The organism is Moraxella sp. CTOTU49803 (assembly GCF_032097965.1).
GTDB classification, from domain to species: Bacteria; Pseudomonadota; Gammaproteobacteria; order Pseudomonadales; family Moraxellaceae; genus Faucicola; species Faucicola tetraodonis.
Window position 1 is genome coordinate 34,738 of sequence record NZ_DAMCJP010000003.1, and the last position, 57,671, is coordinate 92,408.

General features: G+C 43.9%; 38 protein-coding genes, 2 tRNA genes and 2 riboswitches (2 of these 42 only partly in view). Of the genes, 15 read left to right on the plus strand and 25 right to left on the minus strand.

Annotated features, from left to right (window positions below; genetic code table 11):
- The 7 genes from RT422_RS05610 to leuS form a co-directional block, all read right to left on the minus strand.
- Positions 1-55, minus strand: a tRNA-Lys gene (locus RT422_RS05610); it reaches 121 nt to the left of the window's first position.
- 144 nt (positions 56-199) lie between these two features.
- Positions 200-275 (minus strand) — tRNA-Lys (locus RT422_RS05615).
- Between the two features lie 255 nt (positions 276-530).
- Entirely contained in the window at positions 531-2,513 is a 1,983-nt protein-coding gene (locus RT422_RS05620) for a MacB family efflux pump subunit (protein ID WP_313421606.1), read from the minus strand.
- A 78-nt stretch (positions 2,514-2,591) separates the two neighbouring features.
- Positions 2,592-3,902, minus strand: coding sequence for an efflux RND transporter periplasmic adaptor subunit (locus tag RT422_RS05625; RefSeq protein WP_284034296.1), 1,311 nt, complete (start codon positions 3,900-3,902; stop codon positions 2,592-2,594).
- A 277-nt stretch (positions 3,903-4,179) separates the two neighbouring features.
- Entirely contained in the window at positions 4,180-5,199 is a 1,020-nt protein-coding gene (holA, locus tag RT422_RS05630) for a DNA polymerase III subunit delta (protein ID WP_313421607.1), read from the minus strand.
- 19 nt (positions 5,200-5,218) lie between these two features.
- Positions 5,219-5,785 carry a hypothetical protein gene (locus RT422_RS05635; protein ID WP_062331376.1) on the minus strand — a complete coding sequence of 189 codons (567 nt, stop codon included), beginning with the start codon at positions 5,783-5,785 and terminating at the stop codon, positions 5,219-5,221.
- A 136-nt stretch (positions 5,786-5,921) separates the two neighbouring features.
- Positions 5,922-8,582, minus strand: a complete 2,661-nt coding sequence (leuS, locus tag RT422_RS05640; protein ID WP_313421608.1) for a leucine--tRNA ligase — start codon at positions 8,580-8,582, stop codon at positions 5,922-5,924.
- Between the two features lie 95 nt (positions 8,583-8,677).
- On the opposite strand from leuS, the gene RT422_RS05645 reads away from it, so the two are divergent.
- Complete coding sequence (locus RT422_RS05645) at positions 8,678-9,031, plus strand: Spx/MgsR family RNA polymerase-binding regulatory protein (RefSeq protein WP_282849839.1); 354 nt, start codon at positions 8,678-8,680, stop codon at positions 9,029-9,031.
- Positions 9,032-9,115: 84 nt separating this feature from the next.
- Here RT422_RS05645 and ccoP read toward each other — a convergent pair whose 3' ends face one another.
- Genes ccoP through ccoN form a run of 4 tightly spaced genes read right to left on the minus strand, consistent with a single transcriptional unit; the run spans position 9,116 to position 12,564 of the window.
- Positions 9,116-10,294 carry a cytochrome-c oxidase, cbb3-type subunit III gene (ccoP, locus tag RT422_RS05650; protein WP_284034292.1) on the minus strand — a complete coding sequence of 393 codons (1,179 nt, stop codon included), beginning with the start codon at positions 10,292-10,294 and terminating at the stop codon, positions 9,116-9,118.
- The gene (locus tag RT422_RS05655) at positions 10,291-10,464 is read right to left on the minus strand and encodes a cbb3-type cytochrome oxidase subunit 3 (RefSeq protein ID WP_065252991.1); all 174 of its coding nucleotides are present in this window, start codon (positions 10,462-10,464) and stop codon (positions 10,291-10,293) included. Before RT422_RS05655 ends, ccoP begins: the two co-directional genes overlap by 4 nt.
- Complete coding sequence (gene ccoO / locus RT422_RS05660; protein ID WP_050325700.1) at positions 10,464-11,081, minus strand: cytochrome-c oxidase, cbb3-type subunit II; 618 nt, start codon at positions 11,079-11,081, stop codon at positions 10,464-10,466. The genes RT422_RS05655 and ccoO overlap by 1 nt, the downstream gene beginning before the upstream one ends.
- A gap of 10 nt (positions 11,082-11,091) precedes the next feature.
- Complete coding sequence (gene ccoN, locus RT422_RS05665) at positions 11,092-12,564, minus strand: cytochrome-c oxidase, cbb3-type subunit I (RefSeq protein ID WP_096489165.1); 1,473 nt, start codon at positions 12,562-12,564, stop codon at positions 11,092-11,094.
- A 523-nt stretch (positions 12,565-13,087) separates the two neighbouring features.
- On the opposite strand from ccoN, the gene RT422_RS05670 reads away from it, so the two are divergent.
- On the plus strand, positions 13,088-13,477 hold the full coding sequence (locus tag RT422_RS05670; protein WP_036597947.1) for an SCP2 sterol-binding domain-containing protein: 390 nt from the start codon (positions 13,088-13,090) through the stop codon (positions 13,475-13,477).
- Between the two features lie 35 nt (positions 13,478-13,512).
- Here the strand turns inward: RT422_RS05670 and RT422_RS05675 are convergent, their stop codons facing one another.
- Together RT422_RS05675 and RT422_RS05680 are read right to left on the minus strand one after the other, a co-directional pair.
- A complete protein-coding gene (locus RT422_RS05675; RefSeq protein ID WP_284034290.1) occupies positions 13,513-13,785 on the minus strand; it encodes a hypothetical protein in 273 nt (90 codons plus the stop codon).
- A 295-nt stretch (positions 13,786-14,080) separates the two neighbouring features.
- Positions 14,081-15,058 carry a hypothetical protein gene (locus RT422_RS05680; protein ID WP_284034289.1) on the minus strand — a complete coding sequence of 326 codons (978 nt, stop codon included), beginning with the start codon at positions 15,056-15,058 and terminating at the stop codon, positions 14,081-14,083.
- A gap of 479 nt (positions 15,059-15,537) precedes the next feature.
- Here RT422_RS05680 and RT422_RS05685 point away from each other — a divergent pair, with 479 nt between their 5' ends.
- Both RT422_RS05685 and lolD read left to right on the plus strand, forming a co-directional pair.
- The gene (locus tag RT422_RS05685; protein ID WP_284034288.1) at positions 15,538-16,773 is read left to right on the plus strand and encodes a lipoprotein-releasing ABC transporter permease subunit; all 1,236 of its coding nucleotides are present in this window, start codon (positions 15,538-15,540) and stop codon (positions 16,771-16,773) included.
- 9 nt (positions 16,774-16,782) lie between these two features.
- Positions 16,783-17,460, plus strand: a complete 678-nt coding sequence (lolD, locus tag RT422_RS05690; RefSeq protein ID WP_284034287.1) for a lipoprotein-releasing ABC transporter ATP-binding protein LolD — start codon at positions 16,783-16,785, stop codon at positions 17,458-17,460.
- Here lolD and RT422_RS05695 read toward each other — a convergent pair.
- Complete coding sequence (locus RT422_RS05695; RefSeq protein WP_284034286.1) at positions 17,457-18,281, minus strand: YdcF family protein; 825 nt, start codon at positions 18,279-18,281, stop codon at positions 17,457-17,459. The two genes, lolD and RT422_RS05695, sit on opposite strands and share 4 nt — an antisense overlap.
- A gap of 102 nt (positions 18,282-18,383) precedes the next feature.
- On the opposite strand from RT422_RS05695, the gene RT422_RS05700 reads away from it, so the two are divergent.
- The 4 genes from RT422_RS05700 (at position 18,384) to RT422_RS05715 (ending at position 24,136) form a co-directional block, all read left to right on the plus strand.
- Positions 18,384-21,272, plus strand: a complete 2,889-nt coding sequence (locus RT422_RS05700) for a ComEC/Rec2 family competence protein (protein ID WP_313421610.1) — start codon at positions 18,384-18,386, stop codon at positions 21,270-21,272.
- Between the two features lie 91 nt (positions 21,273-21,363).
- Positions 21,364-22,446, plus strand: a complete 1,083-nt coding sequence (gene sppA, locus RT422_RS05705) for a signal peptide peptidase SppA (RefSeq protein ID WP_313421611.1) — start codon at positions 21,364-21,366, stop codon at positions 22,444-22,446.
- A 2-nt stretch (positions 22,447-22,448) separates the two neighbouring features.
- Positions 22,449-23,372 (plus strand): alpha/beta hydrolase, encoded by a 924-nt coding sequence (locus RT422_RS05710; protein ID WP_312116394.1) that lies wholly within the window; start codon positions 22,449-22,451, stop codon positions 23,370-23,372.
- A 29-nt stretch (positions 23,373-23,401) separates the two neighbouring features.
- Complete coding sequence (locus tag RT422_RS05715; protein WP_313421612.1) at positions 23,402-24,136, plus strand: type II CAAX endopeptidase family protein; 735 nt, start codon at positions 23,402-23,404, stop codon at positions 24,134-24,136.
- A gap of 17 nt (positions 24,137-24,153) precedes the next feature.
- On the opposite strand, the gene dusA is transcribed toward RT422_RS05715, so the two are convergent.
- From dusA to RT422_RS05730, 3 genes are all read right to left on the minus strand, one after another.
- Positions 24,154-25,122 carry a tRNA dihydrouridine(20/20a) synthase DusA gene (gene dusA / locus RT422_RS05720; RefSeq protein ID WP_313421680.1) on the minus strand — a complete coding sequence of 323 codons (969 nt, stop codon included), beginning with the start codon at positions 25,120-25,122 and terminating at the stop codon, positions 24,154-24,156.
- Positions 25,123-25,255: 133 nt separating this feature from the next.
- Positions 25,256-26,578: an MFS transporter gene (locus RT422_RS05725; protein WP_312534637.1), complete on the minus strand. Its 1,323-nt coding sequence runs from the start codon at positions 26,576-26,578 to the stop codon at positions 25,256-25,258.
- A gap of 299 nt (positions 26,579-26,877) precedes the next feature.
- Positions 26,878-28,590: a phospholipase D family protein gene (locus RT422_RS05730; protein WP_313421613.1), complete on the minus strand. Its 1,713-nt coding sequence runs from the start codon at positions 28,588-28,590 to the stop codon at positions 26,878-26,880.
- Positions 28,591-28,746: 156 nt separating this feature from the next.
- Between RT422_RS05730 and RT422_RS05735 the strand changes: the two genes are divergently transcribed.
- Positions 28,747-29,988, plus strand: a complete 1,242-nt coding sequence (locus tag RT422_RS05735; RefSeq protein WP_313421614.1) for an O-succinylhomoserine sulfhydrylase — start codon at positions 28,747-28,749, stop codon at positions 29,986-29,988.
- Between the two features lie 86 nt (positions 29,989-30,074).
- Here the strand turns inward: RT422_RS05735 and RT422_RS05740 are convergent, their stop codons facing one another.
- Positions 30,075-30,839: an NAD-dependent deacylase gene (locus tag RT422_RS05740; protein ID WP_313421615.1), complete on the minus strand. Its 765-nt coding sequence runs from the start codon at positions 30,837-30,839 to the stop codon at positions 30,075-30,077.
- A 199-nt stretch (positions 30,840-31,038) separates the two neighbouring features.
- On the opposite strand from RT422_RS05740, the gene RT422_RS05745 reads away from it, so the two are divergent.
- The 3 genes from RT422_RS05745 to RT422_RS05755 all read left to right on the plus strand — a co-directional run bounded on the left by RT422_RS05745 (position 31,039) and on the right by RT422_RS05755 (position 33,415).
- A complete protein-coding gene (locus RT422_RS05745) occupies positions 31,039-31,368 on the plus strand; it encodes a YbaB/EbfC family nucleoid-associated protein (protein WP_007115923.1) in 330 nt (109 codons plus the stop codon).
- Positions 31,369-31,512: 144 nt separating this feature from the next.
- Positions 31,513-32,121 carry a recombination mediator RecR gene (recR, locus tag RT422_RS05750; RefSeq protein ID WP_313421616.1) on the plus strand — a complete coding sequence of 203 codons (609 nt, stop codon included), beginning with the start codon at positions 31,513-31,515 and terminating at the stop codon, positions 32,119-32,121.
- 82 nt (positions 32,122-32,203) lie between these two features.
- Positions 32,204-33,415 carry an HRDC domain-containing protein gene (locus RT422_RS05755; protein WP_313421617.1) on the plus strand — a complete coding sequence of 404 codons (1,212 nt, stop codon included), beginning with the start codon at positions 32,204-32,206 and terminating at the stop codon, positions 33,413-33,415.
- 76 nt (positions 33,416-33,491) lie between these two features.
- Here the strand turns inward: RT422_RS05755 and RT422_RS05760 are convergent, their stop codons facing one another.
- The 6 genes from RT422_RS05760 to gcvT form a co-directional block, all read right to left on the minus strand.
- Positions 33,492-34,883, minus strand: coding sequence for a GntP family permease (locus tag RT422_RS05760; RefSeq protein ID WP_313421618.1), 1,392 nt, complete (start codon positions 34,881-34,883; stop codon positions 33,492-33,494).
- A 170-nt stretch (positions 34,884-35,053) separates the two neighbouring features.
- Entirely contained in the window at positions 35,054-37,936 is a 2,883-nt protein-coding gene (gene gcvP, locus RT422_RS05765; RefSeq protein WP_313421620.1) for an aminomethyl-transferring glycine dehydrogenase, read from the minus strand.
- Between the two features lie 108 nt (positions 37,937-38,044).
- Positions 38,045-38,779: a nitroreductase family protein gene (locus RT422_RS05770; RefSeq protein ID WP_099808283.1), complete on the minus strand. Its 735-nt coding sequence runs from the start codon at positions 38,777-38,779 to the stop codon at positions 38,045-38,047.
- 150 nt (positions 38,780-38,929) lie between these two features.
- On the minus strand, positions 38,930-39,310 hold the full coding sequence (gene gcvH, locus RT422_RS05775; protein ID WP_007115930.1) for a glycine cleavage system protein GcvH: 381 nt from the start codon (positions 39,308-39,310) through the stop codon (positions 38,930-38,932).
- A gap of 229 nt (positions 39,311-39,539) precedes the next feature.
- Entirely contained in the window at positions 39,540-39,926 is a 387-nt protein-coding gene (locus RT422_RS05780; RefSeq protein WP_313421622.1) for an MliC family protein, read from the minus strand.
- 114 nt (positions 39,927-40,040) lie between these two features.
- Positions 40,041-41,174, minus strand: coding sequence for a glycine cleavage system aminomethyltransferase GcvT (gene gcvT, locus RT422_RS05785; RefSeq protein WP_313421623.1), 1,134 nt, complete (start codon positions 41,172-41,174; stop codon positions 40,041-40,043).
- 140 nt (positions 41,175-41,314) lie between these two features.
- Positions 41,315-41,449, minus strand: a riboswitch (glycine riboswitch).
- A gap of 31 nt (positions 41,450-41,480) precedes the next feature.
- A riboswitch (glycine riboswitch) is annotated at positions 41,481-41,597 on the minus strand.
- A 456-nt stretch (positions 41,598-42,053) separates the two neighbouring features.
- Between gcvT and RT422_RS05790 the strand changes: the two genes are divergently transcribed.
- Positions 42,054-42,506 carry a hypothetical protein gene (locus tag RT422_RS05790; RefSeq protein WP_228274224.1) on the plus strand — a complete coding sequence of 151 codons (453 nt, stop codon included), beginning with the start codon at positions 42,054-42,056 and terminating at the stop codon, positions 42,504-42,506.
- Between the two features lie 94 nt (positions 42,507-42,600).
- Positions 42,601-43,584 (plus strand): Holliday junction branch migration DNA helicase RuvB, encoded by a 984-nt coding sequence (gene ruvB, locus RT422_RS05795; RefSeq protein ID WP_062331309.1) that lies wholly within the window; start codon positions 42,601-42,603, stop codon positions 43,582-43,584.
- A gap of 84 nt (positions 43,585-43,668) precedes the next feature.
- Here ruvB and RT422_RS05800 read toward each other — a convergent pair whose 3' ends face one another.
- Positions 43,669-55,968, minus strand: coding sequence for a hypothetical protein (locus RT422_RS05800; protein ID WP_313421624.1), 12,300 nt, complete (start codon positions 55,966-55,968; stop codon positions 43,669-43,671).
- A gap of 333 nt (positions 55,969-56,301) precedes the next feature.
- Between RT422_RS05800 and RT422_RS05805 the strand changes: the two genes are divergently transcribed.
- Positions 56,302-57,671 carry the 5' portion of a hypothetical protein gene (locus RT422_RS05805; RefSeq protein ID WP_313421625.1) on the plus strand. It continues 163 nt past the right edge of the window, so only the first 1,370 of its 1,533 coding nucleotides appear in the window; its start codon is at positions 56,302-56,304; its stop codon lies beyond the right edge, outside the window.

Here is a 57,671-nt window from a genome sequence, read left to right on the forward strand (position 1 = left end):
AACGCGGGACCAATGGATTAAAAGTCCACTGCTCTACCAACTGAGCTAACGATCCTGAGAAGCGTTAAGAAAACGTCTGGGAGACGTTTTTAGCTTCGCAAGAGCAAATCTATGATTTGCTAAAGCATTAAAAAATTGCAAAGCAATTTTGATTTCACAAGTCAAATTCATAAAATGACATTGTCAAACTTTTACAATATGGTGGATCGTCCGCGACTCGAACGCGGGACCAATGGATTAAAAGTCCACTGCTCTACCAACTGAGCTAACGATCCAAAACTTTTAAGGCAATCAAAAACGATTTTTCACGTTTTTATTTTGGCTATTGCCGTTAAGTGAGTGCATATTATACGCATTAAATCTTGGTTTGCAAGCATTTTCGCACAATTTTTTTAACTAAAGATTGGCATCAAAATAGAGTCATAAATTCATCGACTTATCATACCTTTAACTTATTCAGCTTTGATTAGATAAGTCTAATTAGATAGGTATTGACGAGCTAGATGATGACTAAATAGGTGATAAAACTTTTATTCACCACCTGATAAGGCATCAACAGGATTGAGTCTCGCGGCATTGCGCGCCGGAATAAACCCAAAAACCACACCAATGAGAGTGGAACACACCACCGCCGCTACAATGGAAGTGGTTGAATACACCACTTGGAAATTACCCCCTGCAAATTTGTTAATTAAAGCGCCGATAGCAAACGCTAGGCTAATGCCTAAAATCCCGCCCAAGATACACACCAAAATCGCTTCTATCAAAAACTGCTGCATGATATCAGATTGTCTTGCACCCACTGCCATGCGCACACCAATTTCACTGGTACGCTCGGTGACTGAGACGAGCATGATATTCATGACGCCAATACCCCCCACAATCAACGAAATAATGGCTATCGATGAAATCAATAATGTCATCGTGCCTGTGGTGGATTCAATGGTCTGGCGAATTGAATCAGAGTTTTGAATACGAAAGTCATCGGTGCCGTGTCGCTGCTCTATCAAATCAGAAACGGCTTGCTCAGCGGCACTAGACGAGATAGTATTTTTTAGTAGCACAATAAAACTATCTACATGACTGGTGCCAACCATTCTACGCATCACAGTGGTATAAGGCATATACAGGGTAGGGGTGTCTGAACTTGGACCAAAAGCTTGCTCAGATGGCTGCAGCACACCGATGACACGAGCGGGCACACTACCCACCAACATCACTTCACCAATGGGGTCACTGACATTGGCAAAAAAGGCAGTTTTTGCATTATCATCAATAATCACATCTTGGGTCATGGAGGTGATACTATTGTCATTAAAGGTTTGCCCAAGCGCGAGTTTTTCTCCTTTCACCGTTAGATAATCTTTGCCCACGCCACTGACATTCACAGAAGCTTCTGTTTCACGGTAACGGGCGGTGGCGCTATTGCTGCTGACTTGTGGACTAACGCTTTGCACATACGGCTGTTCTGCAACAGCATTGGCATCGGCATCTGTTAAATTATCATCATGGTATTTACGGCGAGGGTCACCAAATTTATAGCCATCTCGTATGGTTAAAGTATTAGTGCCTAAGGAGCTGATATCATTGAGAATTTTTTGTTGAGAACCTTGCCCTAGACCCACTACCGATACCACAGAGGCAATACCGATAATAATACCTAGCATGGTTAACAATGTGCGCATTTTATGGGCTTTCATCGCCAAAACGGACATCTTAAAGGCTTCAGATAATCGGTCTAAAAACGCGGTAACACCAGATTTTTTGGCAAAATTTAGGTGTTGAACTTCAGTGGTTTTATCAAATCTATTATCGGTATAATAATCTTTAAGAATCTGTCCGTCTTTGATTTCGATCACGCGTTCGGCTTGGGCAGCGATGGAAGGATCGTGGGTCACCATAATGATGGTATGACCTTGGCTATTTAGATTTTTCAAAATTGCCATCACGTCTTTACCCGATTGGCTATCTAAAGCCCCAGTCGGTTCATCTGCCAAGATAATATCGCCACCATTCATTAACGCACGAGCAATAGACACACGCTGTTGTTGACCACCGGAGAGTTGGCTAGGGCGATTTTGGGTTTTTGCCGCCAGACCTAAGTCGTCTAACAATTGGGTGGCGCGCGCTTCACGTTGCCGCACAGGCATCCCTGCATACACGGCAGGGACGGCGACATTGTCTTGGGCATTAATGTCACCAAGTAAATGATAGCGCTGAAAAATAAACCCAAAATGCTCACGGCGAAGCTCGGCAAGTTCGTCTGCGGTGAGTTTGTCCACCGCTTTGCCATAGATGTGATAACTGCCCGCAGTCGCCTGATCTAGGCAGCCTAAAATGTTCATTAAGGTGGATTTACCCGAGCCTGATTGACCAATAATTGCCACCATTTCGCCTTCATAAATGGTCAAGTCAATCCCATGTAAAACCCGAATTTTTTCATCACCTGCAGGAAATTCGCGGATTAAATCCTTCACTTCCATGACAGGTTGTTTGGTGTCTTGCGTTATCATCAGCCGTGTATCTCAAAGTTAGCATGCGTCATAGGTTATAATCAACGTTTACAATCTAGGGTTATCATCTACCGATGACTACATCATCGGTGGACCACCCTTATTTTTAGACGATGAACTTGATTTACTCACCGTTGCTTGACCCACAACCACCTTATCACCTTGGTTGACGCCGCTAAGAATTTGGGTGGTAATACGATTGGTGACGCCTGTTTTGACCGCTTGTTTTTTGGTAGTACCATCAGCTTGTACGACTTCGACATAACTGCCCATTTTAGGGTCAGTTTTGATTGCCGCCGCCGGTACGCTAAGCACATTACTGACTTTATTTTCAACAATATAGACTTGCGCTGTCATGTTGATGCGTAGCGCGCCATCGGGATTGGGGACAGTAAAATAGCCAATGTAATAAATTGCTGAATCCGTTGACGTCGATGAATCACTGGCGGTAGTACCATCGGGCGCAGGTCCAATGGTCGACAGCGTGGCTTGGTATTTCTTATCTGGGCGTCCAATGATATTGAAATAAACAGGCAACCCTACTTTTAGGTTAACGACATCGGCTTCTGATATTTTGGCTTTCACGCGCACACTACTCAAATCTGCCAATGTCACAATGGTGGGGGCTGATTGATTGGCGTTTACTGTTTGCCCTTGTTTGGTGGTGATAGAAATCACCGTGCCTGACATTGGGGCAACAATTTGGCTATATCCAAGATTTTTTTCAGCCGTATTGACGTCCGTTTGCGATTTTTTTATGGTTTGTTGTGCACTCACAATATCGGCTTGCGATGAGGCAATATTTGCTTGGGCAGTCGCAATCGCTTCTTTGGCGCTGTCTACATTGGCTTGCGCTGTTTTGACAGCGGTATCTGCTTGCTCCAGCTCTTGTTTGGAGATGGCATTCATGGCAAGCAAGGATTTTAGGCGATTGTATTCTGTTTGCGACTGTTGCAAGGTTGCTATTTTACCTTTCAAGTCGGCTCGCGCTGTGGCAAGCGCGGCTTGTTTGGTCTGATAGGCGGACTTGGTACTTTCCAAATTCGCTTTGCTTTGCTGTAAGGTAGCCTGCTGCGTGGTTAAGGTATTTTGCAGGGTAACTGGGTCAATTTGAGCAATCACATCGCCCTTTTTAACCGTATCACCCACTTCAACATACAATTTTGTCACTTCCCCTGACACCTGAGCGCCCACATCCACTTGTTTAATGCCTTCAATTTTGCCCGTGGACATCACACTGTTTTCAATATCGCTACGTTCGACATTGGCGGTGATGTAATTGGGTTTTTGGGGTTTGGGTTTAAAGTACCAATAAGCTAACGCTGCCAGCGAAATAACGATCAAACTTAAGATTGCCCATTTGAGCCATTTTTTTTGGGTAGCGGTCATCGTGCCAAGCCTTATCAAGGGATAAACAATTGAAAAAAATTAAATAAATACAGCTTTGTAACAGGGAGTATTAAAAGCTAAATGAGAATAAATTGCAATAAAAATAGGTAATTCGCAAGGATTCTGAATTATAACCACATAATTTTACTGGATTATAAAATAAATGTTATGAGTAAGAAAAACGCATTAAAAATTTGGGGGGTGGTGGATTGTACGGTGGTTTGATAGGCGTGCTGTTTGAAAGGTTGCAAAGGCTGCGGAGCATTTTTAAAAGCAATTAGTGAAATAACGGTTGACCCGCTAGGCGAAAAGCGAGTTGGTAGAGCAGCTCCCAAGCCGGTTGTTGCAACAGACCTTTGATGGCTTGGTCGGCTTGGTACAGCGCATCCGACCAGTTTCGGGTAGCGTCATGGGAATGACGATGCAGGGCTTTACTATACAGCTGTTGCTTGCTTTGCCAAATGCCGAGGCTTTGATAGCTTGCCCCTGATTGCAAGCTTAAAATATTGCGCATATCTTTGGCTATCATCCATAATACCAGACTCTCTGGTTCTTCACTGGCTTTGAGTTGCTGCAAGATTTTTGCAACCTGCGCGGTATCACCTGCCAACATGGCATCCGATAGATCAAAGGTGGTAAACATAGATTGACTCACCAACCCATCAAACAGGTGAGGCTCATCGATGGTCACAAAATGGGTAGGATGATTCGCATCTGTTGTAGCATAAAGATAGGAGAGTCGCCACAGACTTTGGTAAGCCGCTAGCAAATTGTGCTGAGTTTGTGCCATCAGCATTTGCCAAGCGGGTTTGGTGAGTTCGAGCCCAAAGTCTTGCGCGTGTTGCTGTAACAGTTGTTCGCGTTGCTGCTCTTGATAAAGATGGCATTCAATGACTTGACCAAATTTATCGCAAAGCGAATAAAACGCGCTGCTTTGGCTTTTTTTATCGTATTTATCACTGATAATGACTAAGCAATTGCTCGGATTGCTGGTCGCAAATTGTTCTAATTCTGCTAACGCCTCTTTATCGGGTTTATGATTACCGTGAACGATAATGGCTTTGTGGTCGTCAAACAGTGACAGACTGCTTAGCTCTGCCAAAATCGCTTGCCATGATTTGGCGCTGGTAATATCCATGCGCGAAATTGCCATATTATGCTGCCGCCAATTGGGCGACATTTTTTCAATCAGCCACTGTGACAGCAAATCTTCATCGCCATGCATTAGCCACACCCCAGTGGCGGGGGATTGCCTATTTTTGAGATGTTGAAAAGCATTTAAAAAATTGTACTGCATCAGCGTGTTATCAATTAGGTTAGGGGGTAGTGGCGGTCGGCACTTTGGTGATTTTTGGAAGGCTCAGTGCGACATATTGGTCAGCAATACGCTGCGCCAGGTTGTCATACAACCATACTTTAATTTGCTCTGCTTGGGGATTGTCAGTGGCTACCACGCCTTGGTCATACTGATAGCTGCGCTGTACTTGAATCGTATTGGTCAGCGTGCGGGGTTGACCATTTTCAGTGGCGCGATAGCTTACCTCTGCGCTTATTACCATACGAATTTCGGTCAAAATACCGCGTAGCTGGTAGTTTTGCAGGCGAATGTTTTTGACTTCAATACTGGCAGGCAAGGCGGTATTTGATTGGTTGGCTGCCTTGTTATCAATCACCCTATCTTGGGTGTTAATGCTCAGCTGGTCGAGTTGTTTTTTTAACGCATTTTTAACCGCATAGGCTTCTGGGCTATTGTGAAAAATCAGCTCAGTGGTCGGGATATTTTGTGACATGGGCGCGTCATACCCGCGTAGATGAAAACCACAGGCAGGTAGCTGCGTCAGTAACACACTGCTTAGGAAGATACGAAGAAATGGCTGATTCATATAGTTACCTGTCTGTTAGTTACCCATCTATGATTGTCGGTATTGCTTGTGATAACACTTTATTATGAAGCTTCAAGTTATTATAAAGCTTTAAGGTCAAAAAGGGCTTAGGTTGCCAATAAGCCCTTATAATCAATTAGGCTTTTACCACAATATTGACCAGTTTATTGGGCACCACGATTTCTTTGACGATATCACCGGTGATAAATTTAGCGACGCTGTCGAGTTGTTTCGCTTCGGCTTTTAACCAATCGCTGTCACTGTTTGGCGCCACATCCATTTGACCACGGATTTTGCCGTTGACTTGCACCACCATGGTGATAGTGTCTTGTACCAAGGCTGAAGTATCAACGGTTGGATAGGTTAGTGTCATCACATCAATCCCTAAATCCTCAAGTAGGACTTCTGCCATGTGCGGCGCGTACATGGTGAGCAAAGTCAATAACGTCACCAGTGCTTCATTGGCTACTGCCAAATCGCTGTCTGAACGAATGTCAAACGCAGTGAGTTCGTTCGACAATTCCATTAAAAATGACACAGGCGTATTGAGTGCCAAGTTTTTGCCAAACGCGTCATCTAATTTGCCGATCGTATCATGCGTTTTACGACGTAGATTTTTAGCGGCTTTACTAAGCGACTGGGCGTCACTCACCGATAGCGTTGCTGCAGTTAATGATTGTTGTGCCAATGTTTCGCCATGCTCGATGGTATAACGCCATACTTTTTTCAAAAAGTTATACGGACCTTTTAGACCGTCGTCAATCCATTCAAGCGTCTGGTCGACAGGCGCGGTAAACATGGTGTAAAGTCGAACCGTATCTGCGCCATATTGATCAATGGTCGCTTGTGGGTCGACACCATTGTTTTTTGACTTCGACATTTTTTCGATTTTGCCAATTTTGACAGGCTGACCATCGGCTTTTAAGGTCGCTTCGATGGGCTGACCTTTGTCGTTGTAGCGGATATCGACTTCTTCTGGAAAGTAATAGGATTTGCTACCATCGGCATTTTCGCGCAGATAAGTACCCGCCAAGACCATGCCTTGGGTGAGTAAATTAGCAAAGGGTTCATCACCCTGCACTAAGCCTTCATCACGCATAAGTTTATGGAAAAAACGCGCATATAGTAAATGTAACACGGCGTGCTCAACACCGCCCACATATTGATCCACAGGTAGCCACTTATCGGCGGCGACTTTATTAATCATCCCATCGGTATAATTGGGTGAGGCAAAACGCGCGTAATACCAGCTGGATTCTACAAAAGTATCAAAGGTATCGGTTTCACGTTTGGCAGGCTTACCGCAACATGGGCAGTTGACATCGGTAAATGAAGTAAGATTGTTGAGGGGATTGCCACGTCCATCGGGCACTACATCTAAAGGTAATACCACAGGCAGCTGATTTTCAGGAACAGGCACTGTACCGCAGTCGGCGCAGTTGATCACCGGAATTGGGCAACCCCAATAACGCTGGCGAGATACTCCCCAATCACGTAGCCGATAATTAATGGTTTTTTTACCCAAGCCTTTTGGCTCAAGTTGGGTTAAAATTTTGTCAAAGGCTTGTTTAAAATTTAAACCGTCTAACTCACCCGAGTTAATAGCCACGCCATTTTGCTTATCGCCATACCAGTCTTGCCAAGTGGTCGCATCAAACTGTTGACCTTGCTTGTGGGGTTCGTCTAGGTCAATCACTTGTTTGATAGGTAACTGGTATTTATTGGCAAATTCAAAGTCGCGTTCATCATGCGCAGGGACTGCCATGACAGCGCCAGAACCGTAGCTCATTAAGACGTAGTTAGCGACCCAAACAGGCACTTGCTGACCGGTCAACGGATGGATGACAGTCAGACCCGTATCCATACCCATTTTTTCAGCTTTGGCTAAGTCTGCTTCGGCAACTGAGCCTTTTTTGCAGGCTTCAATAAAGCTTTGTAAGGCAGGATTGGTCGCGGCCGCGTGTTTTGCCAGTGGATGCTCAGCTGCCACCGATACATAAGTCACGCCCATTAAGGTATCTGGGCGGGTAGTGAATACATCTAGGGTTTTTTCTTCACCATTTAAGGTATAGGGAAAATGAATTTCCATGCCTTCAGAGCGACCAATCCAGTTGCGCTGCATGGTAATCACTTGCTGTGGCCAATGACCTTCCAGCTTATCCAAATCATTTAACAGCTCGTCTGCATAGGCGGTGATGTTAAAGTAGTACATGGGGATTTCGCGTTTTTCAATTAGCGCACCTGAGCGCCAACCGCGACCATCCACCACTTGCTCATTGGCAAGGACGGTATTATCAACAGGGTCCCAATTCACCGTTGAGAGTTTTTTGTATACCAAACCTTTTTTGAACAGTTGTACAAATAGCCATTGTTCCCACTTGTAATACTCTGGCGTACAAGTAGCAAATTCACGTGACCAGTCAATCGATAGTCCTAATGATTTAAGCTGTGCGCGCATGTTATCAATGTTTGAAAACGTCCACGCAGCAGGGGCAACAGCATTGGCAATCGCTGCATTTTCTGCAGGCATACCAAACGCATCCCAGCCCATTGGCTGCAATACTTCATAACCTTTTAACCGATAGTAACGGCTCAACACATCACTAATCGTGTAGTTGCGCACGTGCCCCATATGCAGCTTGCCACTGGGGTAGGGAAACATAGACAGCAAATAACGTGACGGCTTATCAGATGCCGCATTATTTACTTGATAGCGATTTTGCTGTTCCCATTTTTGTTGTTGGGCGGGCTCAATCTCTTGGGGTTGGTATTGACTGGTTAAAGCTGAATTACTCATAATGGTCTGAATTTGCAGTATTTGAATGGGAAGGTATTTTAAGCCCCATAGCATAGCGTAAAACCGTAAAAATTGCGATAAAAAAAGGAGCCAATATGAGCATCACCATCTACGGTATCAAAAATTGTAGCACCATGAAAAAGGCGTTTGATAAATTAACTGCACTGGGTTTGGAGTATGAATTTTTTGACTATAAAAAACAGGCGATAAATAAACCGACATTAGCACATTGGGTCGAAACAGTTGGTATCGACAAAATCATGAATAGCAAAGGCACAACCTACCGCAAACTTAGCGATGCGCAAAAAGCCCAAATAAAGCAAGATGTGGATGCTGCTTTAGATATGATGGTGGCGCAACCAAGTATGATTAAGCGCCCGATTGTCGTCTCAAACAATGAGTTAATCATTGGTTTTGATGAAACTGCCTTTGAAAAACTAGGCATGTAAAACTAGGCAAGTAAAGAGGCACAAATCAATCGCCAATAAAAAAGCGAGTGATTAAAACTCGCTTTTTTAAGTGGCTGGTAAAAATTATTTTACCGCACTAGCAACCGCAGATTTTACCGCATTTGCAGTTTCAACTGGGGTAGAGGCTGCACCACGTTCTTTATTGACGATAGTTTGTGGCGTCATCACAGAAGCGTCTTGTTTGTGATCGCTTAATGAATAAACATACGCTGCCAATAACATAATACGCTCGTTACCTAGTTTGGTATCCCAATGTGGCATCACACCGGCACGACCATTACGTAACGTCGTACGAACCGTTTCACGGTCGCCACCATATAACCACGTGTCATCCGTAAGGTTCAACGCACCTACATCATGGTTACCTTTGGCATCTTTACCGTGACATACCGCACAGTTGGTATCAAAAATAGCCTTGCCTTGATTAACCAAAGTTTGGTTCAACTGACCATTTTCTTTTGAGCCATGACCGGGTGATAGTGATAATACGTATTCAGCTGCAGCGCGAACACCGTCTTCACCAATCTGCGCTTTCCAAGCTGGCATACCACCGACGCGACCATGATTTAGGGTTAACAAGATTTTATCGGGTGTACCGCCATAAATCCAGTCATTGTCCGTCAAGTTTGGATAACCGGGTGCACCATGCGCTTGTGAGCCATGACACACTGAACAGTTTTGTAAGAACAAACGCTGACCAATTTTAATCGCTTGCGGATCTTGAGAAAGTTTTAGAACGGCAGGTGCCAGCCCTACAATACCTTTATCAATCTGCGATTTTAATTCGGCATTCGGTTCTGTATTTTTAGCTTGCTGTGCTTGTAATTTAGCAAGGCTATCAATTTGCGCCGTTACTGCTTTGTCTTTTAAGATTTTATCATTGAACGTGCCAGTAAATACGGCATTATTGCGCTCAAGATCGGATGCTAATTCATTAGCACTGGTCCAAGGAACATCTTGACCATCTACTTTTACCGTAGTGATACCTTTCCATGAGCCTGGCATTACTGATGGGAACAATAGCATGTATAGTAGTGCCCAAGCTAATGTACCCCAAAAGATTGCTAACCACCATTTTGGTAATGGACGGTCAAACTCTTGGATACCATCGTATTCATGGCCTGTAGTACCGTCATCCGACATTTTTGGGCGATAACCCAATACACCGACTAACCAGCACAAAATCCAAGCCCAACAAGCGATGGAAAATAGGGTTATCCAAAAACTCCAAAATCCACTCATTTTTTATCCTTATTGCGTTGTGATGCTTCTGTTAGGTCTTCGTCATCTAACGCAAGTTTTGCATCTTCTTCAAACCGTTTGCGATTCTTTGGCGAGTAAGCCCACCAAACAATCGCAATAAAAGCGATAAACGCTGCGACCGTTGCGATACTGTGTAATGTGCCCAACATTAACGTTGACCTTTCATTGCAGTGCCCAGTTGTTGTAAATATGCAACAACAGCATCGAGCTCAGTTTTACCTTGTACCGCATCAGGTGCACCTGCAATATCAGCATCGCTATATGGCACACCAAAATGGTCACGGAATAGACGCATTTTTGCTTGTACTTCTCCAGGGTTAACGTCATTTTTTGCTAACCAAGCAAATGATGGCATCACAGACTCAGGTACCAATGATTGTGGGTTAATCAAGTGTTCACGTTGCCAGTCATCAGAATAGCGTCCGCCCACACGCGCAAGATCAGGTCCAGTACGTTTAGAACCCCATAAGAAGGGATGATCCCAAGCGGATTCAGCTGCGCGCGAGTAAGGTCCATAGCGTTCCACTTCAGCCCGAAGAGGACGAACCATTTGGGTATGACAGACGTGACAACCTTCACGAATATAAATATCACGACCCTCTAATTCAAGTGCGGTCCATGGCTTCATATTGGGCAAAGGTTGGTTAACCTCTTTGGTATAAATCAATGGCACGATTTCTACCAAAGTTGCAAAACTAATAGCTACAACGATTAGGATAACTAAAAGACCCGTGTTTTTTTCAATAATTTCGTGATTGAGTTGCATGAGTCTCTCCTTAAATCTGTTTTGCGGTAGCAGTTTCTACTACAGGTGTAGTGGTATCCGCTACTTCAACAGTTTTAGTGCTTGGCATCGTGATAGTTTTGTAGACGTTGTAAGCCATGACTACCATACCTGTGACATACAATAAACCACCAAATGCACGACCAATGTAAGGATAGTGCGAGAACAAGACAGTATCAACGAAACTATATACCAGCGTTCCATCTGGATTTGTAGCACGCCACATCATACCTTGACCAATACCTGAAATCCAAAGCGATACGATGTAGAAAATAGTACCTGCAGTAGCCAGCCAAAAGTGCGTGGTGATTAAATCAGTTGAATACATTTTTTGTTTGTTCCAAATACGTGGAATCAATACATATAATGAACCAACCGTAATCATACCAACCCAGCCTAACGCACCAGAATGTACGTGACCTATCGTCCAGTCAGTATTGTGGGATAACGCATTGACGGTTTTGATTGACATCATTGGACCTTCAAACGTTGACATCGCATAGAATGACAGTGCAACAATCAAGAAACGAATAATAGGGTCTGTGCGAAGTTTATCCCAGCTGCCAGATAAGGTAAGTACACCATTAATCATACCACCCCATGAAGGCGCAAATAAAATGATAGAAAATACCATCCCTAAAGACTGTGCCCAGTCAGGGAGTGCTGAATAGTGAAGATGGTGACCACCCGCCCACATATAAGACGCAATTAACGCCCAAAAGTGGATAATAGATAAACGATAGGAGTAAACAGGACGACCGATTTGTACAGGCACAAAGTAATACATCATACCCAAAAACGCGGCTGTTAAGTAAAAACCTACGGCGTTGTGACCATACCACCATTGCACCATAGCGTCAGTCGCACCGCCAAACAATGAATATGATTTCCAAAAGCTCAGAGGGATTGACATACTATTGACAATATGCAGTAACGCAATGGTCAAAATAAATGCAGCAAAGAACCAGTTAGCAACGTAGATATGCGAGGTTTTGCGTTTCAATAACGTACCAAAAAACACAATAGCATAAGATATCCACACCACGGCAATTAAAATATCAATGGGCCATTCAAGCTCAGCATATTCTTTGGCTGAGGTTAAACCCAAGGGTAGGGTAATAATTGCGCCAACAATAACAAGATTCCATCCCCAAAAGGTGAACCAGGCTAGATAAGGTGCGAATAAACGCGTTTTACACGTTCTTTGAACGATATAATATGAAGTTGCGAATAACGCACAACCACCAAATGCAAAAATCACCGCGTTGGTGTGCAATGGACGCAAGTGGCTAAATGTTAGCCAAGGGATACCAAAATTGAGGGCAGGCCATGCCAATTGTGATGCAATGAACACCCCAATTGCCATACCGATAATACCATATACTACCGCCATGATTGAGAACAACTTAATGATGTCCACTTCATAATCATCGGTAATAGGTATTGCTGTGTTTTGTAAATTCATTCGATGATTTCCTTTACAGCCTATATTATCAACAAGTTTAAGCAGAAATCTCCTTTGTGCCTGTCAATAAAACTATCCGGTCAGAGGCGTTGGCACTAGTTATTTTTTTATAAGATAGGCTAACTGTTTAGTGGCTAGTTTCACGATGAATTTTAAAGAAATTAGCGGCTAAATCTTGACGCAAAACAGTAAATTTACAAGCAGTAAAATAGGCTCAAACTCACGATTCTCACCAAGTATTGTAACTTAATCTTTGCTAAATATCATCTAATGTAACGTTCATAGCGCAAAAAAAAATTACACACCAACTATTATAATATGAAAAATAAAAAAAACCATGTAAATTGTGGGGATTTTTTTAACATGCCATACACTATCTAGTAACAATGCTAAAAATGGTTAACCGAGCGCCATTATCGTTGTTCTAGAAATAGGTTTATTATGGGTTAGAGAATTGCCATTCATACAAAATCTCGGTAAGATGCACAAGTTTTAATACAACTAACGATAATGAGGATTTAAAATGGCTAAAATTTTAACACAAGAATGGTTTGACAAAGTTGACGAATTAACCAATAAAGCAGGTGACCTAAATCTACCACCTGCGATTAAAAATATGTCAATTAATTTACAAGTCACAGATAGCGACAATCAAGAAGTCAATGCAGCTTTTTATGATGGGACAATTCATCAGGGTTTGAAAGATGGCGCTTTAACCACCTTAAAACTTGATGCCGATACCTTAAAAGCAATCTTTTTAGACCGTGATATGAACCGTGCAATGGAAGCCTTTATGTCTGGCAAAATCCGCGTCGAAGGCGATATGGGACAATTAATGTCTATCCAAACTGCAAGCCCAAGCGCTGAGCAAAAACAGCTTTTCAAAGACATCTTAGCCAATACACAAGTGTAATCGGGCTTATCAAATAATTTAGGATATTGCGCGCATTATCCGTGTGTTAACCGAAATATCACTAACACCCCGAGTACAAAGAAAATCATCGATAATATTCGGTGATTTTTTTTATCGCGTGCTTGGGTGGGGTACAGTAGCAAACCTGTGGTATAAACCATCAGACCATTGACTGGGCTAGTTTGAGTGGCTAAGGTGGTTAGGGTCGTTTGAGCAGATAGTGGGAGTGGGCTGTGATTTACCAATCCAGTCTGGGCTTGGATAGCGTCTGAAGTAGAATCTGCGGATTTAGTCGACTGATTTGGCATGGGTCATCTTCCCAAAATAACTGATATAACACTCATAAACGTTAGCGGCTGATATTGGGTAGGCGGTTGAGACGCTATAGGATTTATGACTGAGCCGCTATAGAATTTATGACGTTGATTGATAAAAATTGATTAAAATCAAATTTAAAATAACGATAATATAAAATTATAGTCAATTCAATGAATTAAATAAAATAACGCGCAAAATTTACATTTATTTACAAAATAATAAAGCCACTGTCATAGTCGGCAGTGGCTTCGAGAAATTTAACCAATGATTTTAGCGGGGAAAGGCTTAAAACGCTCTATAATTGGTGGCTGCTTTTTTCTGATTTTCCATAAAAATAGCGCCCTGTAGCCAGATGTTGGCTTGAATATAGTCATTGACTTGAATGGTTGAGTCGATGTTATCGGCGTTGACCGCTAAACGAATAACAACAGGATTATCAAGGCTTTCACGTAATATCACCACATCAAGCAATACAAATTCAACGCCATTAAAGCTGGCAGTCTGTTTGCCAATAATTTGACCTTGACACCAAGCTTCATCTTGTTGACCGATGGTTTCACCAAATAAATAAGCACACATGTGTCCTACGTTGATTTCAATTGGCTCCAGCGGCAAGTCGTTTTCGCTAGGTTGCCAAGCGGCGATTTGGGCTTCAAGGTCTTTTGGCGCAACGTTATTATTTTTGGTCAAAATATCATTAAAAGCGCGGTGATAGCGAATCGCTTCAGGGTCATCAACCACAATGGTTTCTGAGCGGTTACTCAAGCTTACGTTGTAAGCAAATGCACTCAGATTGATTAAGTAGCGGTGATTTTTTTCATAGTTGTGCGCATTGATGGCATAATACTGGTCAAATACATACAGCACGGTATTGTCATCAGTTTTTAAGCGCAAAATTGCCTCTATCTGATTGTCACATTTATAGACACCTTCAATAGTGACCCATTGCCCATAAGGACTATTGACACAAGGAAACGCATTAATCAAACGTTTGGGTGAGCGATTGCTATCAATTTCAATCACTTGATTGACATGAATTGGCTGATTACCCGATAGTAAAATATGCGAAGACGTGGCGTTGGTAGTCTTTAGTGGGGTAGGCATGGTGGCAGTATCGATATGCGATTGCAACCAATTTGGGACGTCATCGGGAATATTGTTGGTAAAACATGACCAGTGATCTGCATGACCAACCACTTGATCACAGTTTAGGCTAATCGTACTGGGGGCATTTGAAGAAGGGGGTTGGTGGGTATTGGTCATAAGACGTCCTTTAAGTAACAACAGGTTTATCAGTAACAACAGGCTTATATTGCAAACAAACTTAATAAACTAAACAGCTGTCACGATATTTATCAAAATTTTAATGATTACATTATCAGCTATCAATAGGCTAATATCAGCCTTCAAATCATCCCGATTAAATCAACGAGTATCAGCTATTAACCTATCTTTTATCAATGGATTAACCCTTGATTAAGCAGGGATGAAATTTAATTCTGCTATGTTAATGGGGACATGCAGAATTTTTTCACCTTATTTTGCTTAAAACATCCACAATTTATTGCGCGGATATGTTTGATTCTGCGAATTTTTAGCAAAATTGCAAAAAAACTTTTGCCAAAACGGTAAAAAAGTGTGTCAGACTAACACGCTTTTAGCAGGCATGAATAATAGTTTTGAAATAAGCTATTTCATTGCCTGCTGGTATCATCAAAATAGTGATAATTTTTAGGAATGCTATGTTTCGACCGTTGGCTTTGTTTTTAGGATTACGGTATACCCGTGCTGAGCGAAGTAACCGATTTATTTCTTTTATTTCTTTGATTTCAATGGTGGGTTTGACGCTTGGCGTCGCCGTGCTCATTACCGTGTTATCGGTGATGAATGGCTTTGACCGCGAACTCAAGAGTCGAATTTTGGGCATGGTGCCGCAAGCCACCGTCACTGCCAGTGAAATTATCCCAGATTGGCAGACGCTGGCACAAACGATTCAAAAAAACCCCAAAGTTGAAGCCGTTGCGCCTTTTATCCAATTACAGGGTATGCTCACCGCGAATGGACAAGTTGCAGGTATCATGGTGACCGGTATTGAGCCAAGCTATGAGAAAAAAGTCTCGATTATTCACCAGCATATGGAGAGTGGTAGTGTCGATAGTCTAAAAGCAGGTCAATTTGACATTGTGATTGGCAAGCAAATGGCGGATTCACTGGGGGTGAAACAAGGCGATATGGTTACCTTAGTGTTGCCAGAAGCTTCGCCATCGCCTGCTGGCGTGATTCCGCGCTTTAAGCGTTTTACCGTCACTGGGGTGTATGACATCAGCCCTGAAGTCAACAACATTATGGCATTCATCCCGATGAATGATGCGGCTACGTTATTGCGTCTGCCTGCGGGAGCACAAGGTATTCGCATGAAGCTAAAGGATTTGTTTGCCGCACCACAAGTGGCTCAGCAAGCCGCGAGCATTGCACCCAATATGCTTATGCCTAGTGACTGGACATCGACGCATGGGAATTTATTTGGTGCCATCCAAATGGAAAAAGCCATGGTGGGGTTATTGCTGTTTTTGATTATTTTGGTTGCTGCATTTAACATTGTCTCATCCTTGGTGATGCTGGTGACTGATAAAAAGGCGGACATCGCGATTTTAAAAACTTTTGGTGCATCGCCTAAGCTCATCACCCAAGTGTTTATGGTGCAAGGATTGTTTATCGGGGTGATTGGTACCGTTGCGGGAACTATTTTGGGCGTGATTTTAGCGTTGACCGTGAGCGATGTGGTAGGCGGTATCAATAATTTATTTGGGTTACATTTATTTGATGCCTATTTTGTCAACTATTTACCGTCACAACTTGAATGGAAAGACGTATCCATCATCGTGGCGGCCTCGCTGGTAATAAGTTTTGTGGCAACCATTTACCCAGCACGCCGAGCAGCTAGCATTCAACCGGCTCAAACATTACGTTATGAATAGGAGTGAGCCATGACGGCGATTTTAACAGGAAACAATATCACCAAGACCTATCAAGATGGTAAAACCACCACGAATGTGCTCAATCATTTGGATATCAGTATTAACAGTGGCGAGCGCATCGCCATTGTTGGCACTAGCGGGTCGGGTAAAAGTACCTTGCTACATATCTTAGGTGGCTTAGATGTGCCGACCAGTGGGGAAGTTTGGTTACATGGGCAACGCATCAATGATCTGAATGAAACCCAGCGCGGTGAGCTTCGTAATCAGCATTTGGGCTTTATTTATCAGTTTCACCATTTGTTAGCGGAGTTTACTGCCATTGAAAATGTGGCAATGCCGCTATTGATGCGAAAATCAGTGCCAATTGCAACGGCGCGTCAACAGTCTATTGAATTATTGGAAAAAGTAGGACTAGGGCATCGGCTGACCCATCGCCCAGGCGAGCTGTCTGGCGGCGAACGTCAACGGGTGGCGATTGCTAGGGCGCTAGTGACAAAGCCTTCATTGATACTGGCAGATGAGCCCACAGGGAACTTAGACTACGCCAATGCACAGGCGGTTTTTGAAATCCTATCAGAGCTACAAAAAGATTTTAATACCGCGCTGTTGATGGTCACCCATGACCGCCAATTGGCACAGTTGGCGGATAAGCAATTAGCCTTACAAAATGGTACGTGGGTGGCTTAATACTCATCGAGTAGCCAACCGCTGATAAAAGCAAAGTATTCGCGAAACCACACATTTGGACGGATATACCAAGGGGTGTCAGACCCGACCACCTGTAAATTGGTATATCCTTGTCGTTTACCAATAAGGCTTGCGCGCAAGGTGTGAAAATCACTGGTGACTGCGATTATCGGTTGATTTAAGGCAATCCCTTGCTGCGCTAGAATCTTTTTACTATGGATAAAATTAAGCTCGGTACTGGTGCTGTGTTCTTCAAGCGCAATATGCGCCAAGCTGATGCCATAGGTGTCATGTAAATAGTCCGCCATCGCTTTGGCTTCACTGACATCCTCCCCCGCATCAAAACCACCACTGGTTATCACGAGTGCGTTTGCAAAACGTTTGATGACTTCAGAGGCTTTATCCAAACGCAGTTTTACCGCATCGGTCGGCTTATTATCTTTTGTTCCGCCACCTAAGACAATAATCGCTTGCGCTGCTTTAGGATGGTTATCGGTGTTAAAGTGCTGTTTTAAATAGCTGACAAAGACACAAAAACTTATCAACCATACAAAAAATAGTAGCCAAACCAGCTGCCATAATTTTTTTAATGACGGCTGTGACGCCAAATAAAGTTGGATACGCTCCCAATATATCGCATGGCCTAAAAAAATTAGCCCTATGCCCAATGGCACTAGGGTGCCAATATGAAAAACACGATTGGCTAGCAATAGCCCACAGTCAACAACCAGTATCAATCCTGCAATCCCTAGACTGATTTGAATACTTTTTTTCCCTACGGCTAAGGTATTGTCATTGCCGCTAATCAATTGAGTCAACATCGATTAATAATTTCCAAAAATTGTTATTTGTTTTACTATATCGTTCATTCGATAATTGTAAGGGAAGTAGCGTGCTATCGCTATCTTTATCAAGGATGAAACATGATTTGGCTCATCACGGTTGCCAGTTTGTTGGGTTTTTTAGTGGTAAATACACTAGCAAATCAACCCTGGATGATAGGTTCTGCGCTAACAAGTTATGAGATAGCCAGTTATGATGCAAAAATTTGGTATGTTTTATCAGTAGCCCTGTTGATAGCGCTGCTAATCAATGTAGGTTTATACCATGGCTGCAACCGTAAACAGCTAAGAAGAGCATCGCCAAACCCTGCATTCGCCTACCGTTTTGCCTTACCGTTATTATCAAGCTTTATCTTTTTGCTGACGCTCATGTTGAGCGCCAGTTATGGTTTATATCATTATAAGCTGTATCAAAACACGTTATTGCCCTCAGCGCTCACAGTGGATGCCATCGTTGAATCGCATCAGATCAGCGATACGCTGAGCCAAATAAGCCCATTATCAAATGATAATGCCCTAATTGGCAATGGTTTCATCAAACAAATCCTGCAAGTCCGCGTTGATGAGGGCAGCGATGCTGATGCATCGTCATCAACCCCCCGGCCACCGCTAACGGCACTGATTAGCGCTAACATCAAAGACAACCCTGATTGGGAAGCAACCTTGTCGCAGTTAAGACCTGGCATGCAGCTTAACGTAAAATTACAGCTTGAGCCCATTGCACAGCGTAAACCTACAAGCTTACCCAGCAATGCCAAACCGCTCATGCTAGGATTTGATGAAGCGCAATGGTTAAGGCAGCGTGGGGTGCAAGCAAAGGGAGTGATCATCGGTATTGAAAAAAATAGCCTACGGGAATTTAACCCATCTCATGTCAAAGACCGTATGGTTATTGCTATCGAACAATTGCGCTGGCAACTACGCCAAAAAATCCTCGATAATTTGCATAGCACCCTGCTGAAACAATCCACCGCTATAGTCAATGCTAAAAACGATACTGCCCAACCCGTGCTTCAAACTTCTGGTCAAACTTCTAGCCAAAGTTCTAGTCAGAATGGTAGTCAAAGTTCAATTCAGAGCGCTATCCAAAGCCATGCAATCTTATTGGGACTGTTAACCGGTGATAAAAGCCTAATGGATAGCGACCTTAAGAATCGCTATCAAATCACGGGGATTAGCCATTTATTGGCAATTTCAGGCCCGCATGTGCTGATGCTAGCTTCTATCGTATCTGTTTTTGTATTATGGATTTTTAAGTGGCTTGCGCCGCAGTTGTTGGTCAAATTACCGAGTAGTTTATTGGTACTCTGGGTGAGTGTAGTGATGGCAGGGTTTTATGCGCTGCTGGTGGGTTTTGAAATACCTGCCCAGCGGACATTTTGGATGCTGTTACTGCTCACGCTGTCGAAACAGTTATTGGTTAATTTTTCTGCTTATCGGCTGCTGGCTTGGGTTGCGTTAGGCATGATTTGGCTAGAACCGACGGCAGTCGGGCAAGCAGGGTTTTGGTTGTCCTTTGTGGCGGTGGTTTTACTGTTAAAATTTAGCGAGACAATAGGGACAGTTAGCGCCATTGAAATTAAGGATGTTAGTCAGTTACTAGCGCCTACTGCACGCAGCGATGTGCTGAGTGGTTTTGTTAAAATCATCAGCCATCAATTCAAGGCGTTATTAAAACTGCAAATTTGGCTATTTATTTGGATGCTGCCCATCGTGGTGTGGTTTTTTGGCAAAGTATCGGTTATTGGCATCTTGGTAAACTTGCTAGCCGTACCATTTTTAGGCTTAGTGATTGTACCCTTGGATATGTTGGCAGGCGTCGTTAGTTGGCTACCTGTGGTAGGGGATTGGCTGAGTCAAATCATTTGGTCGATGCTAACAACCCTGCTCAATGTATTTCATCTTTTGCTCAATCAACTTATCGACACGGGTGTTGCCAAACAATCATTTTTTGCCTTGTCACAAACGCAGCTTGCCCTGTGTTTGTTAATTGCACTACTGGGGTTGTTAAAAGGCTTGTTGCCTAGAATGCTTATGTTGCCACTGGCTATGCTATTGATATTATTGCCACTGCAGCAGCGCAGCTTAAATAACAACAAACCGACTCTAGCAGTTGGTGATAACCCTAAACTGGTAATTAGTTTGTTAAAGAAAGGCGATGATAGCTGGCTTATTTTGTCCGATAACCAAGTCAAAGCCGCTCAGGCGGATAAACCCAATTTTTTGAAAACCAAACCAGCTATCCGTAATGTTGCAGTTGATGAAGAAATCAGTTCGCTGTTGAACCGTGATATTTATCCGCTGTTGGCAAATCAGCAGGTTCACCGATTAACTGGGGTGATTAGTCAAACGCCCAGTGTCCGCGTCAATGAGCTGGTGCAACAACTTGCCACCAATCTACCTGTTCAAGCCTACTGGCTGGCTGGGTATGATGTCGAACACAGCAGGCTTGATGTGACAGATAAGACTGTATCTACAAGTTTTCGTGCGATTACACCCCGCAGCTGCCAAACCGCCCAACGTTGGCAAAAAGATGGCTTGGAAGTGACAGCGGTGTCGGGATGGCACTTGGATTTAGCCTTAACCGACGAGCAAAAGCTAGCGACCCAAACCTGTTATATTCACATCCGTTTCAAGGCGCCAACCAGCAAACCCTACGATGTGCTGATATTGGCAGGTAATAGCGATATCCCCATGCAAATGACTGAAAAATTATGCACGGTATCGGCGACGCACTTACTGATTCAGCCCTATAATTTATCCATTAAACCATCGTGGCTAGCATTGACAAAACCTTCCTTACTGCATGTGGTCACAGGCGCGTATAAGTCGCAAAAACTGGGCGAAGATAGCCAATTATCACTGACTAGTTGGTCAGTGGATAACCCTTCCGACCACTCGTTCGAAGTCCTATATGCCGATCAAATGGGCGCGGTAATGTACGCGCTCGCCCCAGATGATACGGACTGATACTTGACGATTTGGCTACAAGGCAGTGATTGTAATTTTGACCGCTTCCCCCTATCATGGGCGGTAAATTACCTATTGCAAAGGAACTTTTATGTCAGATAATTGGCCACCCGATCCCAACCAACCCTCACAGTCAAAGCCACCTGTTCAACCAAACCATGCACAAAACTTGCCACCCAATGCGCCATACGCAGGCAAAGAATGGCAATTGCTAGAAAAAACCCTGATGGCAAGCCTTGTGGAGCAGCGCCGTGCAAGACGCTGGGGTATTTTCTTTAAGCTTATCACCTTGGGGTATGTGCTACTATTTGGCGCGGTAGTGGCAAAAGGCTGTAGTGGCTCTGCCAAAAGTAGCATGAGTGATATCGATATGAGCAAACCGCATTTAGCCGTCGTCGATGTCAAAGGCGTTATCAGCAGCGACAATGAAGCCAATAGTCAAGCGGTGGGCGAAGCATTGACGGAAGCGTTTAACAACGACCAAGCGCAAGCGGTGGCGTTACGCATCAACTCACCGGGTGGTTCGCCTGTACAATCCGATGAAATCTGGCAAACCATGACCGAATTGAGAAAAGCCCATCCTAACAAAAAACTGTATGCCGTTATCGAAGATATGGGTGCTTCGGGCGCGTATTATATCGCATCTGCGGCAGATGAAATTTGGGTCAATCCCTCAAGCTTGGTCGGCTCAATTGGCGTGATTATGCCAAGCTACAATGTCCAAGGTTTGATGGATAAACTAGGCGTTAAAGATGGCACCATGACAGCCGGTGCGCACAAAGATATTTTAAGCATGAGCCGCCCGCTCTCCGAGTTTGAGCGCCAACATGTACAAGGTGTCCTTGATAACACCCACGCCCATTTTATCAATGCTGTCAAACAAGGTCGCGGCAATCGCCTCAAAAACCCTGACGCCAATCAGCTTTTTTCTGGGTTATTCTGGAGTGGTGAGCAAGCGATTAATCTCGGTTTGGCAGATAAAAAAGGCGGCATCAGCACCCTTGAGTCTCAGCTAAAACTAGACAATGTCGTGGAATATAACCCAGAAGACCCGGTGAAAAAAGTGTTGGGTAAATTTGCCAGCCAAATCGGCTATGGGTTTGGCGAAACGGTCTCCAAAGGCTTTGCCAGCCAATTAACCCACGCGGCTGCAAATGACAAAGGGATGCAATAACCATGTCATCTAAGACGAGCCAGCATCCTTTAGCTACTGGTTTGCCCTCTGCGCCAACGCTAGCGACAGGCATACAGGGCATAACAGCGATAGCAGAGGCAGGGCAAAAACCCTTGATACACTTTGCACATGCCAATGGGATTCCATCACGAACCTATCAATCTCTGTTTGATTTGCTGAGTGATGAATTTGATATTGTCTATATTCCAGCGTTAGGCATTGACCCGCGTTATCCGGTTGACAATCATTGGCAAAAACTGACCCAACAAGTGATTGATAGCATCCAAGCGCACTTAAGCGCCCGCGGGCAAACCAAGGTCATCGGGCTAGGGCATTCGCTTGGTGCATTGTGCACGCTGCAAGCCAGCTATGAGGCGCCCGAGCTATTTAGCCAAGTGATTGCCTTAGACCCACCGCTCATTCATGGCTACTATTCGATGGCACTACATTGGGCAAAACGCTTTAGCCCACGGTTGGTAGATAGGCTCACGCCTGCAGGTCTATCAAGCCATCGCCGTGACACGTGGCCAAGCCGTGAAGTCGCCTACGAGCATCTGCGGCATAAGGCATTCTATCGATACTTTGATGAGCGCTGTTTTAATGATTTTATTCGTTATGGCTTGACTGATACGGCAGATGGCCAAGTGACGCTTACCATTCCAAAAGCGGTGGAAGTAGCGGTGTTTCGCACTAATCCCTCACTTTACTGGCAAAAACCTAACCATCCGCCGGCTGTCCCTGCCAAGCAAATAATTGGTAAAGACAGCCTGTTTCTCAAACGAGGGTTCCCTGCGCTGGTCAAACAGCGTATGGGCATTGATTTTGAAGTGCATGAAGGCGGACATATGTTCCCGTTAGAATACCCAGCCAGTACGGTTGAACGAATCAAAGCGCTTATTCACTCAGTCAATCATGATATCCGGTAACAATACAAATAGCTATTAAAGGGTTTAATGTGCAAAATTTATCATTACAGCCTAGTACCCCCATCTACGATTTGCCAAAGACCATTGTGCTATCTATGGTGTTATTAGCGGTGTTTTTTGCCAGTCAATTGATTGGCGTGGTGTTATTTGCACCATGGGTGCTACAAGATGCCGCAAATTTGGATATCGCTGAACAAGTGTTGCAGGGCAGTGAAAACGGCACCTTAATGAGTCTAGCGCTAGGCTTTACCTTAGCCATGGTGCTCGGCTGCGTTTATTTGTTTATCCGATTTAAAAACAGCCGTATCAAAGATTATCTTGCCCTTAATCCCTTTACTTGGTATCAGTTGTTACAATGTAGCGCGCTGCTGATTGTGCTGAACATTATCATCAATCTAGTTACCGTCTGGCTGGGTCGCGAGCCCATGATGTTTATGGACAATCTTGCTGAGTCCGCACATCCACGGTGGCTGCTTGTGCTGGCGATGGTGGTATTTGCGCCGATTTATGAAGAAGTGATATTTCGCGGGTTTATGTGGACAGGGCTTGCCAGCTCAAAGCTTGGTATGTGGGGCGCCAGTGTGCTAACTAGTATTGTATTTGCGGTGATTCATATGCAATACGGGGTGGTCGAGTTGTTGGGGATTTTTTGTCTAGCGATGTTATTTAGCTATGGGCGTATCATGTCAGGGTCACTGTTATTGCCTGTGGTGTTGCATATGATGAATAATGGCTTGGCGATGTGGCAGTATTTATACAGTTAGTCTTTTTTAGCTAACTTTTAACCCTCATTCAACGCCAATACCGATTCACCCGCTTCACGAACTTGGGCGACCGAGAGGGATTTTTGCCCGCTAAGCGCCTGACGCCATTTACGACTGCCTGTCAATCCTTGGAACAAGCCCAAATAATGGCGCATAATGACCGTCAATGGTGTGCCACGCGCGTCACTGGCTGCCAAAAAATCCAGTAATTGATAAAAAATATCCGCTCGGCTAGGTACTGGCTCGTCCCACAGCTGCATGGCTTCGGCTAGAATATAAGGGTTGTGATAAGCTTCACGCCCAATCATCACACCATCGACTTTCGTCAGATGGGTTTTGATGTCATCAATAGTGGTGATACCGCCATTGATTTCCACGAATACATCGGGAAAATCCTGCTTTAAGCGGTACACATCCTCATAGCGAAGGGGCGGAATTTCACGATTTTGTTTAGGGCTTAAGCCTTGTAGCCAAGCGGTGCGCGCATGGACGATGACATGCTGACAACCTGCTTTCACCACATGATCTACAAAATCCGCCATAAACTCATAACTATCAAAATTATCAATGCCAATGCGATGCTTGACAGTGATGGGAATATCCACCGCATCACGCATGGCAGAGACAATATCTGCCACCAATTTGGGCTCTGCCATCAAGCACGCCCCGATTTTGTAATGTTGTACCCGATCGGACGGGCAGCCGACATTTAGGTTAATTTCATCGTAACCATAGTCCTGTCCGATTTTTGCACAGCGCGCCAATTCGTCAGGATTTGAGCCGCCAAGCTGAAGCACCAAAGGATGTTCATTGGGATAAAATCGCAGCTGATAGTCTGTATCTCCCTGCAATATCGCCGAGGTACTGATCATTTCAGTATAAAGGTAACTATAAGGATTGAATAATCGAGCAAAGTAACAATAATCGCGTGTACTCCAATCAATCATCGGTGCGGTGGACAATCGTTTATGCTGCATTGTGGTCATAGGCAGGGTTATAGGCAGTGTCATAGGCAAATATTCAAAAAAAGTGGCTAATCTATAGCTAATCTATCAGCCAATCAATAAAAGCGGGCGCTAAAAAAAGCGATGGTAAAACAACTATTAGGGATGAAAAAACTCACGAATTCATCAGCCGCTTATCTTCCATGCGATACAAACCATGCAAATTGGTCAACAATATACCCATGATAATGCCAATCACACAGACAAACACCAGATACAAGGCGCTTGAAAGCATTAATTTACGTGAAAAATAAACCAATAGCACAGGCAATAATGCGCCTGCCAATGCATACGCCACGTTATAGCTAAAGCTAATACCACTTAGGCGTACCCCAACCGGAAACAGACGCACACAAATACTTGGGACTAAGCCAATCACGCCAGAGAAAAATCCTAAAATCGCATAGTTAATCAGTAGTAACTCGCTACTGTTTTTTAGTGAAACAAAGAAAATAACACTGGCAATGCTTAAAAATATACAGCCTAAAGTAAATACACGACCTGAATTAAAACGATCGGCAAAATAACCATAGGTTAAAGCCCCCAATCCACCAAAGATAATACCCACTCCATTGGATATCATCATCAAACTGGTATCGACATCAAAAAACTGGATGCCCAAAATCGGCAAAAGCAAATAAATCGTCAAATAAACACTGGCGGTAAACCAGGACAAGCCCAGCGTCATCACCGTACCATAACGGTATTTGATAATAGCTCGGCGTATCGGCAGACGTTTAACCAAGCGATTTTTAGACTTAGCCATCAGCCAAAGCGGGGTTTCTTCAAGCTTGGTTCGTAACAGCACCGCAAATAGCGTACCGATACTGGCGAGGACAAAAGGAATACGCCACCCATACGATTGCATCTGGGTAGGGGTGAGCATATTTGATAAGGTGGAGCTTAAAATATTGCCCATCAAAGTCGACAAAATCAGTGCACTAATAAGACCGCCACACACTGACCCTAATTGACGCCGTGGCATATGCTCAGCAATATATACCCATGAAGCGGGCACCTCAGCCCCATAGCCAAAGCCTTGAATTAAACGCAATAATAGCATGAGAACAATCGCTGCCACACCTATATGATGATAGCTAGGCAAACAGGCAATCACTAAACCAGACGCACCCACTAATAGCAAACTATACAGCAACACATGTTTTCTGCCATAGCGATCGCCGATATCACCCAATATCAAACCGCCTAGCGGTCTTGACATATAACCGGCTAAAATCAGCAGCAAAAAACAAATCGACTTTAATGACTCAGGTATATTTTCTGGGAAAAAAGCTTGATTGATACTATCATTAAAATAAAAATAAATTGTAAAATCAAAGGAAGCAAAAAAAGCCCCAAAAATCGTTAAATACACCACGTTTTTTTCGTAGCGATTTAAATCCCTAATTTCTTCGTTGGCATCATGAAAAAATGGCATAGTCGACAATATCACCTAGAAGCTGGCTAAAGGTCTGCAAGCTTTATAATCAATGGACAGATAGGTTATCTAACGCGCTAAAGAATTAAATTCGTCACTATTCACCTGACAAATTAAATCACTTGACAAATTGAACAGTAATTTATCAAAACTGTAATAAATTTAATTATTTAAATAAATATTACAAGCAAACGTCATGATTTAACAGTTGAGATATATTACTTTTTGAAACCGCATACTATAGTGATTTTGGTACTATTTTTACTATCAAAAATGTGTGTTTTTTGTAATATATCAGCTTACAATAAGCGCTTAAATGGCAAGGCAGAAAAAATCTTTAGCCAAAGTCCATTGACAAACGTCATATGCGGCTCTTTATCCAAGCTGATAAGCTTTTTATTGGTTTTATCATCATGGGTTTGCCACATCAGTTGTTCATTATCCTTAAGATGTACGCGGTAACTGATATTGAGCATAGAGTTATCAAACGTATTATGAAAGGATTTGGCAAGCGCTTTATCTTCAATCAGCACACCAAGCTCAGTATTGATGTTGGCAGAGCGCGGATCCACATTGTAAGAACCGATAAACGTATATTTGTCATCCACCGCAAAGGCTTTGGTATGCAAACTGGTGCTATACTTACTGCGATATAAGCTACGTTTTTTGCGGCGAAAGTCTGCATCGGCAGATGATTTTAACTCATAAAGCGCAATCCCTGCTTTGAGCATCGGCACGCGTGCCACGTTATACCCTGAATGCACGATAGGCACATCGGTTGATTCATACGAGTTGGTAAAAATATTGATTTTTACCCCGTTTTCCATGAGTTTGCTTAGTTGCAGCACACCCAAGTCAGTGGGCACAAAATACGATGAGACAATGGTCAATTGCTGTTTTGGGGTACCGATACGGGCTCGAAGCTTGGATACCAATCGGCTATCTTTATCATCTTGATTAAGCAGTTTTTTGACATCATCTGCCAAAAACTGCATCGGTTGCCAACGAAATGGGATTTTTTTGTTATACAGTTGTTTATCGACTATGGCGCCATTTTGTACCCGATAAAGTTGCGAGCTTTTATATAGATGGGACTGGCTGTTGATCGGTGCAATCGCAGTCAAAGTCCCCAAAAATGGCTCATCGCTTTTATTACGATCGGGGTTTTTTGAGGGTCTGACCAAACGCTCGATATCATACGATAGAGGACTATCCCAATAATCTTCAAAACTCTCATTGATTTGGTTGACCACTTTGCCGGCAAGCAAAACATCTAAATCAGCAAACTCAGCGGTGCTATCTTTACGCAGATATTCATCGCCAATATTGCGCCCACCAATGATGGATAACTGGCGGTCAAAGGTCATGCTTTTATTGTGCATGCGGCGTTGGTAGCGAGGCAGTGCTATCACAAAATTGGCAGGGGTAAAACTGCGCACCACTTTGGGGTTAATCAATCGCACTTGGATATTCGGATGCGCAGCAAAGGCAAGTAGCTGTTGGTCAAGTTCCGGATTGGTGTTTAAATCATCGAGTAACAGTCGTACTTTGACACCCCGATTGGCGGCTTGGTATAAGTCTTTGAGCATCAGTTGCCCTGCTGCATCGTTGTGCCAAATATAGTATTGGATATCGATGGTTTGCTGAGCCATTTCAGTCAAAATACTGCGTGAGGCGAACGCATCACTGCTATCAATCAGCGGATAATAACCGGAAAATTTGCTCGGTGAGGGGTTTTTGCTAGCACTGATACGGCTGATTAAATAATGACCTTGTATACGCGATTTTTCGGAAAATTTTTGCGCACCTGTCAGCTGCGTTGACACAGTTAGCGTAGCGGCGATATGGGGGTTGTTCGGCAACATTTGGCAAGCGGTCAGTGGCGTAAGTAGCAGCGTAAATAGCAATGGCAAGCAAAACGTCACAATTTTGGTGGTGAGTTTTTGCGATGCCAAGGTGACCAATACTAATTTGACAAAGCCAACAGATGCTGAATAAAATGCTGCTACCAAAGCCGGAATCCTTTTAAAAAATCACTGATTAAAATGCCAATCACTTGAGAAAAGTTGGCTGTTATGGCGTTTTTGCATAAAATACTGACTTGAAAGCCACCGTCAAATCCAACTTATGCTATCATAATTTATTTGATGCACAAAAGATGTAACATTATGACCCAATTAGACCCCAACTGGCAAAGTGATGCACTTGATTTGAGCCTAGAGTATGCCGACCAAACCATCGCCGTGCGCGGCGGTTACCACCGTACCGATGAAGGTGAACATAACGAAGCGATTTTTACCACCAGCTCCTACGTATACAAAAATGCCGCCGATGCCGCCGACCATTTTAATGGCAATAAAAAAGGCAATGTCTACTCGCGCCATACCAATCCGACCGTGCGCGCTTTTGAGCGCAGATTGGCAGCTTTAGAGGAAGGCGAGCGCTGCGTGGCAACCGCATCAGGCATGGGCGCAATTTTGACCATGTGTTTGGCGTACTTGCAAGCCGGTGACCATCTGCTAGCAGCCAAGCAATTATTTGGCTCATCCGTCGCCCTGTTTGATACCTACTTTAAGGCGTTTGGCGTCGAGGTGAGTTATGTAGACTGTTTTGACAATGACGCTTGGCAACAGGCGATGCAGCCTAATACCAAGGTGCTGTACTGCGAAAGCCCCTCCAATCCTTTGGCGCAAATTGCTGATTTAAGCTTTTTATCAAGGCTGGCGCATGACCACGATGCGCTATTAATCGTCGATAACTGCTTTGCTACCCCTGCCATTCAAAAACCTTTAATGTTGGGTGCGGATGTGGTATTGCATTCCGCCAGTAAATATATTGACGGTCAAGGTCGTGTGCTAGGCGGTGCACTGGTCGGTAACAATGACTTGATGGAAAAAGCCTTTGGGGTAGTGCGTACTGGCGGGATTAGTCTATCGCCATTTAATGCGTGGGTGTTGCTAAAGGGTCTAGAAACCTTGTCACTGCGTATGAAAGCTCACTGTGAAAATGCCAATCAAATCGCTAAATTTTTGCACAATCACCCAAAAGTCAGCAAAGTCCATTTTTCAGGGTTGCCCGATCACCCATCCCATGATATCGCCAAACGCCAACACACCGCGCTCAAAAATGTGCAAGGCGGTGCGTTTGGCGCCATTATTGGCTTTGAGGTGGCTGACCAAGCGGCAGCCTGGCATGTTATCGATAGTACCAACATGATTTCGATTACCAATAACCTAGGCGATGCCAAAAGCACCATTACCCATCCTGCGACGACGACCCATTTTCGCATGACACCTGAGGCAAGAATCGAGGCAGGCGTGAACGAAGGCTTAATTCGTTTCTCAGTGGGGCTTGAAGATGTCGATGATATTATCGCTGATTTAAAAAGCGGTTTGGATACACTCGCCTGATATAAAGCCAAAACCCATTAGCCAGAACCCAAAAGCCAGTAGCAAAATTTACTGGCTTTTTTATGTCACTGTTTTATTGTGCTTTTTTATTTCAGCGCCTTGACCAATAACGGCAATATTTTCCCTGCGTTGTCGGGTAACACGATGTCAACCGCTGTGGTCTGGGTCGGATTGGGATTAATCTCGATGACGGTTGCGCCCTGTTGTTTTGCCAAATCAATCAAGCCTGCCGCAGGATAAACCACGCTTGATGTGCCGATACTCACCAATACATCACAATTGAGCGCTGCCGTTTCTGCCGTTTGCCAAGCGTCTTGGGGCAACATCTCGCCAAACCACACAATATCCGGGCGAATCAAACCGCCGCATTCACAATGCTTTAACTCAGTGTCTGTGACAGCAATCGCTTTGGTATACGGCTTGCCGCAATCATGACAACGATTTTTGGCCAAATTCCCATGCAGTTTTGCCACCGTAGCACCGCCTTGCTCATGCAGATTGTCGACATTTTGACTAAACAACGTCCAAGTCTTACCTTGCTCTTTTGCCAATGTTTGCCATTCACCTAAGGCAAAATGGGCAGGATTGGGCTGTTTATCGGCGATTTGTCCACGCCACCATTGGTGCCATTGCCACACCAAGGCAGGCTCCTTTGCAAACGCTTGAATGCTGACCAAATATTCGGCTTGGTATTGTTGCCACAGTCCGGTAAGTTTATCCCGAAAAGTCGAAATACCACTTTCAGCCGAGACACCTGCCCCCGTCAGGATGGCAATATTTTGGGCGTATCTAATAACGTCAGCGGCTTTATAAAGAGCGACCTCTAGCGATGCAGGTGTAGTTGTTGTCATAGTAATAGTCGTAGTTTTTTGCTGTTAATGCATTTATGTGAGTGATGGTATCTTAGCATTTTTAGGTTAACAATTTTATATTAGCAGTTTTAGGCTAGCAGTTGTATGTTAAAAATTTGGGCTAACGATTAGCAATAGACAGTTTGCGGTCAAATTCGCTACAATGAGCCACCAATATTAGAAGCAAATAGGAAAAATCATGAACTTACAAGCCCTTATGCAACAAGCGCAAATGATGCAAAAGCAAGTCGAAAAAAACGTTGAAAACGCCAAGAAAAAACTGGCAGAAAAAGAAGTGCATGCCGAAGCGGGTAGTGGCTTGGTGAAAGTCACCATGAATGGTCGCCATGTGGTCAAACGTTTATCAATCGATCCAAGCCTACTGCAAGACGACCCTGATATGATTGAAGATTTGATTGCGGCTGCTATCAATGATGCCGTGCGTCAGGCCGATGAACTACACGAGACTGAAATGGCGAGTGCCACCAATGGCATGGGTTTACCACCAGGCATGAATGGTTTATTTTAAACCCACTAGGGCTATACTAGGGCTATAAAGTAGCGCTATAAAATAGTGAAAAATTGCCTTGCGATTAGGCAGTCAAACCCCCATAAAAAGCTGATAATTGATTGTCAGCTTTTTATTTTTTATGATTTTTATAAGAATGCGCCTATGCTAACGCCAAAATTTGATGAACTTGTAAAACAACTCAAAGTACTGCCCGGGGTCGGACCCAAATCTGCCCAGCGCATGGCACTGCATTTGCTTAGCTATAAGCGCCCGCAAGGTCAAGCACTGGGCGAAGCCTTGATTGTGGCGATGCATGATATCAAACAATGCCAAGTATGCCGTGGTTTATCAGATGAGGATATTTGCCCTGTATGTAGCGATCCGCGCCGCAATGAGCGCGTGCTTTGTATCGTAGAGACGGCAGCAGACATGATGGCAATCGAGCAAACCGCTGGGTTTAATGGCAAATACTTTGTGCTTGGCGGGCATTTATCACCCATTGATGGCATTGGTGTGGAGCAGCTTGGCATCAATCAGCTGATTCGACTGCTAAAGCAACACCAAGCCGCGCAAAATCCGGTGGAAGAAATTATTTTGGCAACCAGTACCACGGTAGAAGGGCAAACCACCGCGCATTTTATCAGTGAAGCGGTCAAGCCTTACGTCACCCATATGAGCCGGATTGCCCAAGGGATCCCGATGGGCGGCGAGCTTGAGTATTTAGATAGCATGACACTGGGTCAAGCCTTGCAAAATCGTGGACGCTTATAAAATCTTTTCATCAGTTTGACAAGACAAAATCCTAGATTCATCATAAAATACGCTTAAATTATCCGTCCACAAGACCCAAGTTATGCTCATCCAGAACCCGTTAAGCCCAGCCCAATTACAACAACTTCATGACTTGCCAATCCATTGGGTGAAAACTCAGGACGCGCTTTTTGCCCTGCTCGATGACCTAGAGCAAGTCGATACCATTGCGTTAGACACTGAGTTTATCAAGCGCGACACTTTTTTCCCCATTCTTGCGCTGATTCAAATCAATACAGGCAACGCGATTTATTTGATTGACGCGCCCAAGCTGTATTTAGAAGAATTTTGGGAAGTGTTAGCGGATATACCTACCGTGGTGTTACATGCGTGTGGCGAAGATTTGGGGATTTATTATTTACTCTCCAACTTGCCTGCACTGCGCAATGTGTTTGATACCCAAATTGGTTTAGGTTTTTTGACCGGTGAAAACTCGCTTGGCTATCAAAAATCGCTGCAAGAAACGATTGCTGTGCATGTGGATAAAGGTGAAAGCCAATCAGATTGGTTGCAGCGTCCATTAACACCTGAGCAAGAAAGCTATGCGGTAGACGATGTGCGTTACTTATTGCCGATGTTTGCGGCCATCAAGACACAGTTGACCGAGCAAGGTTTATGGCAATATGCGATTGAAGACTGCCAAAGCTATACCCAAGAAATTTTTGCCAACTTTAGCACGCCTGATAACGCTTTGTATTTGAGTGTCGCTGATTACCGCGATAATCGCGAGCAACTTGCCATGCTGCAAACTCTGTGCGAATGGCGCGAACAACTTGCCAAATCAATCAATCGACCACGCACTTTTATCCTGCGGCCGCAGGCGCTCCGTGAAATCATCGAAAAACCGCCTTTTAGCATGAAGCAGCTAAGTTTTACCAGTATCAAGCCCAATGTGATTCGCATGTATGGGCAAGAGATTTTGACGCTGATTGATAAGGTACGTAAAGAAGATGACGCAGCCTATCCAAGTCTATTGCCTTTACCATATCGCAGTCTGTCTAGCGATGTGCAAAAGCAACTGGAAAAGGCGATTAGACAACAGGGGCATGAGCTAAACATTCATGAAACTGTGCTCATGCGAAAAAAATGGCTGTCAGAGCTGTATGCTTATGCCGTCGCAGCAGAAAAACCGGCATTAAGCCCTTGGCTGAGTGGGTGGCGCAAAGCGTGGATTATGGCAGAGATTTTACCCATTTTAGATAGGGTGATTGCTAACAACCCGCCATCTAGCGACCATGAAACGACCGCTGAATAAATAAAAAAATCCCACCGCTGAGTGGGATTTTTTACTACTAAATGGCTTAAAAATAAACAGGTTAAAAATAAACCGATTAAAACGAACCCAGCATGGTACCCAAAGCAATCACCACCGTCACCGCAATCAGCGGAATTGCCATCGTCACCATGGCGACATCTTTATAAGATTGCTTGTGGGTCAAATGGCAAATGGCAAATAACGTAATCACCGCACCACTATGGGGTAGCGTGTCTAAGCCACCTGCTGCCATCACCGCGACCCGATGCAATAATTCAGGATCGATGCCATGTGCCACCGCCTGTGCCAAATATTCTTTGCCTAAAATGGGCAGCGCGATACTCAAGCCGCCAGAAGAAGAACCGGTGATGCCCGCTAAGGTGGTCATAGCCACGGCTTCTGAGATTAATGGGTTGCTGGGCGACAGATTTAACACGCTATCTCGTAACACCGCAAACCCCGCCAATGTGGCAATCACCGCACCATAACCGACTTCTGAGCCTGTATTAAAAATAGGCAACATGGAGCTGTAAGTGCCTTTATTAAGACTGTGTTGCAAGTTCGTCCATTTGCCCAAGCGCAGCACAATCAACGCAATAATCGCGGTGACTAAAGCGATTATGATTGACCAAAGTCCCAAAGCGCCTTTGATATCCAAGTCTTTAAACTGCGCTTGCAGTGCAGAGAAATCCATACTCGGAAAAACCGCGTACGTTAACAAGGCATTGATGCCGATGACCAATACCAAAGGAATCATCGCCACCATAAAAGAGGTGTGATGGGGGTCTAGGTTATCAGCATGCAGCTCATCATCTTCATGAATACCATATCCCTCGCCAACCGTTTTGGCGCTATGGGCGCGTCGCTGCAGCCACAGCATGCCCAAGCCAAACATCACAAGCGAACCAATAATACCCAATATGGGTGCAGCAAAGGCATTGGTACCGTAATAGGGAATGGGAATGGCGTTTTGGATGGCAGGTGTTCCGGGTAACGCTGTCATGGTAAAGGTAAATGACCCTAACGCAATCGCCCCTGGAATGAGCCTTTTTGGCACCCCTGCTGCCTTGAACAAATCTTTAGCAATCGGATAAATGGCAAAAGCCACCACAAACAGCGACACACCGCCATAGGTTAAAATCGCACAGACCAAAACCACAGCCAGTATGGCTTTATTCGCGCCTAATTTACTAACCACCGTTCTGGCAATCGCTGTGGCAGCCCCAGAATCTGCCATGAGCTGACCAAACACCGCCCCGAGCAAAAATATGGGAAAAAACTTCAATAAAAAGCCACTCAACGCTTTCATAAAAACGGTGGTATAGATAGGCAGTGAGCTTAGAATATCGCCTGACAGCGCCACCGCTAGGGTGGCCATCAAGGGTGCTAAAATTAATACAGAATAGCCGCGATAGGCAAAATACATTAATAGAAAGAGCGAAATAATAATCGCAATGGTACTAAACATAATGTCATCCTTGACTTATGATGGGTTTGAAGTCACGCGTGGTGTTTACAATTTTTTTGAGTCCCCTGCATCATAGCAGAATTCTTTTGACTCGCAATGAGCTTTATAGCAAAAAGCCACACATTTTTGCATGGCTTTTGTAAAAAAATATGGTGAGTATTGATTGAGTTTTACTCTGCGATTTCACCATTCTCATAGCTTGAGATATCGGGGCAAGAACAGATTAAATTTTTGTCGCCATACACATCATCGATGCGGCTCACTGATGGCCAAAACTTATTATCACGTACATACGCAAGTGGATAGGCGGCTTCTTCACGGCTGTATGGACGATCCCAGTCACCGGTCACCACTTGTGCGGTGTGTGGTGCGTTCACCAGCGGGTTGTTATCTACTGGCCAGTCGCCGTTTTTAACTTTCATCGCCTCAGCTTTGATTTGAATTAAGGCTGAGATAAAGCGGTCTAGCTCTTCTTTGCTTTCTGACTCAGTGGGCTCAATCATCAAAGTACCTGCCACAGGGAAAGACATGGTAGGCGCATGAAATCCGTAATCCATTAAGCGTTTGGCGATATCAACTTCGGTGATACCTGTTTCGGCTTTTAGTGGGCGGATGTCAATGATACATTCATGGGCGACGCGACCATTTTCACCGCTATAAAGTACAGGGTAATGGTCTTTTAATTTCATAGCCGTGTAATTGGCATTTAATAGCGCAGCTTCTGTCGCTTGCACCAAGCCATCACGACCCATCATGGTGATATACATCCATGAGATAGGCAAGATGCTGGCTGAGCCAAACGGGGCAGCCGATACCGCACTCATGCCATCTTGGGCATTGGGCACCGCAGATACGACGTGGTTGGCAATAAAAGGCGCCAAATGTGATTTCATGCCAATAGGGCCCATGCCAGGACCGCCGCCGCCGTGTGGAATACAGAAAGTTTTGTGCAAATTCATGTGTAGGACGTCAGCACCGACATCCGCAGGTTGCATCATACTGACCTGCGCGTTCATGTTAGCGCCATCCATATACACTTGACCACCGTGTTGATGAATCAAGTTACAGATATCACGGATACCTTCTTCAAACACACCGTGTGTTGAAGGGTAAGTAATCATCAAGGCGCCCAAATTGTCGCTGTATTTTTCCGCTTTTTCAGTCAAGTCGGCAATATCAACGTTACCACGCTCATCGGTGGCTACCACGACGACTTCCATCCCCATCATTTGTGCTGTGGCGGGATTGGTGCCGTGTGCGGAGCGCGGAATCAGGCAGATATGACGGTTGGGTTGACCTAAGCTTTCATGATAACGACGAATCGCCAATAGTCCCGCGTACTCGCCTGATGCGCCTGAATTTGGCTGCATAGAGATAGCGTCAAACCCTGTGATGGCTTTGAGTTGCTCTTGCAAGCCTTCAATCATTTCGATATAGCCGCCCACTTGTTCACGAGGTGCAAATGGGTGCACATTGGCAAATTCATTCCAAGTAATCGGTAGCATTTCGCTAGTGGCATTAAGTTTCATGGTACAGCTACCCAGCGAAATCATACTATGATTCATCGCCAAGTCTTTGTTTTCTAGCTTTTTCAAATAACGCAGCATTTCATGTTCGGTGTGATAACGATTAAAGACAGGATGAGTTAAAATCGCATCGGTACGTAGCAATGATGCTGGCAAAGACAAGCTGATATCATCGGATAATTGAGCCGCTACGCCTGTGAATAACTGCGTGAGCACACCAAAATCCGCTGCATCACTGGTTTCATTAAAGGCAATGGCAATATGGTTATCGTCTACTTTGCGCAGGTTATAGCCGATATTGAGGGCATTTTGATAGATTTGCTCAGTTTGACCTTGGGTGTTCACCAACACGGTATCAAAAAACTGCTCATGCACAATCGACATACCAGCTTGTTTGATGGCTTGGGCAAAAGCGCTTGCCAACGCATGAATGCGGGTGGCGATACGTTTGATGCCTTCAGGACCATGATACACCGCATACATCCCTGCCAAATTGGCCAGTAACACTTGCGATGTACAAATATTTGAGTTGGCTTTTTCGCGGCGGATATGTTGTTCACGGGTTTGTAGTGCCATACGCAAGGCTTGTTTACCTTGGGCATCCACTGATACGCCAATGATACGACCTGGGGCAGAGCGCTTGGCACTGTCTTTAAAGGCAAAATAGGCCGCGTGTGGACCACCAAAGCCCATCGGCACACCAAAACGCTGGGTGTTGCCGAGTGCCACATCCGCACCCATGCTACCCGGTGATTTGAGAAGTACTAGACTCATCACATCAGCGGCAACGATTGTTTGCGTGCCTTTGGCTTTGACTTCACTGATGATATCAGTTAAATCAACCACATCGCCTTCGCTACCCACGTACTGGAAAATTGCGCCAAAGAAATCGCCATTCTTGGCAACGTCAAAATCACCGACCACTATCTCCCAACCAAAATATTTGGCACGGGTTTTGATGACATCTAAGGTTTGAGGGTAGATACGGCTATCAACAAAAAATTGGTTAGATTTACTTTTACCCACGCGTTTTGCCATCGCCATCGCTTCAGCCGCCGCCGTCGCTTCGTCAAGCAAACTTGCGCCCGCCAATTCAAGACCTGATAAGTCAATACAAACTTGTTGGAAGTTAAGTAATGCCTCTAAGCGACCTTGGGCAATCTCCGCTTGGTAAGGGGTATAAGCCGTGTACCAGCCTGGGTTTTCAAGCACATTACGTTGAATCACCGCAGGTAAGCGAGTCGGATAATAGCCTAAGCCAATATAGCTTTTATTGACCTTGATTTTATCCGCCAACCCGCGCAACTTTGCCAAAGCATCATGCTCAGTCATACTGAGGGGTAAATCTAACTCTTTGCTAAGACGTACCGAAGCTGGCACCGTCTGTTCAATAAAGCTTGCCATGCTGTCAGCGCCGACGGCTTTTAGCATTGCTTCTTTTTCATCTTGGCTAATGCCAACATGACGATGAATAAATTCTGATGATTGGAATAAATCAGCAAATGATTGAAAAGACGGTTGACTCATTCAAGTTTCCTTTAGCGTCTGATAAAACATTGAAAAAAAATAGCAGGTTTTGCCATGGCTAACATGACAAACATCGGTTGAATGGATAAAAATCACACTTTAATGATATTACACCTTAACGATAAAGCGCTCACGCTCAAAACGGTATTGCTCACTATAGATACCACGCTCGTCGCGTTCACCGGCAGCAATTACCATACAAATATGCTGCTCTTCATTGAGATCAAGCAATTTTTTGAGTTGCGGCTCGTCAAATCCCCCCATCGGGCAACTATCAAAACCGTGGGCACGCAAGGCGAGCATCAAATTCTCGGCAGCCAGTGAGGTGCTAATGAGCGCCCAGTTTTTGAGATCGTCAGCATCATAGATGGGGTCAACCATCGCACCTTTGACTTTGCGCGTGGCTTGCGTCAGCGCCCATTTGGCAGGGGTGAACACATTCATCACACCGCGCGTCATGGTCAGTGGAATAAGCTTGCCATAATAATCTTGCACAGGTTTTGGTACAGGTTTGACAGGAAAATACTTGATATTGTCTTTGGCGTGTTGACGCCACGTGTCAGTACGAGCGACCACGACAATCAGCTTATTGGCGGTTTTTGCTGCATTTTGGCTCATACAATAGGTCACAGTTTTTTGGCGCTTTTCTTCTGATTCAATCACAAAAAATTGCCAAGGCTGTAAATTACTTGAGCTAGGCGCTAACATCGCCATATCGAGACAGGCGTTCAGCACCTCATCACTGATGGGCGTTTTGGTAAAGCGTCGTACCGAACGGCGAGTGCTCACCACCTCATAAAAACTGGCTTGTTTTGGGTCAGCAAGCGGGGTAAGTGTTGACATATCAGCTCTCAAGTTAACAAAATAAAGGATGCGTTCAAAATAAAGGATGCGTTACAGTTAATTGATAGGACAACAGGCTAAGGTAATCAAGCGATTACCTTAGCTAGAGTCTATAAAAAAGACGAGATGAAAATCATGAGATAAAGATGATTAAATACTATCTTGGTACTCGTCTGCGTCCATCAAGCCTTGGTAATCATCGGCATTGTCTGGTTTGATTTTAAAGAACCAACCTTCGCCATAAGGGTCTTCATTAATGGTTTCTGGCGCATCTACCAAGGCTTCATTGACCGCTAGGATTTCACCAGCGATGGGTGCGTAGACATCCGAGGCAGCTTTCACCGATTCGACCACGGCAATTTCAGCATCCACGTCAACGTGTTCACCCACTTCAGGCAATTCAACATACACGATATCACCGAGCAAGTCTTGGGCATGGTGAGTAATACCCACAGTGATAGTGCCGTCTTCTTCTTGGCGTAACCATTCATGACTAGCCACATATTTTAAATCTGCTGGAATATTGCTCATAACTATTTTCCTCAAAGCAAAAGTAGGGGTGAAAATAAAAGGCTGTTAGCCAAGCAGTCACACTTGGCGCCTTTTTACTAAATATTTTTAAAAGCCTAATAATTTAACAAACATTTTAAAAGCTAAGTAATTTAATAAACTGAGTAACAAAAATTTGGTCGATACAATGTATATCGACCAAACTTAAAAACCAATTGAGCGGTTTAACCCATTCAACAAGTGAATCAGATTAAATAGCATTACACACAAAGTTATAATCACGACCTTGTGAGGTTACGGTTAACGCACCTTCTGCACCTTTAACGCCCCAATCATACATAGTAGTTTTGGTCGCATTTGACAAGGTATAGCGGTTACCCGAGCCTGATACATCTTGTTTTAACACCATCGCAGCTTGGTTTAGACTGAGCATGGGCGAGGTGATTTTTAAATTAGCGACATTGCTGCCGTTTTCTTTACCGTAGAACGCCACGACTTCAGTGTTGTTGTCACATTTAAAGGTTTGTGAATTTGCTTGAATTGCCAACACTTGAGACGGACTAGGCTGTGCTACTGGGGTTGAAGTACAGGCCGCCAAACTTGCCAAAAACGGTACAACAAAGAGTAATTTTTTCATGATTTTACCTTCTAAAGTAGGATGAATTTATTATCGGTTTTTCAAATTACGCCGACTAATTATTTGAATGTTGTTCATTAATAAGCGCTAAATCCATCATAACATGATAAAATCTTAGTTGAATTGTTTGTTGCCATTTCTAACAAACGGTAACGAAATGATACGTACTGGCGTCGGTGTACCCCGCAAATCAACCGTGGCTGCTGTATCCGTCGTCTTTGGAATACGGGCAATCGCAATCGATTGTTTTAGGCTTGGGCTAAAAGTGCCGCTGGTGATTACCCCAGTTTTGCCATTGTCTAGCGTGACCGTCATGCCTTCACGCAGTACCCCACGAGACTCTAGCACTAAGCCTACTTGCATGACGTCATTCCCCTCAGCAATCGCTTGGTCTTGTTTGGCTTGCATAGCCTCACGACCCACAAAATCCCGATCGTCTTTTACCGCCAACGTCCACGCCATACCGCATTCATACGGATTGATGGTTTCATCCATCTCATGGCCATACAAATTCATACCCGCTTCAAGACGTAATGTATCACGGGCACCTAATCCTGCTGGGGCGATGCCATGGTCTTTGAGTAAGGTAAAAAATGCTGAGGCTTGTGCTTGTGGCAAAATGACTTCAACGCCGTCTTCACCCGTGTAACCGGTACGCGCCACAAACCAATCTGCGCCTTCGATGTCGGTCAAGTCTTTGCCCACAAACGGTTTTAAGGTAGCTAGGCTATCAGCCCAATTTGGTTTGGCTTGGCTCAGTTTCTGCAAGGCATTAGGGCCTTGCACCGCAAGCATAGCAAGTTCTGGGCGCTCGGTAATGGTGACGGCAAAGTCTTTGGCGACTTTGTCAAACTGTGCCAAATCTTTATCACGGGTGGCAGCATTTGAGACGATACGGTACTCGGTCTCTGCATCGTTCATCCGGTAAACAATTAAGTCATCAATCACACCGCCGTTTTCGTTTAGCATGGCAGAGTAAAGCGCTTTACCGACAAATTTGAGTTTGGCGACATCATTGGCGAGCAGTTTTTGCAGGCAAGCTTTGGCATCTTTGCCGGCGATGTCAGTCACCACCATATGTGACACGTCAAACATGCCCGCATCGGTACGCACAACGTCATGTTCTTGAATCTGTGAACCATAATGGATAGGCAATTGCCAACCAGAGAAGTCAACGATTTTGCCGTTGCTATCGATATGGGATTGATAAAAAGGGGTGCGGTTTAAAGGCTTGTCTGTGGCTGACATGGCAAATCCTAGAGTGGATAAAAATCAAATAACGGCTTGATGGTTTATTTGATGTTTTAATAGCTTGGGATAAAACGCTAAAGCCAAACATCGCACATCAATAGAGCACTAAAACTAATCCAACCTGATGTCGGTAGCTATCAGCCCTATCTGTCCTGTTACCTGAGATTTTCAATCGACTTGTCAGCTTCTTACTTCTTATAGTATAGATAGACAAGTCAATCTTTTCCCCTTCGGTGGTATTGCAAAGCAATACACTCTCCAGATTTGTTGTGTTTTGATGCAGTGCATACGCCACTGCCAAAAATTACGATTCCAGTCCTTTTACCTGAGCGATTATAGGGTCTTTACGCCTTCGGTGATGGTTTTGGTATTTCATAATTTGATGAAAAACAAAACAACATTCTCTCCTGAAATCTTCGGTTATTATGCTGGGTTTTTAACTTTTTGACAAGCAAATTTGCACAGATTTTATGACCGCCTGATGTTTTGGCAATACTGCATTATGAGGATTATTGTGTTATAGCAAATAAAGCCAAAAGCAAGTATGATTAAAGCCATTGATGAACATGAAACTTTAAGTAGTCAAATAAAGTTAAAGTGTTTAAATAAAGTGCTTAAATAATTTTTTTGGTTCTAGGTTAAATTTTTGCGTGCTGACCCCATTAAAAGCAGAATAATTTAGCCTTTAACATTTTGAATATCTTTGAATATTAACCCCAAATACCAAAAATTTTTACCAAAATTTATTAAAAGTTATTATAAATGTCGGCGCTAACCTCGCTGAGTAAAAATTGGCTGATTGAGAACTGGTAGATGAGTTGGGTTGTTAGCTTATAAAGATAGCATGATAAAAGGAATAAAATAACGATGGACTTTATGAATATTTCGTTGATAGGCATTTTAACCAGTTTAGCCATGGGTGGTACGTTGCCCGATGATAGCAAAACCCAACAGCAAGTGGCGCAAGTGTCGACTCATATTTTGCCAAATATCGCAGGACAGTGGCAGCTGCGACTTGATAAAACCGACGCTGCGCAGCCAAGTTGCCAAGAGCGGTATAATTTTGGGCGCGATCAGCAATTTATCGGTTCAAGCGGTCAGGAGTTTACGTACGGCAAATATTTGTACGCTGACACAGGGGATGGTTTGCCTGCACTAGCGATTCAGACCCAATATGATAACAATGCAACAGACTGTTCCGGCAATCGCGTTGACCAGACCGGCGATATTTTGGTTGCTTATGTCAAACAACAAGGTGAGCAAATGCAGTGGTGCAAGGATAGTAAAGGCACCCGATGTGATATGACATTGCAGCGTGTATTGCCCTAAATTTTTTTACTTTTTCTCTCTACATCCCATAGCACTTGCAAGATTTGCCAGTGCTATTATCCTCTTTAAAACTTGCAACTAGTGTCAAATACTTATGATTCCACCTTTTTCAAGTGCCAATTCGCAGCAACGTCTGATTAGTCCGATGGGGCGTTCAGAAGACCAAAATGACAATAATATTCGTCCAGCGTTACTCGCTGAATATATCGGTCAGCCTGTGGTCAAAGAACAAATGGGCGTGTTTATCAACGCGGCATTATCGAGAAAAGAAGCGCTCGACCATACCTTGATATTTGGACCGCCTGGACTGGGTAAAACCACACTCGCCAACATTATCGCCCGTGAGATGGGCGGTAATTTGCGCTCGACGTCTGGTCCTGTGCTTGAACGCGCGGGTGATTTGGCAGCGATGCTGACCAATTTAGAGCCTGGTGATGTGCTGTTTATTGATGAGATTCACCGTTTAAGCCCGATGATTGAAGAAATCTTGTATCCTGCGATGGAAGATTTTCAGCTTGATATTATGATTGGCGAAGGACCTGCTGCACGCTCTATAAAGCTTGATTTGCCGCCTTTTACTTTGGTGGCTGCGACCACGCGAGCAGGTTTGTTGACCTCGCCACTGCGCGATAGATTTGGTATTGTACAGCGATTAGAGTTTTATAATGTGGAGGACTTAACGACCATTGTCACAAGATCGGCTGGATTACTTAACGTGCCTATGACCAAAGAAGGGGCAGTCGAAGTCGCTAGACGGTCGCGCGGTACACCGCGTATTGCCAATCGGTTGCTACGCCGCGTACGTGATTATGCCCAAGTTAAAGGCGATGGCACCGTCACCGCTGAAATTGCGCATAGCGCACTCGATATGCTGGCAGTTGATAAACGCGGGCTTGATAATCTTGATAGACGTTATCTTGAGATGCTAGAAGAGCGTTTTAATGGCGGACCTGCGGGGGTTGAGTCGATTGCGGCGGCTTTGGCAGAAGATAGAGGCACGCTTGAAGATGTGATTGAGCCGTATCTGATTCAGCAAGGTTATATCGTACGCACCGCACGGGGGCGGATGTTGACTTAGTTTTTTGAATTTTTGGAGTGACAAACAAAAACCCCTTACATTTTGTAAGGGGTTTATGTTTTTCAAAGATTAATAGACCAATTATTAGTTGTTAGCTGAGAATGAGCAATAAGGCAGCATTGTAGAACTGACTAAAGTACCAAATGGACTTAGCGTATTAGGACGAATACCTTTATTGTCTTCAGTAATCACATCGTCATCAAGAACAGGGAGACTAATATCACGTTCCTGAGAGAATTCACTACCATCAACTTTTGTCGTCACGCGAACTGTCGCTGTCAACCACTGGGCATATTCTTTAGCATAACGGATACTAAAGTCTAACTTACCTGTGGCATCAGTTTTGACAGTTTGGGTGCTAAGAATTTGCGTACCATTCGGGGCTAATACGGTAATTGGATTTATTGGTGTGAGCAAACCATCACCGTTATAGTCTTCAGCAATAGCAAAATCTATCTTACCATTGTTATTTAAATCTTCTCCAGCATCTAACTGACCGTTTCCATTTAAATCTTCACTTCTATCTAAAGTAGCATTACCATTAAAGTCTTCTGAAAGACAGCTGAAAAATCCATTGATTGTACTACCACCCATAAAGGATTGTCTTATCCATTTTGCAGGTACTTCAGGCACAGCAGGCACAGTAACCACACCGTCTTTATCAGTCACGGCTGGTATACCTGCAACTTTAGGTATAAATTTCCACATCCCCACACCATAGGTTTTTGGTACAACTGAGATGGAAACTTCTTGGTTGACGGCAGGTTGACCAATGCTGTTATTGATAAAGATAGAGCCAGCGCGGATATAGTATATATTATCTGTAGTAGGTGCCACTTTGTCGGCAAACGCAAAACCAATCCATGCAGAGAAGTTTTGCACGGTGAAGGTGGTGGTTTGCGGTTGAACGCCCGTGACAGGTAAATAACTATTGCCTAATTTAACGGATTTCACCGCCGTGCTTATTTTAACGCCATTGACTGGAGTAGCATTTTTACCTGCAAAGTAGCTAACCACTGCATTACCAGACGCATCGGTTAATGCTGTACCTGAAGATAATTTGCCGCCTGATGCATCTTCAACTGTTGAGAATTCAACCAAGGCATTTTTAACAGGGGCATCGTTGATGTCTCTTACCGAAGCAATGATTTTGGTTTCACCGTTGACACTCACTGTGGTATTGGTAACTTGTACCAATAATTTGGCGACTTTGTCAGTGATGTAAGTAATATCTTGCTCAAGTTGTTTGGCACCATTATATTCTACGGTTAACGTCGCGACACCCGGCGATTTTGATTGGATGTTATTAAATACCGCTTGACCATTTTGGGCAGCTACTAACACGCGAGTTTCACCGTTGGTGCCAAGGGTGCCTTTATTGGTGGTCAAGTAAATAATAGTACCATCAGCCACGGTCGATGGTAGGTCGACGGTGACAGTGGTAGGCGTTTCTACCTTGATTTCATTGTTGATAGCAGTTTGATTGTTTTGAGAAACTTTCAAACTCAGATTGGTTGCAGTGACTTTGGTCAATGTGCCTAAGCTGAAAGGTTGAGAAGTCAAAGTGGCATTGGCATTGGTAATTCTTGCCTGCAAATCAAAGGTGCTATCGGTCGCTGCCCCTAATTGTTGGCTATTGACGGTAAAGGTAAATTTGCCATTGGAATCAGTATTTACCATCGGAACAGTCAACGCCGCACCGTCTTTTAATAGCTGAATCGATTGATTGGCGATAGGGCGACCATTACCATCGACAGCCACACCAGATACAGTGATAGTATCAGTCAGGCTATCAGTAATCACCGACTTGGAGATGAAACCATCCTTGATGGACGTACCCGTTACAGTGAAATCAATGGTTTGCTCAGTTTGTTGATACACACCATCATTCACAATGACACGTACTTTTGCGCTATGGTCAAGTTTTGAAACCAGCCCAATATCACTTTGTACCAAATCTACTTGTACAAAACCATTGGCATCGGTCACTAGATTCGATGCTTTATTAAAAGTAATACCTTTATTGATACCTTCTAAGATTTGCAGTTGGACTGGCACACCCGCTTTAATGCCGCCATTAGTATCAGTAACTTTAATACCTAGAGTAGATGTATCGGTTGCCGTTCTTAGAATAGTTTTTGATGGACTAACAAATAATTTATACGCTTGTGTATTTGCATTGCTTGTCGCACCGCGGACGGTAGTAGTACCCACAGACACACCAGATTGGGCAGTGACGACTAAACCATTTTGTAAAGCAGTCGTTGCCTTGGCAAGGTCTTTGATTTCAACTTCAATGGTTGCTTCACCATTGGCGTTGGTATTCACAACCGCACCTGTGTTATTGACCAAGCCAGAATCCGTTGGAACTTTGAAGCTGACTTGCGCATTTGGCACGACGGCGCCGTTTTTATCTATTGCAAGCGCTGTGACTTTAACTTTTGAGCCAATAGCCAATTGAATTGCTGAATCACTGGTTAATAGCAATGAGTTGACGCTATTGGCCGTAATCGCTTCTTGGGTTCTTAAGGTGACCGTTGAGCTAGTGATAGCACCAGCAGATGCCTTAAATGATAGTCCACTAGTTTGCAAGTAGTATTTTTGGTCTGGGGTGAGCGCACCGACTTTTAAAGTTAATACCGCTTCACCATTGGCATTGGTGGTTGCCTGAAGTGGGGTGGTATTAGTTATACCCGTTGCAGCTGCCGCATCCAATAGCGTAAAGCTGACAGGCATGTTCGCTAGGCTGAAATTTTTGGCATCACGCACTTGGGCAGTTACGTTGATTGTATCACCATTATTGGTAGTTAGCGTATTAACATCTGTAACCAAATTGACTTTAGCAATGTCATTCACTGTCGGTTGTGAGGGAGTTTTGGTGAGAGGTACATTGAGTGTTTGTGTTACATTACCGTTAGATGCGGCTTTTACCATATAGCCACTTGCAATCAATTTTTCCGCTTTGGCTGGGTCTATCACGCGTAAGCGGATATAAGCCGTACCCTTAGGAATAATTACCGCTCGCTCGCCAATCATCGGCTCTACAGGCGCAGCGACTTCACTGGTCAATACTGTAGAAGGCGATAAGCTCACAATGCCAGTGGTTGTCGGGTCTGGTAGGTTGAAAGTAACAGGCGCATTGGTAACAGCACCGTTTTGGGCATCGACTGTGTGAGCCATCACAATAAACTCATTGCCTTGGCTCAATACGACTGGCGTATTTGGGAAATTCTCTAAGACCACTTTATCAATGCTCACTTCATTGACAGCTTTGGCTTTTAGCGTGATTTCACCTGTAGCACCACTTGGGGCAGTGACTTTAACTTTTAGACCATTTTGTAGATAGGCTTTTTGGCTAGCGGTTAATAAGTTTTTGACTTCTAAATCGATACTGGCTTCGCCTTTTTCGTCCGTTTTCACGGTTGTGCCGGTGATGTTAAAGACATTAGTCAACGCTGGATCTGGGATACTAAATGTCAAATCACTTGCAGGGACACCGCCAAAGTTACCATTCAATGCAGAAGCAGTCACATGGACTTTAGAGCCTGCCATCATCAAGATATCATCTCTATCAGCGGTGACAGCAATAGAGGTAACCACGCTATCAATCCCTGCATCTCTAGCAGAGAGTTTAATTGGATTAATTTTGGTGCCATTTGGTACTGTTGCGTTGACTACTAAACCATTAGTAAGTAGATAATTACGCTGGCCAGCGGATAAAGCGTCAATACGTAGCTTGATAACGGCTTTGCCTTGCGTATCGGTAGTAACCGTTGACCCTGATAAATTAGCAATACCCGTTGATTCCAACCCTGGCAATGAGAAAGTGACAGGTACTTTGCTCAATGGACCCTGATTGGCATCTGCTACCGTCGCAGTAATATCAAAGGTAGTACCCACGGTCAAATCGAAAATATTATTAGATAAACTACTACTCAATGCACCTTGTTTGACTAATGCAATGTTAGCTTCGACTGGCACTGCTGAAGGATCGATGCCTTTTAGGGTGATATTGCCTTTAACGTCAGTTGGTGTCGTGTTCATGGTATTCTTAGAAACCGCTTGGATGCTGATACCGTTTTGAATCAGGTAGTCTTTGGCAGCTGTCGATTTGACTTCTAGCTCAATCGTGGCTTCACCACTGGCATTGGTGGTGATATTTGAGGTATCAGAAACTGCATACACACCCGATACGGATGGGTTAGTTAGCAGATTGAATTCAACAGGTGCGCCGCCAATACCAGTATTATTACCATTGAGTACTGACGCAGTCACAGTGAAGCGTTCGCCAATTTTGATATTAAATGGATTAACGGGTGAGGTTAATTTGACCGATTTGACATCAAGGCGTTTGACACTGGTATCCACGCCTTTTAATGTTAAGGCAGGTGCAGCTTTACCGTTAGATGTGGCATTGATGGTAAAACCGTTAAGCAAGGCTTGTTTCTGCGCATCGGTGAGGGACTGTACTTGCAGCGTAATAGTCGCTTGACCTTGAGCATTTGTAGTGATAGTAGAAGGTGATAAACTCACCACACCATATTGAGTCACACTTGGCAAATTAAAAGTCACGGGCACATTCGCAAGTGCGCCATTTTGTCCATCTAAGGCTGTTGCTGTGATAGTAAACTGCGTACCAGTAGTTAAGGCAATAGCAGAAACATTAGAGGCTAATGTTAACTTACTGACTAATGCCTCGTTGACTTGTTTACCTATTACAGTTGCTTGACCGATAGCACCATTAGCTGAAACTGCTTGAATCTTAATGCCACTAAGTAGGGCCGCTTTTTGAGCCTCTGTTAACGTAGACTTGATTTCAAGCTCAATCACAGATTCGCCTTTAGCATCGGTTTTAACCGTTGAGCCAGTTATATTGTAAAGACCAGTGGTCGCTGGGTCAGGAAGACTAAAGGTTAAATTGGTATTGGCAATACCACCAAAGTTTTTATCAAGTGCAACGGCGGTGACTTTCACCTTACTCCCCGCTGCCATTAAGATACTGTCACTGTCAGCGGTCATAGATACAGATTTAACTAGAGTATCAACACTGGTGACTTGCTTAGCTGTCAATTTAAGTGGGTTGATCTTAGTACCATTTGGTACTGTCGCATTGACTACTAAGCCATTCGCCAATAAATAGTTACGCTGGTCAAGCGTTAATGAAGCGATTTCCAAATTAATGGTTGCTTTGCCTTGTGCATCGGTAGTAACCGTTGATCCCGATAGATTGGCGACACCTGTTTGCTCAAGTCCAGGTAAGCTAAAGGTGACAGGAACACCGCTTAAAGCACCCTGTGTAGCATCTGCAATGTTTGCAGTCACTGAGAAGCTATTACCCACTGTTAAATCAAAGCTATTGCTTGGAGTAGTGCTAGATAATGTCGCTTGAGCCACTTTTGTAGTATTAGCACTAACCGTTGGATCAACCCCTAATACTTTAATCGATCCTGACACATCTACCGGTGTGGTACCCATAGTGTTTTTAGCGATCGCAGTGATACTTATGCCTTGGCTTAATAAGCGTGCTTTCGCCGCTTCAGATTTAACTTCTAACTCAATGGTCGCTTCGCCGCTAGCATTAGTGATGATGTTAGAGGTGTCAGAAACGGCATACACACCCGTAACGCTTGGGTCTTCGAGTTTAAACTGAACAGGTGCGCCGCCAATACCTGTGTTATTACCATTGAGTACTGACGCAGTCACGGTAAAGCGCTCACCGGTTTTAACATTAAATTTACTGATTGGACTGTTAACTTTTACCGCTTTAATATCGAAACGTTGAATTGATGTATCCACGCCTTTTAATGTTAAGGCAGGTGCAGCTTTACCGTTAGATGTGGCATTGACGGTAAAACCGTTAAGTAATGCTTGTTTCTGCGCATCGGTGAGTGATTCTACTTCAAGGGTAATCACCGCACGACCTTGACTGTCAGTAACAACCGTTGATGGCGATAAGCTTGCTACCCCAGAAGCCGCTCGGCTTGGTAAGTTAAAGGTCACAGGGGCATTGCTAACAACACCTTTTTGGGCGTCGAGCACCGTTGCCGTGACTTTAAATTGTGAGCCGACTGTCAGTGCAATAGCAGTGACGTTGGCACTCAAATCTACACTACTGACTGCTGCCTCATTGACCGCTTTACCGAATAAGGTCACGATACCTTGTTTGCCATTGGCTGAGGTGACCGTGACGGTGATGCCGCTTTGTAACGCAGCTCTTTGGGCAGCGGTGAGGGCAGCTTTGATACCCACGTCAATGATAGCTTCACCTTTGGCATCGGTAGTGACGGTTGAATTGCCTAGGTTATAAATGCCAGTGGTGGCAGGATTTGGTAGGCTGATGTTTAGGGTTTGGTTAGCGAGCCCACCGAAGGTCTTGTCAAGGGCGATAGCATTTAGTTGCACTTTGCTACCTGCCGCCATCAAGATGTTATTGCTGTCGGCAATGACTGATACGCTATTAACCAAGGTGTCAGGCGCGACCACTTGTTTGGCATTAAGCTTGAGCGGGGTAATGGCGGTGCCATTTGGTACAGTGGCATTGACCGTAAAGCCGTTCTTTAATAAGTATTCACGCTGAGTAGCAGATAGTGAGGTGATCTCTAAGCTAATGGTCGCTTTACCTGTGGCATCACTGGTAACGGTCGAACCCGATAGATTGGCAATACCGGTTTGTTCCAACCCTGGTAGGTTAAAGGTCACTGGAACACCCGCTAATTTACCGTTGTTGGCATCAGATACATTGGCGGTAAGGGTAAAGGTGTTGCCTACGGTTAAGTCAAAGGTGTTGTTGACGGCACTGGTGGTGAGATTGGCTTGAGCGACTTTTGCGATATTTACGTTGGTAACAGGTTCCATACCTTGCACTGTTAATACAGGGCTCGTCACTACCTTGGCAACACCGCTAACAGTATTGATGCTACTAGCGGTGATATTGACGCCTTTACCCCATGCTCTGGCTTTTGCAGGGTCTTTGACTTCAAGCTCAAGGATGGCTTCACCGCTGGCATTGGTGATGACGTTTGAGGTATCAGAGACGGCATATACCCCGGTGATGCTTGGGTCTTGCAAGGTAAATTGAACAGGGGCACCACCCACGCCTGTGTTGGCGGTGTTGAGCGCTGACGCGGTGACGGTGAAGCGTTCACCTACTTTGTAACTAAAGTTGTTAAATGATTTGGTTAAGTTGACTTTGTTGACGTCAAGTTTTGAGGTGGTATCCACGCCTTTTAACGTCAAGGCAGGTGCAGTTTTGCCGTTTGAGGCCGCATTGATGATATATCCCGCTAACAGCAGTTTTTTCTGTGCGTCAGTTAGGGATTTGATTTGTAAGGTGATGGTAGCTTCACCTTTGTCATCTGTCAATACCGTGGATGGTGATAGGCTGGCTACACCCGATGCTGAGAAAGTCGGTAAATAGAAAGTCACTGGGGCATTTTTGATCACACCTTTTTGGTCATCGAGCACGGTTGCACGCACTTGCACTTGTTCGCCTAGCGTCAAGGACATGCTAGGGGGTATCGGGTTGCCCGCTGCATCAAATAAGGTGAGATCAACACTGCTGACCGAAACTTCATTGGCGGCTTTGGCGACAAGGTTAATCACGTTTTGCTTGCCGTTGGCAGCTGTTACGGTGACATCTAACCCTTTTAATAGCTCATTTTTTTGGGCAGTGGTTAAGGTTGATTTGACTTCAAGCTCAATGACTGCCTCGCCTTTGGCATCGGTGGTGATGGTTGAGCCACTCAGATTATATACCCCAGTTTTCACAGGGTTGGGGATGGTGACGTTTAGTTGTTGCCCTGCAATGGCGCCAAAACTCTTGTTAAGGGCAACGGCAGTGATTTTAACCTTACTACCAGCCGCCATAATAATGTTGTTGTTATTGTCGGCGGTCAGTGCGATTGATTCAATGGTATTGTCGACCACCACGGTATTTTTGGCGGCAATCTTAAGTGGGGTGATACTTGCAACATTCGCGACATTAGCTTTTACTACAAAGCCACTATTCAATAAGTAAGCACGTTGAGCCGCTGACAAAGAGATAATTTTAAGATTAATCGTCGCTTGACCATTGCTGTCGGTATTGACCGTGGAGCCCGATAAATTCGCAATACCGCTGCTTTCAAGGTCAGGTAATACAAAGCTGACAGGTACGTCCGAGAGCTTGCCGCCATTGCTATCAGTCACTGCCGCACTGACAGAGAAAGTAGTGCCGACCGTAAGATCAAATGGGTTAATCGTTGACACTAACGACGCTTTGCTGGCTTTTGCCACATTGGCACTGACCGTCGGATCAATACCAAGAACACTCAAACTACCTGCCACATTCGTCGCTGTCGCACCCATGGTGTTTTTGGCGGTGGCAGTGATTTTAACGCCTTGGCTAAGTAAACGGGCTTTGGCCGCTTCAGATTTAACTTCTAACTCAATGGTCGCTTCGCCGCTAGCATTAGTGATGATGTTAGAGGTGTCAGAAACGGCATACACACCCGTAACGCTTGGGTCTTCGAGTTTAAACTGAACAGGTGCGCCGCCAATACCTGTGTTATTACCATTGAGTACTGACGCAGTCACGGTAAAGCGCTCACCGGTTTTAACATTAAATTTACTGATTGGACTGTTAACTTTTACCGCTTTAATATCGAAACGTTGAATTGATGTATCCACGCCTTTTAATGTTAAGGCAGGTGCAGCTTTACCGTTAGATGTGGCATTGATGGTAAAACCGTTAAGCAAGGCTTGTTTCTGCGCATCGGTGAGTGACTTAACTTCTAGGACAATAATCGCCTCACCTTTATCATCAGTCAGCACAGTGGATGATGATAAACTTGCAACGCCAGTGGTTGCAAAATCTGGCAAATTAAATGTTACTGGAGCATTTTTGATAACACCACGCTGTGCATCTAACACAGTAGCTTTAACTTTAACTTGGCTACCAATAATAAGAGGTATATTGTCACCCGTTAAGGTTACACTACTGACAGAGACCTCATTAACTGCTTTTGCCGCAAGTTTAATATCACCCCGTTTACCATTTTGCGAGGTGACTGTGATATTTAGACCGCTGGTTAAGGCTTGTTTTTGAGCCTCTGTTAGAGGTGACTTAACTTCTAAATCAATAACTGCTTCACCTTTCTCATCCGTTGTGATTGTAGAGCCACTGAGATTGTAGACTCCTGTTAAGGATGGGTTAGGAATGTTTACTGTTAGTACCTGACCTTTTAGACCACCAAAATTTTTGTCTAGTGCAACCGCAGTTACTTTCACGTGACTACCTGCTGCCATGATAATGTTGTTGCTATCAGCGGTCACTGAAACTGTTTCCACCGTAGCAGGTGTAGCAACGTCCTTGGCTGAAATTTTTAATGGGGCGATGGTCGTGCCATTAGGTACAGTTGCTTTAACCACTAAACCATTGGTTGCTAGATAGCTACGTTGGGTAGCCGTTAATGATTTAATCTCTAGGTTAATTACTGCTTCACCATTAGAATTGGTAGTTACGGTAGAGCCTGACAGATTAGCAATACCTGTTTGATCAAGTGCAGGTAACACAAAGCTAACAGGTACACCGTCTAATTTACCGTTACTTGCATCTGCAATAACCGCAGTCACGCTAATTTTGTTACCTACTGCTAGCTCAAAGGGATTGACACTTGATACTAGTAATGCTTTGCTGACTTTTGCGACATTATTACTAACGGTTGGATCTACACCTAACACCGTAGTAGCACCTGTTACATCTATAGCAGTAGTACCTTGAGTGTTTTTAGCCGTGGCTTTAATAGTTACACCTTTGGTTAGTAGTAACTGTTTTGCCGCTTCTGATTTTACTTCAAGTTCAATACTGGCTTCACCTTTAGCATTGGTGATAATGTTAGAGGTGTCAGAAACCGAATAGATGCCTGTTAATGCAGGATCATCAAGGGTAAATTGAACCGGCGTACCCCCAATACCAGTGTTATTACCATTCAGTACTGAAGCAGTCACAGTAAAGCGTTCGCCGATTTGTACGTTAAACTTGGTAACTGGGCTGGTGACTTTAACCGCTTTAACATCAAAGCGCGTGATTGGATCAACACCTTTTAAGGTTAATGGCGTGGCTTGTTTGCCATTTGAAGTTGCATTGATGGTAAAGCCACTCAATAATGCTTGTTTCTGTGCATCAGTCAATGATTGTACCTGCAAGGTGATGATAGCTTGACCTTGCGCGTTAGTAGAAATTGTAGAAGCAGATAAACTTGCTACACCATAACTTGCCAATGAAGGCAAGCTAAAGGTAACTGGTGCATTGGCAATGACGCCGTTTTGCGCGTCGTTTACGGTAGCTGTTACTGTGAATTGCGAGCCGACAGTTAATGGGATATTGTTAACATTTGAGGTCAAGGTAACACTATTAGCGACTACGTCATTGACAGATTTAGCAGTAAGTTTAATCTGACCAGTTTTGCCATTAGCCGATGTGACATTCACAATAAGACCGTTTGCCAATGCTTGTTTTTGGGCTGCGGTCAACGTTGATTTTACTTGTAAGGTGAGCGTGGCTTCACCTTTTGAATCAGTGGTAATCGTTGAGCCTGTAATATTGAATACGCCCGTAGCTGATGGGTTTGGAATTGTAACCGTTAGAGTTTGATTCGCCAATCCACCAAAATTTTTGTCTAATGCCATGGCTGTGATTTTGACAGTACTGCCTGCAGCCATCAAGATATTATCACTATCTGCTATTACTGAAATTGAGTTAATATCAGTTTCGCTAGAAACTTGTTTTGTGTTAAGTTTTAGTGGACTGACTGGTGTGCCATTAGGTACAGAAGCATTAATTTGCAAACCATTTTTTAATAAGTAATCGCGCTGCGTGGCATTAAGTGAACTAATTGATAAATTGATGGTTGCTTTACCTTCACTATCTGTCTTGACGGTTGAGCCCGACAGATTGGCAATACCCGTTTGATCTAGTCCAGGCAAGGTAAATGTCACTGGCACGTTTGCTAACGCGCCTTGTCCCGAATCTACCACATTGGCAGTCACGGTAAAGGTATTGCCGACTGTTAAATCAAAGGTATTATTGGCAGCCGTCGTTGATAGACCAACTCGTGCGACTTTGGCGATATTACTGTCGACGGTTGGGTCTACGCCATATAGTTTTACGCTGCCAGTGACAGGTACTGGGGTAGTGCCAGTAGTATTTTTTGCAGTGGCTGTGATATTAATGCCCTGTGACAATAGTTTGGCTTTAGCAGCTTCAGATTTTACTTCAAGCTCGATGGTCGCCTCGCCACTGGCATTTGTTACGACATTAGAGGTATCAGAAACCGCATAAACACCTGTCGCACTTGGGTCATCAAGTTTAAATTGGACAGGTACACCACCTAGACCAGTATTTGAACTATTTAACACTGAAGCAGTCACTGTGAATTTTTCACCAACTTGTACATTAAAGTTAGGCTTTGGTGTCGTTAGATTGACCTTTTGCACATCTAGCTTAGTCGTCGTACTACCTTGCTCGACTCCCTTTAAATTAATAGTATTAGATGCAACACTACCTGTTCTCGCAGTTGAGTTAATGGTTAATCCAGTATTTAACAGATAACTTATTTGTTCATTTGACAAGGATTTGAGCTCTAACTCTAAATTTGCTTCACCTCTGTCATTGGTTAACACACTTAAATTACTATTAGCAAAAATACCACTAAGAACTGAATTTCCAATATTAAAATCGATGGTCGTGTTCGGAATGATATTATTGTCTTTATCCACTGCTAATGCCGTAACATTAATTTTCGTACCTTTTACCAACGTGATATTTTGGCTATCGCTAATTAATAGTAAATTAGTGACAGTCACGGTAGGGGTTGGGGTCGTCGTACTAACATCGGTGCCTTTAAGGGTTTTACTTGTTGAAACTTTACCTACTGTGGTAGTCACAACCAAACCATTTTGTTTTAAATAGTTTTTTTGATCATTGGTCAAAGACTTAATATCAAGTTTGATAACCGCTTTACCCGTGTCATCAGTGACTAAATTTGGACTAATTCCACTAAACACGCCTGTTACGCTTGGGTCTGTAATCTGAACGCTTACCGGTACACTAGCAACACCGATATTGTTACTGTTTAAGGCGTAGACAGTTAACTCTACACTATCGCCAACATTCATATAAAAATCAGAACTGGTACTGACTAATTGAACTTTCTTCACACTGGCAAGATTGGTCGTAGTGGTCGAATCTGTACCGGTGCTTGGATTGGTGACACTGACCGTACCTGTTTTCACAGGCGGCGGCAATGTATCATTACCGCCACCACCGCCACAACCCGCGAGGGCAAGTGCGGTCGTCAATGCAGAGAGTTGAAAGGACTTGATTAGGTTGGTAGAGATAGCCATAAAGTTATCCTAGAGACATTAAGTAAGACTGCTAAATAAATTGATAGGGATAAAAAAATTACCAATTTTTCGATGAGCAAAAAATGTTACGTGATTGATGCTAAAATATAATTTTTGATGCTATCTACTTTACTAATTTTGCACAAAAGTTACAACAAATTCTAATCATAATTTGATGAATTTAATCGTATTGAAATTATAAAGTATCAACAAGATTTCTAAATTTAACGCTATTTTTTTAGAGGGAGTATATAGAAATTGCCCTATATCCACGATATTGCTAAAAACTCACTAACCACCCAATGCCCAAAAATGTAAACTAAGTGATAAAGTATGCTGTCAAAAAATCTTTCCACAACTTGTAATATCATTGACCATATATCGCTATATCATTTTTGGGCAAACACTCTACCATCAGTGCTGCCAATAGTAGCAGATGGTTCACACCTATCAATTTGTTATCTAAAAAAAGTGGTGCCTGAGCTATTAAAAGTCGTGCTTTATCAGTTATCGGCAAAAATTCAGCAAAATCCGTCGTTAACCCCTCAAAATTTGGCGCAGGTAACAGATGAGTATGATTTTGTTTTAGAATTATTGGTTACTTTAGTTACAAAAAAATTCATTGAAAACGGCAGCAATTTTGTAACTCTAAAACAACTGTCTAAAAATAGTCCATCGATTTTTGAGCAGTGGTTTGACGATGAAACCCAAAAAACCATGATTGCTGGCGTGCTACTGGAAAAAACCCATCTGCCTTTAGATAACCTGTTAACTATCTGGCAAACCATCACTGCATTGGCGGTGATAAATTTGGCAGATATAATAAGTTCACTACAAAACACCATAGACTCAGCGCAGATTACTGAGTGGCTTGCGATGCAGCCCGTTTTTTTTATGTCACCAGAAGATACGGGGCTGATAAATGCAGTGAATTTTAAACGTGCTGTCAGTTTTCAAGCAATGCAGCAACAGCAATTAAAATGGTCACAAATTCAAAATATTGCGGACTTGCCTGTCTATCAACAGCATATTGTCCAGCAAATGACTATTTATAAAGCGTCCAATTTTTTTAACATCGCGCCAATAGCCATCCCGCATGCTCACTTCGATCAACATGTGATTTCAAAAGGCATCCGGCAAATAAATAAAGCGGTGAGGTCAAACACACAAACAGCCCCTTCAGCTAGCAATATTTTTGCCAAACCGCAAGTTCGCAAACCCGCTCGTTGGATAGATAAGCTACAAAACCATTGGATTGCGACAGCCACCGTATTTTCTGTCGCCGTTTTTGGCGGGGTAGGCGCGTTGGTGAGCGTCAAAGATAAGCCTGCCGTCACCCAACCCTCAGCAAAAATGTCAGTGGCAAACCCAGTTTATCGTGATGTGGCGATAGTAAAAGTCGCTTCGACACCGAGCACAGTGACCAATGAGATGACTACAGCTGAGCATCACAAGAAACACGATAAATCTAAGTCATTGGATGAAAAGCCTTCGGTACAATCTGAAAAAGCGCGAGCTATGAAAAAATCTGATAAACAAGAGGAAAGCAAAAAAGCGGAAAGCAAAAAAGACCGCAAAAAAAATACCAACGATGATACCAAAGCCGATGGTAAGAATGAGGCTAAACAAGACCAAAAGAAAAAAGCTAGCTCATCTAAAGTCGACAGTCAACAATCTGAAAAAACTTCTAGTACCACCAAAAA

What these genes read in the sequence shown, in the direction of transcription:
- RT422_RS05620 (WP_313421606.1), bottom strand. Translation starts at nt 2,513, where the DNA reads ATGATAACGCAAGACACCAAACAACCTGTCATGGAAGTGAAGGATTTA.
- RT422_RS05625 (WP_284034296.1), bottom strand. Translation starts at nt 3,902, where the DNA reads ATGACCGCTACCCAAAAAAAATGGCTCAAATGGGCAATCTTAAGTTTG.
- holA (WP_313421607.1), bottom strand. Translation starts at nt 5,199, where the DNA reads ATGCAGTACAATTTTTTAAATGCTTTTCAACATCTCAAAAATAGGCAA.
- RT422_RS05635 (WP_062331376.1), bottom strand. Translation starts at nt 5,785, where the DNA reads ATGAATCAGCCATTTCTTCGTATCTTCCTAAGCAGTGTGTTACTGACG.
- leuS (WP_313421608.1), bottom strand. Translation starts at nt 8,582, where the DNA reads ATGAGTAATTCAGCTTTAACCAGTCAATACCAACCCCAAGAGATTGAG.
- RT422_RS05645 (WP_282849839.1), top strand. Translation starts at nt 8,678, where the DNA reads ATGAGCATCACCATCTACGGTATCAAAAATTGTAGCACCATGAAAAAG.
- ccoP (WP_284034292.1), bottom strand. Translation starts at nt 10,294, where the DNA reads ATGAGTGGATTTTGGAGTTTTTGGATAACCCTATTTTCCATCGCTTGT.
- RT422_RS05655 (WP_065252991.1), bottom strand. Translation starts at nt 10,464, where the DNA reads ATGTTGGGCACATTACACAGTATCGCAACGGTCGCAGCGTTTATCGCT.
- ccoO (WP_050325700.1), bottom strand. Translation starts at nt 11,081, where the DNA reads ATGCAACTCAATCACGAAATTATTGAAAAAAACACGGGTCTTTTAGTT.
- ccoN (WP_096489165.1), bottom strand. Translation starts at nt 12,564, where the DNA reads ATGAATTTACAAAACACAGCAATACCTATTACCGATGATTATGAAGTG.
- RT422_RS05670 (WP_036597947.1), top strand. Translation starts at nt 13,088, where the DNA reads ATGGCTAAAATTTTAACACAAGAATGGTTTGACAAAGTTGACGAATTA.
- RT422_RS05675 (WP_284034290.1), bottom strand. Translation starts at nt 13,785, where the DNA reads ATGCCAAATCAGTCGACTAAATCCGCAGATTCTACTTCAGACGCTATC.
- RT422_RS05680 (WP_284034289.1), bottom strand. Translation starts at nt 15,058, where the DNA reads ATGACCAATACCCACCAACCCCCTTCTTCAAATGCCCCCAGTACGATT.
- RT422_RS05685 (WP_284034288.1), top strand. Translation starts at nt 15,538, where the DNA reads ATGTTTCGACCGTTGGCTTTGTTTTTAGGATTACGGTATACCCGTGCT.
- lolD (WP_284034287.1), top strand. Translation starts at nt 16,783, where the DNA reads ATGACGGCGATTTTAACAGGAAACAATATCACCAAGACCTATCAAGAT.
- RT422_RS05695 (WP_284034286.1), bottom strand. Translation starts at nt 18,281, where the DNA reads ATGTTGACTCAATTGATTAGCGGCAATGACAATACCTTAGCCGTAGGG.
- RT422_RS05700 (WP_313421610.1), top strand. Translation starts at nt 18,384, where the DNA reads ATGATTTGGCTCATCACGGTTGCCAGTTTGTTGGGTTTTTTAGTGGTA.
- sppA (WP_313421611.1), top strand. Translation starts at nt 21,364, where the DNA reads ATGTCAGATAATTGGCCACCCGATCCCAACCAACCCTCACAGTCAAAG.
- RT422_RS05710 (WP_312116394.1), top strand. Translation starts at nt 22,449, where the DNA reads ATGTCATCTAAGACGAGCCAGCATCCTTTAGCTACTGGTTTGCCCTCT.
- dusA (WP_313421680.1), bottom strand. Translation starts at nt 25,122, where the DNA reads ATGACCACAATGCAGCATAAACGATTGTCCACCGCACCGATGATTGAT.
- RT422_RS05725 (WP_312534637.1), bottom strand. Translation starts at nt 26,578, where the DNA reads ATGCCATTTTTTCATGATGCCAACGAAGAAATTAGGGATTTAAATCGC.
- RT422_RS05735 (WP_313421614.1), top strand. Translation starts at nt 28,747, where the DNA reads ATGACCCAATTAGACCCCAACTGGCAAAGTGATGCACTTGATTTGAGC.
- RT422_RS05740 (WP_313421615.1), bottom strand. Translation starts at nt 30,839, where the DNA reads ATGACAACAACTACACCTGCATCGCTAGAGGTCGCTCTTTATAAAGCC.
- RT422_RS05745 (WP_007115923.1), top strand. Translation starts at nt 31,039, where the DNA reads ATGAACTTACAAGCCCTTATGCAACAAGCGCAAATGATGCAAAAGCAA.
- recR (WP_313421616.1), top strand. Translation starts at nt 31,513, where the DNA reads ATGCTAACGCCAAAATTTGATGAACTTGTAAAACAACTCAAAGTACTG.
- RT422_RS05755 (WP_313421617.1), top strand. Translation starts at nt 32,204, where the DNA reads ATGCTCATCCAGAACCCGTTAAGCCCAGCCCAATTACAACAACTTCAT.
- RT422_RS05760 (WP_313421618.1), bottom strand. Translation starts at nt 34,883, where the DNA reads ATGTTTAGTACCATTGCGATTATTATTTCGCTCTTTCTATTAATGTAT.
- gcvP (WP_313421620.1), bottom strand. Translation starts at nt 37,936, where the DNA reads ATGAGTCAACCGTCTTTTCAATCATTTGCTGATTTATTCCAATCATCA.
- RT422_RS05770 (WP_099808283.1), bottom strand. Translation starts at nt 38,779, where the DNA reads ATGTCAACACTTACCCCGCTTGCTGACCCAAAACAAGCCAGTTTTTAT.
- gcvH (WP_007115930.1), bottom strand. Translation starts at nt 39,310, where the DNA reads ATGAGCAATATTCCAGCAGATTTAAAATATGTGGCTAGTCATGAATGG.
- RT422_RS05780 (WP_313421622.1), bottom strand. Translation starts at nt 39,926, where the DNA reads ATGAAAAAATTACTCTTTGTTGTACCGTTTTTGGCAAGTTTGGCGGCC.
- gcvT (WP_313421623.1), bottom strand. Translation starts at nt 41,174, where the DNA reads ATGTCAGCCACAGACAAGCCTTTAAACCGCACCCCTTTTTATCAATCC.
- RT422_RS05790 (WP_228274224.1), top strand. Translation starts at nt 42,054, where the DNA reads ATGAATATTTCGTTGATAGGCATTTTAACCAGTTTAGCCATGGGTGGT.
- ruvB (WP_062331309.1), top strand. Translation starts at nt 42,601, where the DNA reads ATGATTCCACCTTTTTCAAGTGCCAATTCGCAGCAACGTCTGATTAGT.
- RT422_RS05800 (WP_313421624.1), bottom strand. Translation starts at nt 55,968, where the DNA reads ATGGCTATCTCTACCAACCTAATCAAGTCCTTTCAACTCTCTGCATTG.